Annotated in this window: 60 protein-coding genes (1 of these 60 cut by a window edge); 37 read left to right on the forward strand and 23 right to left on the reverse strand. The window is 63.6% G+C overall.

The features are described from left to right. Positions 1-350 precede the first annotated feature (350 nt). The 3 genes from AC0L3H_RS13465 to AC0L3H_RS13475 form a co-directional block, all read right to left on the reverse strand. Positions 351-854, reverse strand: coding sequence for an invasion associated locus B family protein (locus tag AC0L3H_RS13465; RefSeq protein WP_091592451.1), 504 nt, complete (start codon positions 852-854; stop codon positions 351-353). A gap of 233 nt (positions 855-1,087) precedes the next feature. Then, positions 1,088-1,450, reverse strand: coding sequence for a YkvA family protein (locus AC0L3H_RS13470; RefSeq protein ID WP_473495513.1), 363 nt, complete (start codon positions 1,448-1,450; stop codon positions 1,088-1,090). 115 nt (positions 1,451-1,565) lie between these two features. Next, positions 1,566-1,886, reverse strand: a complete 321-nt coding sequence (locus tag AC0L3H_RS13475) for a 4a-hydroxytetrahydrobiopterin dehydratase (RefSeq protein ID WP_473495512.1) — start codon at positions 1,884-1,886, stop codon at positions 1,566-1,568. 52 nt (positions 1,887-1,938) lie between these two features. Here AC0L3H_RS13475 and AC0L3H_RS13480 point away from each other — a divergent pair, with 52 nt between their 5' ends. Next, a complete protein-coding gene (locus AC0L3H_RS13480; RefSeq protein ID WP_473495511.1) occupies positions 1,939-2,457 on the forward strand; it encodes a low molecular weight protein-tyrosine-phosphatase in 519 nt (172 codons plus the stop codon). On the opposite strand, the gene thpR is transcribed toward AC0L3H_RS13480, so the two are convergent. Both thpR and AC0L3H_RS13490 read right to left on the reverse strand, forming a co-directional pair. Continuing rightward, positions 2,361-2,957, reverse strand: coding sequence for an RNA 2',3'-cyclic phosphodiesterase (thpR, locus tag AC0L3H_RS13485; RefSeq protein ID WP_027153691.1), 597 nt, complete (start codon positions 2,955-2,957; stop codon positions 2,361-2,363). The genes AC0L3H_RS13480 and thpR overlap by 97 nt on opposite strands. A gap of 139 nt (positions 2,958-3,096) precedes the next feature. Then, positions 3,097-3,741, reverse strand: coding sequence for an arylesterase (locus tag AC0L3H_RS13490; protein WP_473585780.1), 645 nt, complete (start codon positions 3,739-3,741; stop codon positions 3,097-3,099). An 84-nt stretch (positions 3,742-3,825) separates the two neighbouring features. Here AC0L3H_RS13490 and AC0L3H_RS13495 point away from each other — a divergent pair, with 84 nt between their 5' ends. The 4 genes from AC0L3H_RS13495 (at position 3,826) to AC0L3H_RS13510 (ending at position 8,918) form a co-directional block, all read left to right on the forward strand. Beyond that, entirely contained in the window at positions 3,826-4,521 is a 696-nt protein-coding gene (locus AC0L3H_RS13495; protein WP_473585781.1) for an ABC transporter ATP-binding protein, read from the forward strand. 187 nt (positions 4,522-4,708) lie between these two features. After that, positions 4,709-7,207 (forward strand): ABC transporter permease, encoded by a 2,499-nt coding sequence (locus AC0L3H_RS13500; protein ID WP_473585881.1) that lies wholly within the window; start codon positions 4,709-4,711, stop codon positions 7,205-7,207. A 241-nt stretch (positions 7,208-7,448) separates the two neighbouring features. After that, positions 7,449-8,228, forward strand: a complete 780-nt coding sequence (locus AC0L3H_RS13505) for a Bax inhibitor-1/YccA family protein (RefSeq protein ID WP_091592171.1) — start codon at positions 7,449-7,451, stop codon at positions 8,226-8,228. Between the two features lie 117 nt (positions 8,229-8,345). Then, positions 8,346-8,918, forward strand: a complete 573-nt coding sequence (locus tag AC0L3H_RS13510; protein ID WP_473585782.1) for a GNAT family N-acetyltransferase — start codon at positions 8,346-8,348, stop codon at positions 8,916-8,918. Here the strand turns inward: AC0L3H_RS13510 and AC0L3H_RS13515 are convergent, their stop codons facing one another. The 3 genes from AC0L3H_RS13515 to AC0L3H_RS13525 form a co-directional block, all read right to left on the reverse strand. Then, a complete protein-coding gene (locus tag AC0L3H_RS13515; protein WP_023803338.1) occupies positions 8,919-9,305 on the reverse strand; it encodes a DUF2794 domain-containing protein in 387 nt (128 codons plus the stop codon). Between the two features lie 28 nt (positions 9,306-9,333). Next, positions 9,334-9,798: a hypothetical protein gene (locus tag AC0L3H_RS13520; protein WP_473585783.1), complete on the reverse strand. Its 465-nt coding sequence runs from the start codon at positions 9,796-9,798 to the stop codon at positions 9,334-9,336. A 66-nt stretch (positions 9,799-9,864) separates the two neighbouring features. Further along, positions 9,865-10,659, reverse strand: a complete 795-nt coding sequence (locus AC0L3H_RS13525; RefSeq protein ID WP_473585784.1) for a DUF1223 domain-containing protein — start codon at positions 10,657-10,659, stop codon at positions 9,865-9,867. A 176-nt stretch (positions 10,660-10,835) separates the two neighbouring features. Between AC0L3H_RS13525 and AC0L3H_RS13530 the strand changes: the two genes are divergently transcribed. Further along, positions 10,836-11,504, forward strand: coding sequence for a ceramidase domain-containing protein (locus tag AC0L3H_RS13530; protein ID WP_473585785.1), 669 nt, complete (start codon positions 10,836-10,838; stop codon positions 11,502-11,504). A gap of 114 nt (positions 11,505-11,618) precedes the next feature. Here AC0L3H_RS13530 and acnA read toward each other — a convergent pair whose 3' ends face one another. Next, positions 11,619-14,309, reverse strand: coding sequence for an aconitate hydratase AcnA (gene acnA / locus AC0L3H_RS13535; RefSeq protein ID WP_473585786.1), 2,691 nt, complete (start codon positions 14,307-14,309; stop codon positions 11,619-11,621). A 285-nt stretch (positions 14,310-14,594) separates the two neighbouring features. Between acnA and ccmA the strand changes: the two genes are divergently transcribed. The 4 genes from ccmA to AC0L3H_RS13555 all read left to right on the forward strand — a co-directional run bounded on the left by ccmA (position 14,595) and on the right by AC0L3H_RS13555 (position 16,778). Continuing rightward, positions 14,595-15,197, forward strand: coding sequence for a heme ABC exporter ATP-binding protein CcmA (gene ccmA / locus AC0L3H_RS13540; protein WP_473585787.1), 603 nt, complete (start codon positions 14,595-14,597; stop codon positions 15,195-15,197). Between the two features lie 37 nt (positions 15,198-15,234). Further along, positions 15,235-15,900, forward strand: a complete 666-nt coding sequence (ccmB, locus tag AC0L3H_RS13545) for a heme exporter protein CcmB (protein WP_473585788.1) — start codon at positions 15,235-15,237, stop codon at positions 15,898-15,900. 135 nt (positions 15,901-16,035) lie between these two features. Then, entirely contained in the window at positions 16,036-16,203 is a 168-nt protein-coding gene (gene ccmD / locus AC0L3H_RS13550; protein ID WP_023803344.1) for a heme exporter protein CcmD, read from the forward strand. Beyond that, positions 16,200-16,778: a DsbE family thiol:disulfide interchange protein gene (locus AC0L3H_RS13555; RefSeq protein ID WP_023803345.1), complete on the forward strand. Its 579-nt coding sequence runs from the start codon at positions 16,200-16,202 to the stop codon at positions 16,776-16,778. Before ccmD ends, AC0L3H_RS13555 begins: the two co-directional genes overlap by 4 nt. An 89-nt stretch (positions 16,779-16,867) precedes the next feature. Here AC0L3H_RS13555 and AC0L3H_RS13560 read toward each other — a convergent pair whose 3' ends face one another. Beyond that, a complete protein-coding gene (locus AC0L3H_RS13560; RefSeq protein ID WP_023803346.1) occupies positions 16,868-17,035 on the reverse strand; it encodes a hypothetical protein in 168 nt (55 codons plus the stop codon). Between the two features lie 273 nt (positions 17,036-17,308). Here AC0L3H_RS13560 and AC0L3H_RS13565 point away from each other — a divergent pair, with 273 nt between their 5' ends. Continuing rightward, positions 17,309-18,223 carry an SMP-30/gluconolactonase/LRE family protein gene (locus tag AC0L3H_RS13565; RefSeq protein ID WP_473585789.1) on the forward strand — a complete coding sequence of 305 codons (915 nt, stop codon included), beginning with the start codon at positions 17,309-17,311 and terminating at the stop codon, positions 18,221-18,223. Between the two features lie 204 nt (positions 18,224-18,427). Here AC0L3H_RS13565 and AC0L3H_RS13570 read toward each other — a convergent pair whose 3' ends face one another. From AC0L3H_RS13570 to AC0L3H_RS13605, 8 genes are all read right to left on the reverse strand, one after another. Next, positions 18,428-18,961, reverse strand: a complete 534-nt coding sequence (locus tag AC0L3H_RS13570; protein ID WP_473585882.1) for an NADPH-dependent FMN reductase — start codon at positions 18,959-18,961, stop codon at positions 18,428-18,430. A 40-nt stretch (positions 18,962-19,001) separates the two neighbouring features. Further along, on the reverse strand, positions 19,002-19,622 hold the full coding sequence (locus AC0L3H_RS13575; RefSeq protein ID WP_027153702.1) for a pyridoxamine 5'-phosphate oxidase family protein: 621 nt from the start codon (positions 19,620-19,622) through the stop codon (positions 19,002-19,004). A 16-nt stretch (positions 19,623-19,638) separates the two neighbouring features. Continuing rightward, complete coding sequence (locus AC0L3H_RS13580) at positions 19,639-20,313, reverse strand: septation protein A (protein ID WP_023803351.1); 675 nt, start codon at positions 20,311-20,313, stop codon at positions 19,639-19,641. A gap of 62 nt (positions 20,314-20,375) precedes the next feature. Then, positions 20,376-22,112 (reverse strand): signal recognition particle-docking protein FtsY, encoded by a 1,737-nt coding sequence (ftsY, locus tag AC0L3H_RS13585; RefSeq protein WP_473585790.1) that lies wholly within the window; start codon positions 22,110-22,112, stop codon positions 20,376-20,378. Positions 22,113-22,123: 11 nt separating this feature from the next. Next, the gene (gene mtaB / locus AC0L3H_RS13590) at positions 22,124-23,443 is read right to left on the reverse strand and encodes a tRNA (N(6)-L-threonylcarbamoyladenosine(37)-C(2))-methylthiotransferase MtaB (RefSeq protein WP_473585791.1); all 1,320 of its coding nucleotides are present in this window, start codon (positions 23,441-23,443) and stop codon (positions 22,124-22,126) included. Further along, complete coding sequence (gene dapF / locus AC0L3H_RS13595) at positions 23,443-24,327, reverse strand: diaminopimelate epimerase (RefSeq protein WP_473585792.1); 885 nt, start codon at positions 24,325-24,327, stop codon at positions 23,443-23,445. The genes mtaB and dapF overlap by 1 nt, the downstream gene beginning before the upstream one ends. A 274-nt stretch (positions 24,328-24,601) precedes the next feature. Then, a complete protein-coding gene (locus AC0L3H_RS13600) occupies positions 24,602-24,763 on the reverse strand; it encodes a DUF1328 family protein (protein WP_023803355.1) in 162 nt (53 codons plus the stop codon). 90 nt (positions 24,764-24,853) lie between these two features. Further along, the gene (locus tag AC0L3H_RS13605; protein WP_473585793.1) at positions 24,854-25,864 is read right to left on the reverse strand and encodes an MBL fold metallo-hydrolase; all 1,011 of its coding nucleotides are present in this window, start codon (positions 25,862-25,864) and stop codon (positions 24,854-24,856) included. Between the two features lie 292 nt (positions 25,865-26,156). Here AC0L3H_RS13605 and AC0L3H_RS13610 point away from each other — a divergent pair, with 292 nt between their 5' ends. The 13 genes from AC0L3H_RS13610 to lpdA all read left to right on the forward strand — a co-directional run bounded on the left by AC0L3H_RS13610 (position 26,157) and on the right by lpdA (position 39,631). Next, positions 26,157-26,699: a protease inhibitor Inh/omp19 family protein gene (locus AC0L3H_RS13610; protein WP_473585794.1), complete on the forward strand. Its 543-nt coding sequence runs from the start codon at positions 26,157-26,159 to the stop codon at positions 26,697-26,699. A 146-nt stretch (positions 26,700-26,845) separates the two neighbouring features. Then, positions 26,846-28,042 (forward strand): cell division protein ZapE, encoded by a 1,197-nt coding sequence (gene zapE / locus AC0L3H_RS13615; protein WP_473585795.1) that lies wholly within the window; start codon positions 26,846-26,848, stop codon positions 28,040-28,042. A gap of 403 nt (positions 28,043-28,445) precedes the next feature. Then, a complete protein-coding gene (gene mdh / locus AC0L3H_RS13620) occupies positions 28,446-29,414 on the forward strand; it encodes a malate dehydrogenase (RefSeq protein WP_473585796.1) in 969 nt (322 codons plus the stop codon). A gap of 47 nt (positions 29,415-29,461) precedes the next feature. Continuing rightward, positions 29,462-30,655: an ADP-forming succinate--CoA ligase subunit beta gene (gene sucC, locus AC0L3H_RS13625; protein ID WP_473585797.1), complete on the forward strand. Its 1,194-nt coding sequence runs from the start codon at positions 29,462-29,464 to the stop codon at positions 30,653-30,655. A gap of 4 nt (positions 30,656-30,659) precedes the next feature. Beyond that, entirely contained in the window at positions 30,660-31,031 is a 372-nt protein-coding gene (locus tag AC0L3H_RS13630) for a cupin domain-containing protein (RefSeq protein ID WP_091592200.1), read from the forward strand. A gap of 22 nt (positions 31,032-31,053) precedes the next feature. Beyond that, complete coding sequence (locus AC0L3H_RS13635; RefSeq protein ID WP_023803364.1) at positions 31,054-31,284, forward strand: hypothetical protein; 231 nt, start codon at positions 31,054-31,056, stop codon at positions 31,282-31,284. Further along, positions 31,274-31,468 (forward strand): hypothetical protein, encoded by a 195-nt coding sequence (locus AC0L3H_RS13640; RefSeq protein WP_473585798.1) that lies wholly within the window; start codon positions 31,274-31,276, stop codon positions 31,466-31,468. The genes AC0L3H_RS13635 and AC0L3H_RS13640 overlap by 11 nt, the downstream gene beginning before the upstream one ends. A 15-nt stretch (positions 31,469-31,483) precedes the next feature. After that, positions 31,484-32,386, forward strand: coding sequence for a succinate--CoA ligase subunit alpha (sucD, locus tag AC0L3H_RS13645; protein ID WP_023803366.1), 903 nt, complete (start codon positions 31,484-31,486; stop codon positions 32,384-32,386). Between the two features lie 148 nt (positions 32,387-32,534). Continuing rightward, positions 32,535-35,519: a 2-oxoglutarate dehydrogenase E1 component gene (locus AC0L3H_RS13650; RefSeq protein WP_473585799.1), complete on the forward strand. Its 2,985-nt coding sequence runs from the start codon at positions 32,535-32,537 to the stop codon at positions 35,517-35,519. Between the two features lie 50 nt (positions 35,520-35,569). Further along, positions 35,570-36,877, forward strand: coding sequence for a 2-oxoglutarate dehydrogenase complex dihydrolipoyllysine-residue succinyltransferase (gene odhB / locus AC0L3H_RS13655; RefSeq protein WP_473585800.1), 1,308 nt, complete (start codon positions 35,570-35,572; stop codon positions 36,875-36,877). Between the two features lie 68 nt (positions 36,878-36,945). Further along, positions 36,946-37,434 (forward strand): hypothetical protein, encoded by a 489-nt coding sequence (locus tag AC0L3H_RS13660; RefSeq protein WP_473585801.1) that lies wholly within the window; start codon positions 36,946-36,948, stop codon positions 37,432-37,434. Beyond that, a complete protein-coding gene (locus AC0L3H_RS13665) occupies positions 37,431-38,186 on the forward strand; it encodes an SDR family oxidoreductase (protein ID WP_473585802.1) in 756 nt (251 codons plus the stop codon). Before AC0L3H_RS13660 ends, AC0L3H_RS13665 begins: the two co-directional genes overlap by 4 nt. Before the next feature lie 38 nt (positions 38,187-38,224). Continuing rightward, on the forward strand, positions 38,225-39,631 hold the full coding sequence (gene lpdA, locus AC0L3H_RS13670) for a dihydrolipoyl dehydrogenase (protein WP_473585803.1): 1,407 nt from the start codon (positions 38,225-38,227) through the stop codon (positions 39,629-39,631). A gap of 709 nt (positions 39,632-40,340) precedes the next feature. On the opposite strand, the gene AC0L3H_RS13675 is transcribed toward lpdA, so the two are convergent. Further along, complete coding sequence (locus tag AC0L3H_RS13675) at positions 40,341-41,423, reverse strand: TraB/GumN family protein (RefSeq protein ID WP_473585804.1); 1,083 nt, start codon at positions 41,421-41,423, stop codon at positions 40,341-40,343. A 113-nt stretch (positions 41,424-41,536) separates the two neighbouring features. Further along, on the reverse strand, positions 41,537-42,475 hold the full coding sequence (locus AC0L3H_RS13680; RefSeq protein WP_128187221.1) for a tyrosine recombinase XerC: 939 nt from the start codon (positions 42,473-42,475) through the stop codon (positions 41,537-41,539). 132 nt (positions 42,476-42,607) lie between these two features. On the opposite strand from AC0L3H_RS13680, the gene rimM reads away from it, so the two are divergent. Both rimM and trmD read left to right on the forward strand, forming a co-directional pair. Further along, a complete protein-coding gene (rimM, locus tag AC0L3H_RS13685) occupies positions 42,608-43,207 on the forward strand; it encodes a ribosome maturation factor RimM (RefSeq protein ID WP_023800594.1) in 600 nt (199 codons plus the stop codon). Next, positions 43,204-43,902, forward strand: a complete 699-nt coding sequence (gene trmD / locus AC0L3H_RS13690; protein WP_473585805.1) for a tRNA (guanosine(37)-N1)-methyltransferase TrmD — start codon at positions 43,204-43,206, stop codon at positions 43,900-43,902. The genes rimM and trmD overlap by 4 nt, the downstream gene beginning before the upstream one ends. Here trmD and AC0L3H_RS13695 read toward each other — a convergent pair. Further along, on the reverse strand, positions 43,884-44,636 hold the full coding sequence (locus tag AC0L3H_RS13695) for a sulfite exporter TauE/SafE family protein (RefSeq protein WP_091592219.1): 753 nt from the start codon (positions 44,634-44,636) through the stop codon (positions 43,884-43,886). The genes trmD and AC0L3H_RS13695 overlap by 19 nt on opposite strands. A 333-nt stretch (positions 44,637-44,969) precedes the next feature. Between AC0L3H_RS13695 and rplS the strand changes: the two genes are divergently transcribed. The 5 genes from rplS (at position 44,970) to leuC (ending at position 49,883) form a co-directional block, all read left to right on the forward strand. Beyond that, positions 44,970-45,509 (forward strand): 50S ribosomal protein L19, encoded by a 540-nt coding sequence (gene rplS, locus AC0L3H_RS13700; RefSeq protein WP_023800592.1) that lies wholly within the window; start codon positions 44,970-44,972, stop codon positions 45,507-45,509. A 260-nt stretch (positions 45,510-45,769) separates the two neighbouring features. Then, positions 45,770-46,567, forward strand: a complete 798-nt coding sequence (locus AC0L3H_RS13705) for a transporter substrate-binding domain-containing protein (RefSeq protein WP_473585806.1) — start codon at positions 45,770-45,772, stop codon at positions 46,565-46,567. A gap of 126 nt (positions 46,568-46,693) precedes the next feature. Continuing rightward, entirely contained in the window at positions 46,694-47,509 is an 816-nt protein-coding gene (locus tag AC0L3H_RS13710) for an amino acid ABC transporter permease (RefSeq protein ID WP_473585807.1), read from the forward strand. 56 nt (positions 47,510-47,565) lie between these two features. After that, entirely contained in the window at positions 47,566-48,201 is a 636-nt protein-coding gene (locus AC0L3H_RS13715) for a class I SAM-dependent DNA methyltransferase (RefSeq protein ID WP_473585808.1), read from the forward strand. Between the two features lie 272 nt (positions 48,202-48,473). After that, positions 48,474-49,883, forward strand: a complete 1,410-nt coding sequence (gene leuC / locus AC0L3H_RS13720; RefSeq protein ID WP_473585809.1) for a 3-isopropylmalate dehydratase large subunit — start codon at positions 48,474-48,476, stop codon at positions 49,881-49,883. Between the two features lie 50 nt (positions 49,884-49,933). Here the strand turns inward: leuC and AC0L3H_RS13725 are convergent, their stop codons facing one another. Continuing rightward, positions 49,934-50,245 (reverse strand): hypothetical protein, encoded by a 312-nt coding sequence (locus tag AC0L3H_RS13725; RefSeq protein ID WP_023800585.1) that lies wholly within the window; start codon positions 50,243-50,245, stop codon positions 49,934-49,936. Between the two features lie 161 nt (positions 50,246-50,406). On the opposite strand from AC0L3H_RS13725, the gene AC0L3H_RS13730 reads away from it, so the two are divergent. Together AC0L3H_RS13730 and AC0L3H_RS13735 are read left to right on the forward strand one after the other, a co-directional pair. Then, positions 50,407-51,618, forward strand: a complete 1,212-nt coding sequence (locus AC0L3H_RS13730) for a GGDEF domain-containing protein (RefSeq protein WP_473585810.1) — start codon at positions 50,407-50,409, stop codon at positions 51,616-51,618. A 177-nt stretch (positions 51,619-51,795) separates the two neighbouring features. After that, positions 51,796-53,019: a GGDEF domain-containing protein gene (locus AC0L3H_RS13735; RefSeq protein WP_473585883.1), complete on the forward strand. Its 1,224-nt coding sequence runs from the start codon at positions 51,796-51,798 to the stop codon at positions 53,017-53,019. Here the strand turns inward: AC0L3H_RS13735 and AC0L3H_RS13740 are convergent. Continuing rightward, positions 53,003-53,371, reverse strand: coding sequence for a hypothetical protein (locus AC0L3H_RS13740; RefSeq protein ID WP_473585811.1), 369 nt, complete (start codon positions 53,369-53,371; stop codon positions 53,003-53,005). The genes AC0L3H_RS13735 and AC0L3H_RS13740 overlap by 17 nt on opposite strands. A gap of 230 nt (positions 53,372-53,601) precedes the next feature. Between AC0L3H_RS13740 and AC0L3H_RS13745 the strand changes: the two genes are divergently transcribed. From AC0L3H_RS13745 to sdhA, 4 genes are all read left to right on the forward strand, one after another. Continuing rightward, on the forward strand, positions 53,602-53,946 hold the full coding sequence (locus AC0L3H_RS13745; RefSeq protein WP_473585812.1) for a hypothetical protein: 345 nt from the start codon (positions 53,602-53,604) through the stop codon (positions 53,944-53,946). Positions 53,947-54,258: 312 nt separating this feature from the next. Then, complete coding sequence (sdhC, locus tag AC0L3H_RS13750; RefSeq protein WP_077380892.1) at positions 54,259-54,678, forward strand: succinate dehydrogenase, cytochrome b556 subunit; 420 nt, start codon at positions 54,259-54,261, stop codon at positions 54,676-54,678. Between the two features lie 23 nt (positions 54,679-54,701). Beyond that, positions 54,702-55,076 (forward strand): succinate dehydrogenase, hydrophobic membrane anchor protein, encoded by a 375-nt coding sequence (sdhD, locus tag AC0L3H_RS13755; RefSeq protein ID WP_268929907.1) that lies wholly within the window; start codon positions 54,702-54,704, stop codon positions 55,074-55,076. 4 nt (positions 55,077-55,080) lie between these two features. Continuing rightward, positions 55,081-55,198: the beginning of a succinate dehydrogenase flavoprotein subunit gene (gene sdhA / locus AC0L3H_RS13760; protein WP_473585813.1), read on the forward strand. Its footprint extends 1,721 nt past the window's final position; the window shows 118 of its 1,839 coding nt (coding positions 1-118); it begins with the start codon at positions 55,081-55,083; its stop codon lies off the right edge, out of view.

Here is a 55,198-nt window from a genome sequence, read left to right on the forward strand (position 1 = left end):
CGGGCGGCCGCCGTCCTCTTCCCGGTGAGGAAGCCGGCATGAGGGGGCGGAGTCTGCCCAAAATCCGCCGAGGGGGGCCAATTGGGCCCCCGAGGCGGGCAAAAATGCCCTGCAACCGGGCCAATGTCGCCTGATTGCGTTTCAAAAAACGCCCCATGCGCCATCTGCGCCAAACTTCGGCCCCCGTGCAAAGCCCTCCTTGTGGGAGAAGGTGGATCGGCAGCGCCGAGCCGGATGAGGGGTGCTGGAAGGAATGAGACGTTGGTGTTCCCTGGAACACCCCTCATCCGTCGCCTTCGGCGACACCTTCTCCCACAAGGGGAGAAGGGAAGACCGCACCTAATTATTGGCTATTTGCACCTGGCGATGGACGACAGCGCCGCCGAAATGCCTTTCAGCGAAAAGACATAGGTGGTGGTGTTGCCGCGGCCGGACTTCGCCTGCACCTTCATGTCGCTGCCGGTTTTCATCGCGGCGATCAGCACCGGCTCCTCGGCCGCATTTTCGACCCAGGCCGACTTGCCGCGGGTGAACATCGAAAAGCTCTTGCCGTCGATGGTGACGGTGGCCTTGGAGTTTTCCTGGAAATTGTAGCCGGCGATGAATTGCGGCTCGTAAGACACTTGCTGTCCCGGCCGCTGGCTGACGAAGAAGAACATGTCGCCATGGTCGAGCGTCGGCGGCTGCTTGTCGGTCGGCACGGTCAACACATAGCAAACCTTGCCGCCCGACGCCTGGTAGCTGTAGGTGCCCCAGGCATTGTGCTGGCCGATCTTGGTTGCCGACTGCGCCAGAGCCGGCGCTGTCATGGCCACCAGTGCCAGGCTCGAAATTGTAGCAATCAATCCGCGCATCGCTTTTCCCATATATGGTGCGGAGGCAGGCCGGCTCGGCGTCCTGCCCGTCGCTTCATTTTGATTTAATCTGGGTTACCAAACGGTGAAGTTCCCTCAGGAAAAGGACATCCACCCCAGGAAACCGCCGCCATCCTTGCGCCCGTCGCTCGAAAGCGGCAGTTGCAACGTCCCTTTCGCGACTGGATGCCACGAAAGCGGCAAGAGTTTGACTTTTCTGCCTTATCGCCGGCTCAGCCGTTGTCGGCAATCGCCTGTTTGGCGGCGAGCCGATGCGCTGATGTAATGTGGGCTTTGACGGTGGTGATCGCGGCGGTCAGCACGGCGATGTCGTCGGTAAAGCCCAGTCCGAGGACGAAGTCGGGGATGACGTCAGCCGGCAGCACGAAATAGCCGAGCGCCGCCACCAGGATGCCCTTGGCGCGCAGCGGCGTGTTCTTGTCCATGGCGCAGTAGTAGGCGGCGACCAGTTCCTCCATGAACGGGATCTGCCGGGCAGCCCGCCTGGCCGTGCGCCAGAATTTCTCGCGCACTTCGCTCTCGTCGCCCGGCTTGCCGCCAAAGCCGAAGAAATCAAAACCTGATTTTTGCGCCATCAGTCTCTCCTAACGAGGCTGCGCATGGCGTTCCACGCGCGCCTGCCAGCGGAAAATGTGGTGAAAGCGCCAGTCCACTACAAGAGCTCGGCCGTTCCGCGGCCTGAAAATCAGGCTACGGCGTCGACAGATCTCCAACGACCTGACCGAAATAGCGGTCCATCGTCCTGGCCAGTTCGAAGTCGAGCGCGGTCAGGCCGCCGGCATCATGGGTGTTCAGCGTCACGCTCACGGTGTTGTAGACGTTCGACCAGTCGGGGTGATGGTCGATCGTCTCCGCCGCCAAGGCGACGCGGGTCATGAAGGCGAAGGCTTCGGAAAAATCGCTGAAGGTGAAGCTGCGCGTGATCGAGCCGCCATCCTCGGCCAGCGACCAGCCGTCGAGCCCGGCCAGCGCCTCGGCGACCGCCTCACTGCTCAGTTTCTCTCTCGCCATGGTCGTTTCCCGTGCTATCTGGATTTGCAGTCTTCAGCACAATGCCGGATCGATGAGCGCAAAGCCGATAAAATCCATTCTCTTCGTCTGTCTCGGCAATATCTGCCGCTCGCCACTGGCGGAAGGCGTGTTGCGCGCCGTCCTGGCAGAGCGCGGCCTCGATCGGGATATCCTGCTCGATTCGGCCGGGACCAGCGACTGGGAAGCCGGTTCGGCACCCGACCCGCGCTCGATCTCGATCGCCAAGCGGCACGGCGTCGATATTTCCGGACAGACGGCGCGCAAGCTGGCGCCGGACGATTTTTCGCGTTTCGACCTCATTCTCGCCATGGACCGATCGAATCTCCGGGATCTTAAAGCGCTGGTGCCTGCCGCCATGCGCGACCGTGTCCATCTGTTCCTCGAGTTCGCCGGGGGAAAGGTGGGCGACGTGCCGGACCCCTATCATCAGGGGCCGGAGGCGTTTGCCTCGGTCTACCGCATGATCCGCGAAGCGTCGGAGGCGCTGGCGACGCGGCTCGAGGCACGGCTGTCGGCGCCCGACAGCGGCCAGGCCTCCTCGACGATGTAGGGTCCGCCGCCGACCGAATCGCGCGACGACATCAGGACGAAGCGGCCGACACGGAAGGGCAGCGTCGAAAAATTGCCGCGCGCCGAAAGATACTGGGCGACGTCGAGCGGGCTCGAATTGCGCAACCTGGCCAGCGTCACATGCGGCATGAATTTGCGCGGGTCGGCGGGGATGCCGAGGCGCTGGCAGATGCGCTCGATCTCGGCTTGCAGCGCTGCAAGATCGGGCGAGAAGGAGACGCCGGCCCACACCGCGTGCGGTTTTTTCTGGCCGAAGGCACCGACGCCGGACAGTGTCAGCGCGAAGGACGGGCGGTGGACACGGTCGAGCGCGTTGGCGATCTCGTCGGCGACATGGCCCTCGACATCGCCAATGAAGCGCAGCGTCATATGGTAGTTCTCGACGTCGATCCAACGGGCCCCGGGCAGGCCGCCCCGGAGCAGGGACAGCGAAAGGGCGGCATCACGCGGTATTTCGAGGGCGGTGAAAAGACGCGGCATGGCAAGCCTCCTGTCCTCGAATCGAACTCTGCCCCTAGCGAATCATCGAAAATCGAGCGGGGCAAGCGGTTTGTTGGTTGCACCTGGCCTAAAATCAAATCGTGCGGGGAATGCGTGGCATCATCGAAATCCGATCCCTTCAAGAGTTGCCCTTAACCACGGCAATGGCTTTCTCGACATCCGGCAGTATGCGCTCGACCATGCGGTCGACGCCCTTGGCATTCGGGTGCAGGCCGTCTTCAAGTTGCATAGCTGGTTCGCCGGCGACGCCGTCGAGAAAGAATGGATAGAGCGGGACGCCGTGTTTTTCCGCCAGTTTCGGGAAGATAGCGTCAAAGCCGTTCTGGTAGTCGGCGCCGAAATTGGGGGCGGCGCGCATGCCGGCCAGCAGCACGGCGATGTTGCGCTGCTTCAGCTTCGCCAGCATGGCGTCGAGATTTTTTTGCGTGATATCGGGAGAAACGCCGCGCAGCATGTCGTTGGCACCGAGTTCGAGAATGACAAGCTGCGTGCCGTCCGGCACCGACCAGTCGAGCCGCGACAGGCCGCCACTCGACGTATCGCCGGATACGCCGGCATTGGCGACGGTCACATCGTGGCCCTTGGCGCGGAGTGCTGCCTCAAGTTTTCGGGTGAAGCCTTCGTCCGGTCCGAGGCCAACGCCTGCCATCAGGCTGTCGCCGAAACCGACGATCGTGAACGGCTCGGCGCGCGCCGAAGAAATGGCGCCGCAAATTCCGAGGAAAAGGACGAAGGCTGCGGCAAGTCGGTGTTTGAAAGCCATGCGGCAGGCCCCATATGACCGAGAACATTATACTGGCGGTAGGCGGAATTCTGCCCTCCCTTTCCCATATAGGACGATTTTATTTTGACAGAAGCCGTCATCGCGCTGAAAAACGTATCGCTGACGCTCGGCGAAGGAGCGTCTTCCGTCCATGTGCTGAAAGGCGTCAGCCTCGACGTGGCAAGTGGCGAGGCGACCGGCATCGTCGGTCCGTCGGGCTCGGGAAAGTCGACGCTGCTGATGGTTTTGGCCGGTTTGGAAAGGGTCGATTCGGGTACGGTACGAATCGCCGGCGAATTGCTGAACGGCAAGAGCGAAGATCAGATCGCATCGTTTCGTGGACGAAACATTGGCATCGTCTTCCAGTCCTTCCACCTCATTCCCAACATGACGGCGCTCGAAAATGTCGCAGTGCCGCTGGAACTAGCCGGCCATGCCGATCCGTTCGGGGTGGCGGCGCGGGAGCTCGAGTCGGTGGGCTTGAGCGATCGCGTCACTCACTATCCCGGCGAATTGTCCGGCGGCGAACAGCAGCGTGTGGCGATCGCCCGGGCACTGGCGCCTTCGCCGCGCATCCTGATCGCCGACGAGCCGACCGGTAATCTGGACCAGGCGACGGGACGGCAGGTCGCCGATCTTTTGTTCGCCAAAGCGGCCGAGCGCGGCATGACGCTGGTGCTGGTCACCCACGATCCGGCGCTCGCCGCACGCTGCTCCCGGCAGGTGTCGATGCGGTCGGGCCGGATCGAGGATGCGCCATTGCTTAAAGTGACGGCGTAGCGCAATGGCTGATAAGACCCCCTCATCCGGCCCTTCGGGCCACCTTCTCCCCGGCGGGGAGAAGAGGCCGGCGCCGGCGTTGGCGACCTCTTCTCCCCTCGGGGAGAAGGTGGCCGCGAAGCGGCCGGATGAGGGGGTCCCTTGGGCGCGCACCTTTTCACTCGCCTTCCGCTTCTCGCTGCGCGAGATGCGCGGCGGGCTGTCCGGCTTCCTGATCTTCCTTGCCTGCATTGCGCTTGGCGTCGCGGCGATCGGCGGTGTCAATTCGGTGGCCCGGGCGATTACCGCCGGCGTCGCCAACGAAGGCCAGTCGCTACTCGGCGGCGATCTTCGTTTCCAGCTCAATCAGCGCGCCGCGACGCAAGCCGAGCACGTCTTTCTTGACGGGCTGGGCACGGTCTCGCACAGCGCCAACATGCGCTCGATGGCGCGGCTCGAGGACGGCTCCGACCAGGCGCTGGTCGAAGCCAAGGCGGTCGACGGCGCTTATCCGCTCTATGGTGCGCTGCAGACCGAGCCGGTGCTGTCGAAGCAGGAATTGTTCGGCGAACAATCCGGTGTTTTCGGCGCCGTCGCACCCGACCTTTTGTTCGAGCGGCTGAACCTTCGGATCGGCGACCGGCTGAAGCTGGGCAGCGCCACCTTCGAACTGCGCGCCCGGCTCGTCAATGAGCCGGACGCGGTATCCGACGGCTTCGGCTTTGCGCCGCGGCTGATGATCTCGACCGACGGGCTTGCCGCTTCCGGTTTGATCCAGCCCGGCAGCCTGGTCGAGAACGCCTACAAGGTCCGCCTGCCCGGCGGCACCGGCGAGACGCGCATAAAAGCCATTCAGGATCAGGCGGCGGAGGAGTTTCCCGAGTCCGGCTGGTCGATCCGCACGCGCAGCAATGCAGCACCGGCGTTGTCCGCCAATATCGAACGGTTTTCGCAGTTCCTGACGCTGGTCGGGCTGACGGCGCTGGTGGTCGGCGGCGTCGGTGTGGCCAACGCGGTGCGCGCCTATCTCGACGGCAAGCGCGGCGTCATCGCCACCTTCAAGAGCCTGGGAGCTTCGGGCGGTTTCGTCTTTGCCGTCTACCTGGTGCAGATCCTGATGATCGCCGTGCTTGGCATCACGCTCGGCGTCGTGCTTGGCGCGCTGATGCCGATCGCGGCGAGCGCGGCGCTGCAGTCGATCATTCCGGTGCCGGCGGAAGGCGGATTCTATCCCGGCGCGCTCGGCATGGCGGCGTTGTTCGGGCTGCTGGTGACGCTGGCTTTCGCCTTGCTGCCGCTCGGCCGGGCGCGCGACGTGCCGGCGACGGCGCTGTTTCGTGAAATGGGTTTTGAGGGCCGCGGTTTTCCGCGCCCGCTCTACACGGCGGCGGCGCTCGGCATCGCGCTGCTGCTGGCGGCGCTGGCCATTCTGTTTTCCGGCGACCGCTACATCGCCTCGATCTTCGTCGGCGCCACCATTTTTGCTTTTTTGGTGCTGCGCCTTGTCGGCGCGCTGGTGCAGTGGGCCGCCAAAAGGAGCCCGCGCGTTGGCTCGACGGTGCTCAGGCTCGCCATCGGCAACATCCATCGGCCGGGCGCCTTGACGCCGTCGGTGGTGCTGTCGCTGGGACTGGGGCTGACGCTTCTGGTGACGCTGGCGCTGATCGACGGCAATCTCAGGCGGCAGATTTCCGGCAGCCTGCCGGAGCGGGCGCCGAACTTCTTCTTCGTCGATATCCAGAGCAGCGATGTCGATGCGTTCTCGGAGCTGGTCGGCAGGGAGGCGCCGCAAGGCACGCTGGTCAAGGTGCCGATGCTGCGCGGCCGGGTGATGGCGCTGAACGGCGTCGACGTCGACAAGGTCAAGGTCCCGGCGGAAGGGGCCTGGGTGCTGCGCGGCGATCGCGGGCTGACCTACGAGGCCAGAATTCCTGCGAATGCGACGCTGACCGAAGGGACATGGTGGCCGGACAATTATGCCGGCGAGCCGCTGGTGTCGTTTTCGGCCGAGGAAGGCAAAGAGATCGGGCTGAAACTCGGCGATACCGTCACCGTCAACGTGCTCGGCCGCAACGTGACGGCGAAGATCGCCAATTTCCGCCAGGTCGAGTGGGAGACGATGGGCATCAATTTCGTCATGGTGTTCTCGCCCAGCACATTTGCCGGCGCGCCGCACAGCTGGCTGGCGACGCTGACCGAAAAGGGCGCGTCGCCGGCCGACGATGCCCGTCTTCTCAACGCCGTCACGCGTGCCTTTCCGGCGGTGACGACAGTCAGGGTCAAGGACGCGCTCGACATCGTCAACCGGCTGGTGGCGCAACTCGGCACCGCGATCAGGGCCGCGGCCGGCGTGGCGCTGATCGCCTCGGTGCTGGTGCTGGCCGGCGCGTTGGCGGCCGGCAACCGCGCCCGCATCCACGATGCGGTGGTGCTGAAAACGCTGGGCGCGACCAGGAAGACGCTGATCGCGGCCTTTTCGCTGGAATACATGCTGATCGGCCTCGCCACCGCGATCTTCGCGCTGGCCGCAGGCGGAATTGCGGCGTGGTTCGTTGTCGCGCGCGTCATGACGCTGCCGTCGCATTTCATGCCCGATGTGGCGGTGGCCACAATAGTCTTTGCCTTGCTGGTCACGGTCGGCATCGGCCTCGCCGGCACCTGGCGGGTGCTGGGCCACAAGGCGGCGCCGGTGCTGCGCAATCTCTGATCTGGAAGGGTCGGCAAGCTCAACGCGACCGGGATTTGGTTAAATCTTGTTAATGTTGGGCTTCGGACGGCCGATAAATCCGGATTTTTGCTACTTCACGAAGCATTACGCCCGGTTACGGTCTTGTTCTTGACGCCAATAACCATCATATTTCGCGGCAGGCATGCTGGAGCCCCGCCAGCGGCGCCTCGGTCCAAATCGACCGGACACCGGACGGGGCAGAAGCAATATGAGGATTTCCATGGCTGAACCCGTTCGCAATTATCAGACGCGTGCCGTGCCCGGCGTCGGCGTCGATGCTGCTATCGACCAGGGCCTGCGCGCTTATATGATCAAGGTCTACAATCTGATGGGGCTTGGCCTCCTCATCACCGGCCTCGCCGCGGTCGGAACGATCATGCTGGCCACCACCACCGATCCGGCTTCGGCGGTCGCTACGCTGCCGAACGGCGATATGCTGACATCCTTCGGCTACGCGATCTTCGGCTCGCCGCTGAAATGGCTGGTGATCTTTGCCCCCCTGGCAGCGGTGCTGTTCCTGTCGTTTCGCGTCCAGTCGATGAGCGTTTCGGCCGCGCAGACGACGTTCTGGGTCTATGCCGGCCTCGTCGGCCTGTCACTGTCGTCGATCTTCCTGGTCTACACCACCGCCAGCATCTCGCAGACCTTCTTCGCCACCGCCGCCGCCTTTGGCGGACTGTCGCTCTACGGCTACACGACCAAGCGCGATCTTTCCGCGCTCGGTTCGTTCCTGATCATGGGCCTGGTCGGTCTGATCATCGCAAGTGTGATCAACATCTTCCTGCAGTCGTCGGCGCTTTCCTTCGCCGTTTCGGCGATCGGCGTGCTGATCTTCGCAGGGCTGACCGCCTACGACACGCAGAACATCAAGGAGATGTATTTCGAGGGCGACGAGACTGATGTCGCCGGCCGCAAGGCTATCATGGGCGCTCTGAGGCTCTATCTCGACTTCATCAACCTGTTCATGTTCCTGCTGCAGTTCATGGGCGATCGCCGTTAACAACGGCCCCTTGAGTCTGTGGACCAGCGAATTTGGAAAGGGCGGCCCAACGGCCGCCCTTTCCTTCTGTGCCGGCCTTTGCTGTTATAGAAGGCAGATGAACGGCTTGCATAAATTATGAGCAGCATCACGATACGCGGCGCGACAGCGGCCGATCTCGACCGGATCACCGCCATCTATGCCGATGCGGTGATCCACGGCACGGCGAGCTACGAACTGGAGCCGCCTGATCGTGCCGAGATGGGCGAGCGCTTCGACAGTTTGATAGCGAGCGGCTTTCCCTATCTGGTGGCGGAAAAAGCCGGCATCGTGCTCGGTTATGCCTATGCTGGCGCCTTCCGGGCGCGGCCTGCGTACCGGTTCATCGTCGAAGATTCTGTCTATGTCGCGCCCGAGGCCAAGGGCCATGGCATCGGGCTGAAGCTGATGAAAGGGCTGATCGCGGCGGCCGAGGCGGCGGGCTTCCGCCAGATCATCGCGGTGATCGGCGACGGTCGGCCGGACAGTGCCTCCGTCCGGCTGCATGAAAAGCTCGGCTTTCGCCATTCGGGCCGTCTGGAAGCCTCCGGCTACAAGCTCGGACGCTGGCTCGACACGGTGTTCATGCAACTGCCAATCAATGGCGGGTCTCAGGTTCCGCCCGATCCCAACTCACTGCCGGAACGGAGATTCCGGAAGCACAACAAGTAGTCAGGCCTCGACAAGTTTCAGCGTGCGGTCGAACACGCCAAGCACGCGGCCAAGCTCCTGGCCGCGCTTAAGGATGCGGCCGCCGGCGGCGATGACGGCGAAAGCCCCTTGCCGGCGCGCCAGCTTCGGATCCTTGACGATCTGGAACAGCGGCACCTCGCTGGTGCGACGGAAGACGGAAAAGACGGCGCGGTCGGCAAGATGGTCGATGGCGTAGTCGCGCCATTCATTGGCGGCGACCATGCGCCCGTAAAGCCTCAGGATCTGGTCCAATTCACGCCGGTCGAACCGCACCGGCTGGTCGAGGCGTTCACGTCTTGCCTCATGCAGCGGGATCAGTATTGCGGATGCGTCCCCATCCTCCGTCCCACTGCCGTGATCAGTCATGCCTCGATCCCTTCGAATGAATCTTACATTAATCAAAGTTGGCGCTTTCGCCATGGAATTGCAAGCCCGGCTGGGGAAAGGCTGGCGGCGCAACGTTTCCGCGGTGTCCAGTCACGTTTATAAAAACGCCCGTTGAAATTGGTGATGCTTTGCCACAATCCTGCCTTCTTTTAACCGCGCTAAAGCCCCAATCTCCGACGAATTTACGGGTGTTGCCTGAGACGGTTCGGTCCGGCACTGGCTCGTAAACCCCAAGCCCCCCGCCCACGGGTCTGCGTCGGATCGAACCAACCTCGGTTTCTCCCTTGGAGAAATCGAGCGCGACGATCCCAAAACCTAAATGACCGGCGTCAGAAGCAAGCTGACGTCGGTTTTTTATTTTATTGGCCGAGTGAATGCGCGCGGCTTCTTCGGCGCGCAGCGCCGAGACGGATGAGGGGTGCTGGAAGGAATGAGGCGGCGGCGATTTCAAGCAATTGCCAAGCTGGAACACCCCTCATCCGTCGCCTTCGGCGACACCTTCTCCCACAAGGCCCACAAGGGGAGAAGGAGAGGGCGTTCAAGGCTTGTGGATCAAGGCGGCGCCCAGGATGGGACCCGGCATGCCGTCCTTGCCCACCGATTGTAGCAGCACGGCGCAGCCGCCTTTCTTGGCAATCACGCTCATCGGCAATTCGTAGCGCTGCGCCTTGCCGTGCCACATGCCGGCGGTCTGGATGCCGGAGACGGCGTTCCAATAGGTCATGCTGCGGCCGGTGTTCTCGCCCTTGCCGATCTTGATCGTCTGCGGCGGGTCGAAATAGACGATGACGACATGGGCATCGCTGGGGCCGCTCCCGGCATCTCCGGCGTCGATGATGACGCGGTCGCTGGTCCGGCTGACCTTGATGCCGACCTGCATGCCTTCGCCGGACGTTTCCATGCGGGCGAGAGCGCCGTCGACTTCCTCGCGGCGGGCGCCGTTGACATGGCTGCGGCCATTGATGACGGCCTGCGGCGTGTAGACCGAGCGGCTGCCGAAGGCACGCATATATTCATACTGCCGCTCGGTGTTCTCCTTGCGGCTCAGCGTGTCCTTCCAACCGAGATAATCCCAGTAGTCGACGTGATAGGCGAGCGCGACGATGTTCTCCTTGGCGGCAAGCTCGGCGAAAAATGCATCGGCCGGCAGGCAGGAGCTGCAGCCCTGGCTGGTGAAGAGCTCGACCACGCCCAAGGGCTGGCCGACCAGGGATTTATCTGTCTGGGAGCGGTCGGCCTCGCCGGCAAGCGCATTGGCGGCAAGTCCAGCTCCGGCAAGCACCGAGAGGGCCAGCGCAAACGCCGCAAGCCGCAATGGTCTTCGAGGTGTCATGGCCGTTTCGACTCCCGCCGGTGATGGCCGGCTTTGTTCTGGTTGGCGAAATATGTGGCAGAAGCGGCAGTCAACGGGAAGTCACGTTGCGGTGAAACTTTTACCGCTGCAGCCAACTGCAAGGGCGCTCCTGGACGGGCTACACTTCAGGGATACCGATTCGGGCGATAATCAGCATGTGGCAAACTCTCCTGACGCCGGTCGACCTGTACTGCGAGCGGGTCGGGCCACAGTTCTGGGCCGAGCCGGTCAACGCACTGACCAATCTGGCTTTTCTTGTCGCCGGGCTGTGGGGTGTCCGGGAGGTGCGCCGGCGCGGCACAGGCATCTTCGCCGAAATGCTGGCCTGGTGGGTGGTGGCGATCGGCATCGGCTCGGCGCTGTTCCACACCTTTGCCAACCATGCCACGGTCTGGGCCGACGTGCTGCCGATCGCCGGGTTCACGCTGGCCTACACGCTGTTCAACCTGCGCCGTTTCCTCGGTATGAAATGGGGCAAGGCGATCGCCATCTTCCTTGCCTTCTATGCCGTCACCGGGTTGTTGACCTCGGCCCTGCCGGACTGGCTGCGCCAGGCATCGAACGGCACGACCGGCTACCTGCCGCCCTTCCTGGCGCTCGCCTTCTTCGGCGCCTGGGTGGCGGCGAGCGGCAACCGCGCCGGCTGGTACAATCTGGCGGGCTCGGCGATCTTCGTCGTGTCGGTCATCTTCAGGACGATCGATCCGCTGGTCTGCGGCAGCTTCCCGCTCGGCACGCATTTCCTGTGGCACATCCTCAACGGGCTGATGCTCGGCGTGCTGCTGGCGGCGGCGGCGCGGTTTGGGAAGGCAGTAGGGCAGTAGGGCAGTAGGGCAGTAGGGCAGTAGGGCAGTAGGGCAGTAGGGCAGTAGGGCAGTAGGGCAGTAGGTATTGTCTTCCCTACTCCCTTACTGCCCTATTCCCCTATTCCCTTCAAATTATGCTGCCAGATCGCGCAGCACATATTGCAGGATGCCGCCGTTCTTGAAGTAGTCGAGCTCGTCCAGCGTATCGATGCGGCAGATGATCGGAATGTTCTTCACCGTGCCGTCGCCATAAGTGATCTTCGCGATCATCTTCTGACGCGGTTTGATGGCGCTCAGTCCGTCGATTTCGACCAGTTCGTCGCCCTTGAGGTTGAGCGAGGCCCATGAGGTGCCCTCCTCGAAGACGAAGGGGATGACCCCCATGCCGACCAGGTTCGAGCGGTGGATGCGCTCGAACGACTGAGCGATGACGGCGCGAACACCCAACAGGTTGGTGCCCTTGGCCGCCCAGTCGCGCGACGAGCCGTTGCCGTATTCGACACCGGCGAAGATGACCAGCGGCACGCCTTCCTTCTTGTACTCCATGGCGGCGTCGTAGATCGATCTCTCTTCCTTCGACGGATAGTGGATCGTGTAGCCGCCTTCGCGGCCGTTCTCGCCCAGCATGTGGTTGCGGATGCGGATATTGGCGAAAGTGCCGCGCATCATCACCTCGTGATTGCCGCGCCGCGTGCCGTACTGGTTGAAGTCGGCGACGCCGACGCCATGGTCGGTAAGATACTTGCCGGCCGGAGAGGCCGCCTTGATCGAGCCGGCCGGAGAGATGTGGTCGGTGGTGATCTTGTCGCCGAACAGCCCGAGCACGCGGGCGCCCTTGATGTCGCCGATCGTGCCGAAGCCCGATGTCATGCCAGCGAAGTAGGGCGGGTTCTGCACATAGGTCGAATTGTTGTCCCAGGCATAGGTCTGGCCTTCCGGCGCCTTGACGTTCTGCCAGTATTCGTCGCCCTTGAAGACGTCGGCATATTTGCGGGCGAACAGTTCGCGCGTCACGTTCTTCTCGATGAACTCCTGGATCTCGACCGAACTCGGCCAGATGTCCCTGAGGTAGACCGGGTTGCCGTCGCGGTCCTCGCCGAGCGGTTCGGTGGTCAGATCCTTGGTCACGGTCCCGGCCAGTGCGTGGGCGACGACCAGCGGCGGCGAAGCGAGGTAGTTCGCCTGCACGTCGGGCGAGACGCGGCCTTCGAAATTGCGGTTGCCGGAAAGCACCGCGGCAGCAATCAAGCCCTTGTCGTTGATGGTTCTGGAGATCGGCGCCGGCAACGGGCCGGAATTGCCGATGCAGGTGGTGCAGCCGAAGCCGACCAGATTGAAGCCGATCTGGTCCAGTTCCTTCTGTAGGCCGGATTTTTCCAGATATTCGGCGACGACCTGGCTGCCCGGCGCCAGCGATGTCTTGACCCACGGCTTCTGCTTGAGCCCGAGCCGGTTGGCGTTGCGTGCCAGCAACCCGGCGCCGATCAGCACGCTCGGGTTCGACGTGTTGGTGCAGGAGGTGATGGCGGCAATGACGACGTCGCCATGGCCAAGGTCGTAGTCGGTGCCCTCGACGGCATAGCGCTTGTCGATTTCGACCGCCTTCTTGTATTCGGTTTCCATCGCCTTGACAAAGCCGGCCGGAATGCCTTCAAGCGCGACCCGGCCCTCTGGACGCTTGGGGCCGGCCATCGACGGCACGACACTGCCGAGATCGAGCTCGAGCAGGTCGGTGAAGACCGGATCGGCCGACCCGGTATCGCGCCACATGCCTTGCGCCTTGGCGTATGCCTCGACCAGCGCGATGCGGTTTTCCTCGCGGCCGGACATGGTGAGGTAACGGATGGTTTCGCCATCGACCGGAAAGAAGCCGCAGGTCGCGCCATATTCGGGCGCCATGTTGCCGATGGTGGCGCGGTCGGCCAGCGTCATGTTGGACAGACCCGGACCGAAGAATTCGACGAACTTGCCGACGACGCCCTTCTTGCGGAGCATCTGGGTGACGGTGAGCACGAGATCGGTGGCGGTGACGCCTTCCCTGAGCCTGCCGGTGAGCCGGAAGCCGATGACTTCGGGCAACAGCATGGAGACGGGCTGGCCAAGCATCGCGGCCTCGGCCTCGATGCCGCCGACGCCCCAGCCGAGCACGCCAAGGCCGTTGATCATGGTGGTGTGCGAATCGGTGCCGACGCAGGTGTCGGGATAGGCGGTGGTTTCGCCGCCTTCAGTGTTGGTCCACACGACCTGGCCGAGATATTCGAGATTGACTTGGTGGCAGATGCCGGTGCCGGGCGGCACGACGCGGAAGTTGCGGAAGGCCTGCTGGCCCCATTTCAGGAATTTGTAGCGTTCCTCATTGCGCTCGTATTCAAGCTCGACATTTCTGGCGAAAGCCAGCGGCGTGCCGAACTCATCGACGATGACCGAGTGGTCGATGACCAGGTCGACCGGCACCAGCGGATTGATCTTTTGCGGGTCGCCGCCGAGCGAGGCCATGGCATCGCGCATGGCGGCCAGGTCGACCACGGCCGGAACGCCGGTGAAATCCTGCATCAGCACGCGGGCCGGGCGATAGGCGATCTCGACCCCGGCGGTGCCCCTGTCGGTCAGCCAGCCGGCAACCGCCTGGATGCTCTCCTTGGTGACGGAACGGCCGTCCTCGTTGCGCAGCAGGTTCTCCAGCAGCACCTTCATCGAATAGGGCAACTGGGCGATGCCGGTGAGGCCGTTCTTCTCGGCCTCGACGAGGTCGTAATAAACATAGTCGGAGCCGCCCGCGGTCAGCGTGCGGCGGCAATTGAAACTATCGAAGGATTTTGACACGTGCGATCCGTCCTTGTCTGTTCAGCCTGAAAGGGAACGGACGCCGATGGCATGCAATCACGCGCAAAGGTGCGGGTACGGCCATTTCCGCTGTCCGTTCCCAGCCAACCCGAGCCGTTCAAGGCGGCGCGTGCGCTGGTTCGGCGCTAATTCGCTTCCCGTGCCGACCGCTGGCACGGATGCCCCGCATATAGAGAATTTCCTGGAATAGTTCTAGACAGTCGAACGGCTATTTTGTGCGATGCGGCAGCTGCCGTGGCGCGATGTTTTCGGGACGGGCATGGAATGCGGCTGATCGCCGAAAATCTGGGCGGCGAACGCGGCGGCGAGGCGGTTTTTTCCGGCCTCGACTTTGCCCTTGGCAAAGGCCAGGCGCTGATCGTCACCGGGCCGAACGGCGCGGGAAAATCGACGCTGCTCAGGGTCGTTGCCGGGCTGCTGCCGGTGGCGACAGGCCGTTTGCTTGTCGAAGGTGGCGGTGAGGATTTTCCGTCGGTCGCCTCGGCCTGCCACTATCTCGGCCACCAGAACGCGATGAAGACGGCGCTGAGCGTGGCGGAAAATCTGCGCTTCTGGCGCGATTTTTCGGGCGCGGATTTCTTGAGCGCCGAAGAGGCGCTGGCAATGGTCGGGCTTGACGGTATCGGCCATCTGCCGTTCGGCTATCTCTCCACCGGGCAACGCCGCCGCGCGGCGATCGCAAAACTGCTGGTCAGCCGGCGGCCGCTGTGGCTGCTCGACGAGCCGACGGCCGGGCTGGACAAGGCTTCGGAAGAGCGATTCGGCCGGCTGATGCGGGAGCATCTGGACGAGGGCGGAATCATTATTGCGGCGACGCATCTGCCGCTGGGGTTGGAGGGGGCACAAGAATTGAGGATGACCGGTTGATGTCGGCGTTCCCGCCTGGGCAAGGGCGTCTCACACCATGCTAGCCCTCTTCCTGCGCGATATTCGCCTGAGTATCCGGGCCGGCGGCGGGGCGCTGACCGGCGTGATCTTCTTTCTCGCGGTGATCGCCACGATCCCGTTCGGCGTCGGGCCGGACCTCAATCTGCTTGCCCGCATCGGCCCGGCGATCCTGTGGATCGGCGCCTTGCTGGCTTGCCTGCTCGGTCTCGACCGATTGTTCCAGGCCGACCGGGAAGACGGCTCGCTCGATCTGCTGGTGCTCGGCGACGACCGGCAGATGCTGGCGCTGACCGTGCTGACAAAATGCCTGGCGCATTGGGCAGGAAGCGTGCTGCCGCTGGTCATCGCGGCACCCCTGCTCGGCCTGTTCCTGAACATGGAGCCGATCGGCATCGGCGCCACGGCGCTGACCCTTCTGGTCGGCACGCCGGCGATCACCTTCATCGGCGCGGCCGGTGCGGCGGTGGCGGTGGCACTGCCGCGCGGCGGGCTGCTGATCTCGGTGCTGGTGCTGCCGCTGACCATCCCGGTGCTGATCTTCGGCGTCTCGGCAAGCTATGGCGCGGTGGCGAACCCTGATCCGTTTCTGCAGCCTTTCCTCATTCTTGCCGCGCTGACCTTGTTTCTTGCCGTGCTGGGGCCGGTTGCGGCAGCATTGGCGCTGCGCCATGGAACCGACTGATGTGGCCGGCCAGGGCGTCAAAGGCTGCGGCGCTGCTGTCGATTGCGAAGCCGATGGCGCAGGGTTAAAGGAAGGCATGTTGGAACGAAGCGAAATGGTCCGGCTGAAAGGTTTTGCACCGGAGGAGCGACCCCTATGAGCGCGCATGCGCTCTATGTGACCGCTGCCTATGCTATCACGGCCGTGGTGCTGGCCGGGCTGATCGGCTGGATCCTGCTCGACCAGCGTGCACGCAGACGAGACCTCGCCGAGCTGGAAGCGTCCGGCGTGCGGCGGCGCTCCGACAAGGCGGGGAAATCATGAGCATGGAGACGGAAACGCCGGCGCGCTCACGCCGTCTGATCGTGCTGTTGCCGCTGCTGATTTTCCTCGGGCTGGCGGGGCTGTTCCTGACGCAGCTGCTGTCCGGCCGCGACACTTCGGAAGTGCCATCGGCGCTGATCGGCCTGCCGGCGCCGCAGACCAATCTGCCGGCGCTGGAGGGCATGAATTTGCCGGGGCTCGATTCCAGGCAGTTCGCCGGCAAGGTCACGCTCGTCAACGTCTTCGCGTCGTGGTGCGGGCCGTGCCGCGACGAACATCCGCTGCTGCTGGCGCTGTCGCAGGACAAGCGCTTCGTCATCGCCGCCCTCAACTACAAGGACCAGCCGGAAAACGCTCGCCGGTTCCTCGGCGATCTCGGCAACCCGTTCCAGGCGATCGGCGTCGACACGGCAGGGCGCGCGGCGATCGACTGGGGGGTCTACGGCGTGCCGGAAACCTTCGTCGTCGGCAAGGACGGCAAGATCGCCTACAAGCACGTCGGCCCGCTGACGCCGGGCTCAGCACAAGCGCTGCTGCTGCCGGAGATCGAGAAGGCGCTGGCAGCACCCGGCTGATGGCCCTGCCGTTTCGTCATCCTTGGGTCTTCACTCCGCTTTGCGTCGTTACGCCCAAGGATTACGAACGTGATAGCTCGACCGAAGATTCAGCCGTAGACCTGCTTGTGGACCTGATAGAGCATTTCGCTGCGGTCGGCGCGCATGTCGGCCAGATCGCGGCTGGAAAACGAATCGATTTCGGCGATGAGGCGGTTGTATTGCCGGCGCTTGGCGATGCTGGTGCGAGCGCGGCTCATGAGGCTGTCGAGAATCATAGCGAGGTTCCTTCTGTGCCGCTTTGTTGCGGCAGGTTGTTCCTCCCTGATCGATACGCAGCATGACATAGTTATGGTGCATCGCAAAAAGAAGATGTTGCAATGCACCATTGCGCTGGGCGCATAGCCGGTTAACGGCGCATGGGCCCGTCCTTCCATCCGTCAGTCGAGCAAGGGCCGCATTGCCTGTCCCGATACACGATCTTGCCATATCGATCGCCGGCTGGCTTGATCGCGCCGGCACCAACGATTTGCATGACCCGGGAGAAAACCATGGCCGAAGACTACGAAATTCTCGATCCACGCTTTGCGCGGCTGTTCAACGACAACGCACAGGTGGACAAGCTGTTCACCGGATGCCGGTGGGCCGAAGGACCGGCCTGGTTTGCGGCCGGCCGTTATGTGGTCTGGTCCGACATCCCCAACAATCGCATGCTGCGCTACGACGAGACCGACGGCAGCGTCAGCGTGTTCCGGCAGCCGTCGGGCAATTCCAATGGCAACACCGTCGACCGGCAGGGCCGGCTGGTCACTTGCGAGCATTCGGGCCGCCGCGTCAGCCGCACCGAGCATGACGGCTCGATCACCACCATCGCCGACAAGTGGCGCGGCAAGCGGCTGAACTCGCCCAACGATGCGGTGGTCAAGTCCGACGGTTCGATCTGGTTCACCGACCCGACCTACGGCATCGATACGGATTATGAGGGCGACAAGGCCGAGAGCGAGATCGGCGCCTGCCATGTCTACCGGGCCGACCCCGGCACCGGCGAGATCGAAGCGGTGATCACCGACATGGTCAGGCCCAACGGGCTTGCCTTCTCGCTCGACGAGAGCAAGCTCTACGTCGTCGATACCGGCCGCACGCATGGCGCGCAGAATCCGGCGCATATGCGGGTGTTCGATGTCGACGGGGCCGGCAAGAAGGTCTCAGGCGGAAAGGTCTTCGCCGATTGCACGGCCGGCCTGTTCGATGGTTTCAGGCTCGATGACCAGGGTCGGATCTGGACCAGTGCCGCCGACGGCATCCATTGCTACGATCCGGACGGGACGCTGATCGGCAAGATCAAGGTGCCGGAAGTCGTCGCCAATTGCGTGTTCGGCGGCAACAAGCTGAACTGCCTCTACATCGCCGGCACGACCTCCCTCTACATGGTCCGGCTGATGGTCAACGGCGCAAAGACATTTTGAGCGGCCCTGGGGTCTTCGAAGAGGTCGCTGCGCGTGACTGGTTCGTCGGCGAGACCAATGTCGCGGCGTTGAGACCGAAGGGAAATTTGCGAGAGGCTGCGGGACAGCGCCCCGCTCTGCCCTGCCGGGCCCACTTGGGGGCTTCGTCGCCGACGCGCTTAGCGTTCGCTCCGCCCGGGATAACGAAAGCACGGTGGCCGCCGCTTAACGCGACCGGATGAAATCGGCGAATTCCGAAATGGCGTTGTGCATTGCCAGTTGGCTTGCCGGCTCCGACAGGATTTTGTCCACCTCCGGTGGCCTCTTGCCGAGCAGGGCGATTTCGAGCGCGGTGTCTTCAAAAAGCGCGAAAGACATGGTGCGCATGATCTCGGCCAGTGCCGCGCGGGCAAACAGCGAGCGCGGCGAGGCGTGCACCAGCATGGCCGGCTTGCCGACAGCGGCGTCGCGCGACACCAGCCAGTCGAGCGCGTTCTTCAGCCCGCCCGGTACGCCATGGGCATACTCAGGGCAGGAGACGATCACGCCGTCAGCGGCGGTGACCGCGTCGATCAGCGCGGATGCTTGCGGTGGCGTCCGCTCGCCTTCGTCATCCGGATTGAAAATCGGCAGCCGGCCAAGCCCGTCATAGACGGATACGCGACAGTCCGGCGGCGCGTTTTGCGCGAGCGCCGCGACCAGGGCCGAATTGGTCGAGGCGGCGCGCAGGCTGCCGGAAATGGCGAGGATGTTCAGCAAAGGCTTAGAGGCGGGCTCGGGCGATTCGTGGTCGGGCACACTACCACATGGTGTGTTTGTATTCTTCGTCCAGCCAGCGGTCGGTCGCCTCGGCCGAATCGGCGAGCGCCAGCTGGTCGCGCAGGATCTGGCCGAGCGTCGGCAGCGTCGCGCGGTCGTACCAGGTTTCCGGCTTCCACAGATCGGAGCGCATAAAAGCCTTGGCGCAATGCATGTAGGCGGCCTTGACCGTCACCAGGACGACGCTTTGCGGTTCCTTGCCGTCGACGGCGAGCCGCTCGCGCAGGCCCGCATCGACGGTGATGCGGGCGTCGCCATTGACGCGCAGCGTCTCGTTCATGCCCGGGATGAGGAAGAGCAGCCCGACCGAAGGGTTGAGAAGAATGTTCTCCAGCGTGTCGAGCCGGTTGTTGCCGGGCCGGTCGGGGATGGCGATGGTCTTCTCGTCGAGCACGGCGGCAAAGCCCGGCCTGTCGCCCTTCGGCGTCACATCGGCATTGCCGGCGCCGTCGGAGGAGCCGATCAGCACGAAGGGGCTTTTGCCGATGAAGGAACGGCTGTGGCCATCCAGCGCCTTCAGTTCCTTGCGGATCGAGCCGTCGGTCGGCCGAGGCGTCTTGTAGATCGTTCTCAGCTCTTCGCGCGTGGTGACGAATTCCATGCCGTCTCCTTGATCGTTACTTGCCGGGCTTCCCTTCTGTTCCGGTCTTGCCTTCAAGCGAATGGCGCATGATCAGCGGCATCTGGCTGAAGGTGAAGAGAAGGGTGATGGGCATGATGCCCCAGACCTTGAAGGTAACCCAGGCGTCGGTGGAAAAATTCCGCCAGACGACTTCGTTGACAAGGGCCAGGAACAGGAAAAACAGGCCCCAGCGGAAAGTGAGTTTCTTCCAGCCCTCGGCATCGAGGCTGAAGGCCGAATCGAAGACGTAGCCGAGCAGCGACTTGCCGAAGAACAGGCCGCCGAGCAGCACGCCGCCGAACAGCATGTTGACGATTGTCGGCTTCATCTTGATGAAGATGTCGTCCTGCAGGTAGAGCGTCAGCGCGCCGAAGACGAAGACGACGACGCCCGACACCATCGGCATGATCGGCAAGGTGCGGGTGAGCAGCCAGGACGCGGCCAGCGCGATCGCGGTCGCGGCCATGAACAGGCCCGTGGCGACGAAGATCGGTCCGCCGAATTCGGCCAGCACCGGAAATTTCTGCGACAGCCATGCGCCACGGGCGTTGGCGAAGAAGAACACCATCAACGGGCCGAGCTCCAGCACCAGCTTGAGCAGCGGATTGACGCCTTCCTTCTTCTGTTTCTGCGGGTCGGAGGGATCGCGTTCGAGGATGCGCGGGTTCATAGGCTTTCCTTCTTGCGCATGATCCTGTCCAAAAAGTCTGCAACTTTTTGGGATCAAGCTTGTTATGCCACTCCAGCGATCGCCCTGGCGAACTCGCTTGCGGAGAATGGTTCGAGGTCGTCGACCTGTTCGCCGACGCCGATGAAATAAACCGGCAATTTGTGCTTTGCCGCAATCGCCACCAGAATACCGCCGCGTGCCGTGCCGTCCAGCTTGGTCATCACCAGGCCGTTGACGCCGGCGACATTGCGGAAGATCTCGACCTGGTTGAGCGCGTTCTGGCCGGTGGTGGCGTCGACCGTTTGCAGCACGGTGTGCGGCGCCTCCGGATCGAGCTTGCCCAGCACCCGGACGATCTTTTCGAGTTCCGCCATCAGCTCGGTCTTGTTCTGCAGCCGCCCGGCGGTGTCGATGATCAGCACGTCGGAGCCGGCTTGCCTGGCCTGTTCGAAGGCATCGTAGGCGAGGCCGGCGGCGTCGGCGCCAAGCTTCGAGGCGATGACTGGCGACCTGGTGCGCTCGCCCCAGATCTTCAATTGCTCGATCGCGGCGGCACGGAACGTGTCGCCGGCGGCGAGCATCACCGACAGGCCGCCGTCGGTCAGCTTTGCCGCCAGCTTGCCGATGGTCGTGGTCTTGCCGGTGCCGTTGACGCCGACGACAAGGATGACATGCGGCTTGTGGCTGAGGTCGAGCTCCAGTGGCAAGGCGACATGGGTCAGCACCTTCTCCACCTCGGTCGCCATGATGGCGCGCACTTCCGTCTCGGAGACGTCCTTGCCGTAGCGGCTGGCAGCCAGCGAATCGGTGATGCGCAAAGCCGTCTCCATGCCGAGATCGGCGCGGATCAGCACGTCCTCCAGATCCTGCAGCGTGTCCTCGTCGAGCTTGCGCTTGGTGAAGACGCCGGCGATGTTGCCCGACAGTTCCCGGGAAGAGCGGGCGAGTCCCTCCTTCATCCGCTGGAACCACGAGCGTTTCGGCGCCGGTTCCGGCGCCTTCTGCGGCTCGGCGCTCTGCTCGACCTTCTTGGTGACGGTGACCTTGCCGGGAGCCGGCTTTGGCTCCGGTGGCGGTTGCGGAACGGGCTCGCGCTTTACCTCCCCATCGAGGGGAGGGTGGGGCGCTGGAATGGCTTCAGGTTCGGGCGCAATCTCAGCAAGGACCGGCTTTGCCTCGACTGGCGCCGGCTGGCGAATGGGGGGCGGGATTTCGGCCGCCGGCGCCTCAGGCTCGGGCGCAGTTAAGGGGGCCCCGGCTGGCGGTGCAGCATCTTGCGCAGGTCCGCGCTGCCCCTCACCATTACCCTCTCCCCGTAAGGGACGGGGAGAGGGGGACGTCAGCGCAGGCGCTTCTTCTTTGCCGCTTTCAAAAGGAGGTTCGGCGGGACGATCAGCACGCTTCTCCCCGTCACCATACGGGGAGAAAGTGCCGGCAGGCGGATGAGGGGCAGCGTCACGTTCGGATGACGGACCCTCAGTCTGGACGATCTCAGGCTGCGTCGGTACTGGCTCAGGAATTTCCTCCGGCTCTGGCTCCGGAGGAGACTCGACGGGAGCCGCCGGTATCTCCTCTGGCTCCTCGGCAGGCGGCTGCAACTCCTCGACCGAAGCAGGTTCCGGCTGGATTTCAGGCTCGGGTGGAATCCTCGGAGCGGGCTCGGCCTCTTCAACAGCCGCCGGTTTCAGCGCCTCGAGCGCATCCCATTTGATCGGCGGCAGCGGTGCGGTCTCGTCGATCCGCTCCTCGACCACTTCCTTCTTGCCGAACGAAAATATCTTCTTGAGAAAACCAGCCATGTTCTTGCGTCTCAGGCGGCGCGGGCGGCAAGCGGCGCCGCGATCAGCCGCGCGCCGTCATCGCCGGCGATATCAGCCTCGACGATTTCGCCCGGCGCACCCTCGGAGATCGCGGCGAGCGTAAACCCTTCGGTGCGGCCGAGCCCGTCGCGCTCGACCAGGATCGACTGGCGTGTTCCGGCGAGCGAGGAAAGGTGGCTGCGATAGGCGGCGTCACCGGCGGCGCGCAGCCGTGCCGCACGCTGCTTGACCAGTTCGCGGCGAAGCTGCGGCATGCGCGCGGCGGGGGTGCCTTCGCGCGGCGAAAACGGAAAGACGTGGAGATGCGTCAGGCCGCATTCCTCGACGATCTCCAGCGATTTTTCGAACATGGCGTCCGTCTCGGTCGGGAAGCCGGCGATGATGTCGGCGCCGAAGACGATGCCGGGACGCAATTTGCGCAAATCCTGGCAAAAACGGATCGACTGATCCCGGTCGTGCCGGCGCTTCATCCGTTTCAGGATCATGTCGTCACCGGACTGCAGCGACAGATGCAGATGCGGCATCAGCCGGGGCTCGGTGGCGATGGCGTCGAGCAGATCGTCGTCAGCCTCGATCGAATCGATCGAGGAAAGGCGCAGGCGTTTCACGTCAGGCACCTGCTTCAGGATTGTCTTGACCAATTTGCCGAGTTTCGGGCTGCCCGGCAGGTCGGCGCCGAAACTGGTCATGTCGACGCCGGTCAGCACGATCTCGGCATAGCCATTGCCGCTCAGCCGCTTGACCTGCTCGACCACGGCGCCCATCGGCACCGAGCGCGAATTGCCGCGGCCATAGGGGATGATGCAGAAGGTGCAGCGGTGGTCGCAGCCGTTCTGAACCTGGACGAACGCCCGCGCCCGGCCTTCGATGGCGTCGACCATGTGGCCGGCCGTCTCGCGCACCGAAAAGATATCGTTGACGCGAGCCTTCTCGGTGTCGTTGACGCCGAAATCCGGCAGCGCGCGATAGGACTGCGCTTTCAGCTTTTCCTCATTGCCAAGGACGAGATCAACCTCGTCCATGGCGACGAAATTCTGCGGCTCGGTCTGCGCGGCGCAGCCGGTGACGATGATGCGGGCCTGCGGGTTCTCGCGGCGGGCCTTGCGGATCGACTGTTTTGCCTGGCGCACCGCCTCGCCGGTGACGGCGCAGGTGTTGAAGATGATGGCGCCGCCTTCCAGCGCGCCAAGGCCGGCGCTTTCCGCCTCTCGCCGCATCACCTCGGATTCGTAGGTGTTCAGCCGGCAGCCGAAGGTGACGACGTCAACACTTTTGGGAAGAGCGGGACCCTTCTTGGCAAGAGGAGCCATCAGGCGGCGCTTTCGGTGTCGCGGGCCCACACGCCGGTCGCCGGGTCGAAGCTGCCGGAAAATTCCCATTCGGCGGCGCCGGTGAGGATGACGTGATCGTCGCCGCGCCACTCGACATGCAAGGAGCCACCTCCGGGCGTCACCAGGGAGACGCTGCGTCCGGTCCGCCTGGTGCGCGCGGCAGCGACGGCGGCGGCACAGGCCGCTGTGCCGCAGGCCTTGGTCAGGCCGGCGCCGCGCTCCCAGGTGCGGATGACCATCATCTCGGTCGAGGTCACCCGCGCGATGGTGATGTTGGCGCGTTCGGGGAAGATCGGGTGGTTTTCGAGCAGCGGACCGAAGCGGTCGAGCTCATAGGACCAGACGTCGCGATCGACCCAGAAGATGGCGTGCGGATTGCCCATCGACACGACCGAGGGCGAGTGCAGCACCGGCGCGTCGATCGGGCCGACCTGCAGCTCGATCATGCGGGTATCGCGGAATTCCTCGGCGAGCGGAATATCCTGCCAGCCGAAATGCGGCTCGCCCATGTCGACCGAGATCAGCCCGTCGGCATGTTCTTCAGCGTTGAGGATGCCGGCGACGGTCTCGAAGGCGAATGTCTTCTGGCCGGTCTCGGCGGCAAGCGCCTGCACCACGCAGCGCATGCCGTTGCCGCAGGCCTGCGCGCCGGTTCCGTCGGAATTCAGGATGTCGATGAAAAAGGCAGTGCCCGGCGTTCTGGCGTCGTGGATCGCCATGATCTGATCGAACTTCGTCGCGGCATCGGCATTGAGCGCAAGGGCGGCAGCCGGCGCCACCCGGTCGGCGCGACCACGCATGTCGGCAACGATGATTTCGTTGCCGATGCCGTTCATCTTGGCGAAGGGGGCAGTGCTTGCCATGGATCGAAAGGTCTCATGCCGGTTTGGCGCCTATATGGCGGATAGCGGCCGGAATTACCAGTGCGAGACGCCAGCGCGACGTGCGTCGCCTTGGACGCACAAAGTACGCTCTGACATTAACCTGCGCATCGTGCTCCCTGAAAATCGATTCCGATTTTCGGGCGGATGCGGCTAAAGCGCGTCGCGTTTGAGCCGATTCATGCAACGCGCTTTAGGTTCTTGTTTTATCCATGTCGTTATCGCAATACCGCTACGCACTTTTGCGCGACATGCATTACGCCACCGCCAAGACGCCAAGCATGACCAGCAGGAAGATGATCAGCACGATGCCGATGAGAATGCGGGCGCCGGTGGCGGCGGCTCCGGCCAATGCCGGCATGCCGAGCAGGCTGGCCGCGGCCGCGATTATCAGAAGAATGACAATCCATTTGATCATGGGAAATCCCTCGCAGCCGACGGTTGTGGACCACCACCAACGCGTTTACGACGTCGCCGGGTTCCCCCGGGGGCCTCTGGGGTCGCCAGCCTAGAGCGCCGGCACGTCCCAGACTTCGCCGGGACGCAGGGCGCGAAAGCGTTCTTGCGGGACACCTTGATCGTCGAGGGCCTCGCCAAGCTTTCTTGCCGGCTCGTCGATCGGCTCGTTGGTGAGCCGGAACGTGCCCCAATGGCAGCCGGCGGCATAGGCGGCGTCGCACAACAGCATGCCTCGCACCGCCTCCTCCGGGTTCTGGTGGTGTGGCGCCATGAACCAGCGCGGCTCGTAGGCGCCGATCGGCAGGATGGCGAGGCGGAAGCCGCCGTGCCTTGCGGCCATCAGCCGGTAGTTGATGCCATCGTGGAAACCGGTGTCGCCGGCGAAATAGACTTTTCCGCCCGGCGTCTCGACCACAAAGCCCGCCCACAGCGCCATGCGCCGGTCGCGGGTGCCGCGTGCCGACCAATGGTGCACCGGCTCGACATGGACAGCGACGTCGTTGCCGATCTCGACCCGCTCGCCCCAGTCATGCACGGAAAGCCGCATCCCGGGAACGCCGGGGTCGATGATGGCGTCGTTGCCGAGCGGCGTCAGCACCAGCGGGTCGTGCTTTGTCTTCAGCCGCTTCAGCGTGGCGAGGTCGAGATGATCGTAGTGGTTGTGGCTGACCAGCACGAGGTCGATCGGCGGCAGGTTGGAGAAGGCGATGCCCGGCGGATTGACCCGTTTCGGCCCGGCAAAAGGGAGCGGCGAGGCGCGCCGCGACCAGACCGGGTCGGTGAGGATGTTCAGGCCGGCTGTCTGGATGAGCAGCGTCGAATGGCCGACCATGGTCAGCCTCAGTTCGGAGCCGTCGATCCGTTTGGCCGGTGTCGCCTGATGAAACGGACTTGGATTCGCCGACGGCCATTTCGAGCGTTCGCCGCCCAGCTGCCACTTCAAAAGATCGGAAAAGCGGGCAGGCAACTTGCCGTTGGGATTGAAGAACAAGGTGCCGTCGAAATGATCGCTGGGCGGCCCGCTATAGTAGCGGTTGGCCGCCCTTTTCCTCGCAGCCAAGATTTCGCCTCCGGCAAGGTTCGGTTTCATCAGAGATAGGACCGAAGCGGGCTGGCGCAAGCATTTGGCGGCCGGACGCCAAGGGCAGGCCTGTCCTGGCAAAGCGCTGCGCAGTCTCGCGTCAGACCCCAGGGCAGGTTTTCGGGCGGCACGCATTTGTGGCAAAGTTGCAACAGGTGCCGCCGCAAATGCTATTTTAACCATACAGGGTTGAAATTTTGCCACCTTCTCCGTCTTGGTAAAGGAGATATTGTGCGGACGGCAGCCCGGCCGGATCCGACGGAGGTTTGAAATGAATTTTTCGAAAACCGGTCTGCTGGCCGTATCGCTGGCCGCGCTCTTTGCGAGCGGCTGTTCAACGTCACGGTTCTCGCCGATGGACCAGCAGCCGGCGCCGCTGGAAGCCGCGCCCTCCGGCAAGGTGACCGCAAACCAGCTGCCGCCGCCGGCGTCGCCTGGCACCGCCGACCCGTCGAAATTTCCGACGGCGCCGCAAGGCACGCCCCAGGTCGCCTCGCTTCCGCCGGACGGAACGGCTCCGGCGGGAGCCCCGGATCTTACCGCAAGCAGTGTCGCCGGCGTGTGGAAGGCCAGCGTGTCCGGCCAGAGCTGCCAGGTGGCGACGCCGCAAACCAAATTCGGCTCCGGCTATCGGGCTGGACCGCTGCATTGCCCGGCACCGATCGACGGCATCAAATCCTGGAACGTCGCCGGCAAGCAGTTGACGCTGTACGACGCGAATGGCGGCACGCTGGCACGGCTCTATTCCTCGGGCGGAGAGAAATTCGACGGCCAGACTTCCAACGGCCTGCCGATCTCGCTTACAAGAGGCTGACCCGCCCGCCCCTATTGTTCTTACGCGATTCCGGGCCGAAAACCGCGACACGCTTTTCCCGGAATTGCTCTCTTTTGTTTTTACGCAATTTCGGACAGAAAACCGCTACACATTTTTCTTGGAATTGCTCCGGAACGACGTGATCGATGCATCTGCGCGACGGCCTTCAGACCCATGCGACCGTCCGGCAGCGCTACGACCATCTGGTTGTGTCAGGCCTGATCGACCGCGATCGGGCGCAGGAGCGGGTCGTTGCGGCACTCGACCGGCTGATCGACGAGATTTCGGCAAAACGGCTGGCGCACAAATCGAGCGCGCTGGGCTGGCTGTTCGCTCGCAAGCGCGAGACGCGCGAGGCCGTCAAGGGCCTCTATATCCACGGCGGCGTCGGCCGCGGCAAGACCATGCTGATGGACATGTTCTTCGAGCTGATGCCGGTCCGGCGCAAGCGGCGTGTGCATTTCAACGATTTTATGGCCGATGTGCAGGACCGCATCCAGAAGCACCGGCAGGCGCGTAAAGAGGGCACCGTCAGGGAAGACGACCCGATCGCGCCGGTGGCCCGCGCGTTGGCCGAGGAAGCCTGGGTGCTGTGCTTCGACGAGTTTTCCGTCACCGACATCGCCGACGCGATGATCCTGTCGCGGCTGTTCTCGGCGCTGTTTGCCAACGGCGTCGTGCTGGTCGCCACGTCCAATGTCGCGCCGCAGGATCTCTACGGCGACGGCTTGAACCGCAAGCTTTTCCTGCCCTTCATCGGCATCCTGGAGCGGCATGCGCAGGTGATTGCCCTCGATGCCGACAAGGACTATCGGCTGGACAAGCTCAGCCGCCTGCCGGTCTATGTCACCCCTGCCGATGCCGCCGCCGATGCCGTCCTCGACGAGGCCTGGAACGTGATGACGCATGGCAGGCCGACGCAGGCAGCGGCCCTGACGGTAAAGGGCCGGCAGGTCGTCGTGCCGCGCGCCGCCGGCGACGCGGCGCGGTTTTCCTTTGCCGATCTCTGCGAAAACCCGCTCGGCGCCCGCGATTTCCTGGCGATTGCTGGCCGCTTCTCGACCGTCTTCATCGATCATGTGCCGGTGCTTGGCGAAGGCATGCGCAACGAGGCGAAGCGCTTCATCCTGCTGATAGACACACTCTACGACCATCATGTGCGGCTGGTGGTGAGCGCCGCCGCGCCGCCAGCGAAGCTTTATACGGCCAAGCGCGGCAACGAGGTCTTCGAGTTCGAGCGCACCGCGTCGCGGCTGATCGAGATGCAGAGCCACAAATGGCTGGAAGACTGGATGGAGAGGCAGAAGGCGACGCTGACCGAAGCGCAGCAGGCTCGAGCCTGAAGATAGTCTCCGGAAGGTCGCGATCCTTCGCGCCCCCTCTGTCCCGCCGGCAATGGCCATGAGGCGAAATAATCCAGCCTGACCGGTTCATCGAACACATCTTCGGCGACCCGCTTCACAAGGGCGTCATCGCCGGGAAACAGCCTTCTTATTTCCATCTTCATTGCGTAACTTTCCCAAGTCGGCTTACGAACTTTGACGTTTACGTAAATCCCAACCCATCTAACCGATTGAAAAATCTCACTCCAAAATAATCGTTTGAATATCCTATGCGCCGGGGCTATTGGGTGCGGCGAAATCTTCGCGGCTTCCCCGCCGCATTCCGGCCTCCTTCCTCGACGCCGTCATCCAATTCGTTAAGGGATTTGGGCGCCGTCACAGTCTAAAGGGAAAACATCCTGACATGGCACGCAACAAGATAGCGCTCATCGGCTCGGGCATGATCGGCGGCACGCTCGCCCACATGATCGGCCTCAAGGATCTCGGCGATGTTGTGCTGTTCGATATCGCCGACGGCATCCCGCAAGGCAAAGGGCTGGATATCGCGCAGTCGTCGCCGGTCGATGGGTTCGATTCGAGGCTGACCGGCGTCAACGACTATGCCGGCATCGAGGGTGCCGACGTCTGCATCGTCACCGCCGGTGTGCCGCGCAAGCCCGGCATGAGCCGCGACGACCTTCTCGGCATCAATCTGAAGGTCATGGAGCAGGTTGGCGCGGGTCTCAAGAAATACGCGCCGAAAGCCTTCGTCATCTGCATCACCAACCCGCTCGACGCCATGGTCTGGGCGCTGCAGAAGTTTTCCGGCCTGCCGAAGAGCCATGTCGTGGGCATGGCCGGCGTGCTCGACAGTTCGCGCTTTCGCTATTTCCTGGCCGAAGAATTCAAGGTGTCGGTCGAGGATGTCACCGCCTTCGTGCTCGGCGGCCATGGCGATTCCATGGTGCCGATGATCCGCTATTCGACGGTCGCCGGCATCCCGCTGCCCGACCTCATCAAGATGGGCTGGACCTCGAAGGAAAAGCTCGACCAGATCGTGCAGCGCACCCGCGACGGCGGCGCCGAGATCGTCGGCCTGCTCAAGACCGGCTCGGCCTTCTACGCACCGGCCGCCTCGGCGATCGCCATGGCCGAAGCCTATCTCAAGGACAAGAAGCGCGTGCTGCCCTGTGCTGCGCATCTCTCCGGCCAGTATGGTGTCAAGAACACCTATGTCGGCGTGCCGGTGGTGATCGGCGCCGGCGGTGTCGAGCGCGTCATCGAGATCGAGCTCGGCAAGGCCGAGCAGAAGATGTTCGACAATTCGGTGGCGGCGGTGCAGGGCCTGTGCGAGGCTTGCGTCAAGATCGCTCCGCAACTCGCCGCCAAATGATCCGCCGCCAAGTGACCCGCCAGTAAAGTGATCTGGAGACAACGCGCATGAACATCCATGAATATCAGGGCAAGGCGCTGCTGAAGGGCTTTGGCGCACCGGTGGCCGAAGGCGTGCCGGTGTTTAGGGCAAGCGAGGCGGAAGCCGCCGCCAAGGCACTGCCCGGCCCGCTCTATGTGGTGAAAAGCCAGATCCATGCCGGCGGCCGCGGCAAGGGCAAGTTCAGGGAGCTCGGCCCCCACGCCAAGGGCGGCGTCAGGCTGGCGAAATCGGTGGCCGAAGTGGTCGCCAACGCCAAGGAAATGCTTGGCCACACGCTGGTCACCAAGCAGACCGGCCCGGCGGGCAAGCAGGTCAACCGCCTCTACATCGAGGACGGCGCCGACATCGAGCGCGAGCTCTATCTGTCGCTGCTGGTCGATCGCACCGTCGGCCGCATCGCTTTCGTCGTTTCGACCGAGGGCGGCATGGATATCGAGGCGGTCGCCCACGACACGCCGGAAAAGATCATCACCGTCGCCATCGACCCGGAAAAAGGCATAACGGCGGATGATTTGAAAGAACTCAACGGCGCGCTGAAGCTCGACGGCGACTCCGCCAGGGACGGCGAGACGTTGTTCCCGATCCTCTACAAAGCCTTCGTCGAGAAGGACATGAGCCTGCTCGAGGTCAACCCGCTGATCGTCATGAAGAACGGCCGGCTGCGCGTGCTCGACGCAAAAGTGTCGTTCGACAACAACGCGCTGTTCCGCCATCCCGACGTGATGGAACTGCGCGACATTACCGAAGAGGACGAGAAGGAGATCGAGGCGTCGAAATACGACCTCGCCTATGTCGCGCTCGACGGCAATATCGGCTGCATGGTCAACGGCGCCGGCCTTGCCATGGCGACGATGGATATCATCAAGCTCTATGGCGCCGAGCCCGCCAACTTCCTCGATGTCGGCGGCGGTGCGTCGAAGGAGAAGGTGACGGCGGCGTTCAAGATCATCACCAAGGATCCGGCGGTCAAAGGCATCCTGATCAACATCTTTGGCGGCATCATGAAGTGCGACATCATTGCCGAGGGCGTTATCGCAGCGGTCAAGGAAGTCGGCCTGCAAGTGCCGCTGGTGGTGCGGCTGGAAGGCACCAATGCCGAGCTCGGCAAGAAGATCATCAACGACAGCGGGCTCAACGTCGTCTCGGCCGATGACCTCGACGACGCGGCCAAGAAAATCGTGGCGGCGGTGAAGGGCTGACCTGGTGCCTCCGCACAAGATAAACCTGGTCGAGGCGGCGGATCAGAAGATCAAAAAGGTCTTCGATCCGCATATCGCCGGCGACGTCAACGACGCCCAGGTCAAGATCGCCAAGTTCGGCGATATCTTCGATTGGCACGCGCATGACAACGAGGACGAAGCCTTCCTGGTGCTGCGCGGCCGCATCGCCATCGATTTCCGCGACGGCACGGTGGAGCTTGGCAGCGGCGAGTTCATCGTCGTGCCGCGCGCCATTGAGCACCGGCCGCGCTCGCTGAGCGAACAGCCGGTGGTGCTGATGTTCGAGCCGGCGACGACGCTCAACACTGGCAACGCCAAGAGCGACCTCACAGTCGCCGATCTCAAGCGGCTTTAGGGAGCTTGTGCGGGGAAGAGAAATGAAGAACATCACTCTGGCGGTCGAAGACGAGGTTCTGGAGCAGGTCAAGCTGACGGCCGCTGAACAGGGCACGACCGTCGACGCCTTGGTGCGGGAGTTTTTCGCGACAGTGGCCGCGAAGCGCCATGCCAACGACGGGGCTCGGCAAGCCCTGCTTAGGCTTGCCTACGAGGCGTCAGGCGACATGGGCAGCAAGACTTGGAACCGGGCAGCTCTCCATGACCGCTGACTGCCGCCTCGACACGAACATTCTCGTCTGTGCCGCCATCGGACACGATTCCAAGCGCGCGGAGTATGGCGCAATCATCGCCGCCGCCGAGCGCCTTGGCGTCAAGACACTTTACACCGAAGACCTCAACCACGGGCAGGCCTACGGATCCGTGGTCGCCGTCAACCCCTTCCGCACTCACTGATCAGGTCTTTAAAAAATGTCCATTCTCGTCGACAAGAACACCAAGGTGCTCGTGCAGGGCCTGACCGGCAAGACCGGCACGTTCCATACCGAACAGGCGCTGGCCTATCACGGGACAAAAATGGTCGGCGGCATCCACCCCAAGAAGGGTGGCGAGACGTGGACCGGCGCCGCGGGCGAGAGCTTGCCGATCTTTTCCACAGTCGCTGAAGGCAAGGCGAAGACCGGCGCCAATGCATCTGTCGTCTATGTGCCGCCGGCAGGCGCCGCCGAGGCGATCCTGGAAGCGATCGAAGCCGAAATCCCGCTGATCATCTGCATCACCGAGGGCATCCCGGTGATCGACATGATCAAGGTCAAGGCGCGGCTCGACCGCTCGACATCGCGGCTGATCGGTCCCAACTGCCCCGGCGTCCTGACCCCCAACGAATGCAAGATCGGCATCATGCCCGGCAACATCTTCCGCAAGGGCTCGGTCGGCGTTGTTTCCCGCTCGGGAACGCTTACCTATGAGGCAGTGTTCCAGACCACCAATGTCGGTCTCGGCCAGACCACCGCCGTCGGCATCGGTGGCGACCCCGTCAAAGGCACTGAGTTCATCGACGTGCTGGAGATGTTCCTCGCCGACGACGAGACACAGTCGATCATCATGATCGGCGAGATCGGCGGCTCGGCCGAGGAAGACGCCGCGCAGTTCCTCAAGGACGAAGCCAAGCGTGGCCGCAAGAAGCCGATGGCCGGTTTCATCGCCGGGCGCACGGCCCCGGCCGGCCGCACCATGGGTCACGCAGGCGCAGTGATTTCCGGCGGCAAGGGCGGCGCCGAGGACAAGATCGCGGCGATGGAATCGGCCGGAATAAAGGTTTCGCCGTCGCCGGCTCGGCTCGGCACGACGCTGGTCGAAGCGATAAAAGGTTAAGGCAGTAAGGGAGTAGGGCAGTATGGGAGTAGGGGAATAGGAAGAACGGGACGAACGATGGCTAGTGCCTGGTTTTCCCTACTGCCCTACTCCCTTACTGCCCTACTCCCCTCCAAAACAGGAGACGGAGCCAGGCTCCGCGGAAAAAATGGCGAGACAAGATCAGGCCAACGACCAATTTTCGCTTACCTCTTTCCTCTATGGCGGCAATGCCGACTACATCGACGCGCTCTACGCCGCCTATGAGGACGATCCCGCTTCGGTCGACCCCGAATGGCAGGATTTCTTCGCGGCGCTGAAGGACGACGCCGGCGATGTCCGCAAGAATGCCAAGGGCGCCTCATGGGCCAAGCCCTCGTGGCCGCTGCAGGCCAATGGCGAACTGGTCTCGGCGCTCGACGGCGATTGGGGCATCGTCGAGAAGCACATCGAGAAGAAGGTCCAGAACAAGGCGGTGCTGAACGGCGTCGCCCTGTCCGACGCCGACGTCCATCAGGCGACGCGCGATTCCGTGCGCGCCATCATGATGATCCGCGCCTATCGCATGCGTGGCCATTTGCACGCCAATCTCGACCCGCTCGGCATCGCCAAGCTCGAGGATTACAACGAGCTGTCGCCGGAAAATTACGGCTTCACATCAGCCGACTACGACCGCCCGATCTTCCTCGACAATGTGCTCGGGCTCGAATTCGGCACCATCCGGCAGATGCTCGACATCCTGACCCGCACCTATTGCTCGACGCTCGGCGTCGAGTTCATGCATATTTCCGATCCCGAGGAGAAGGCCTGGATCCAGGCGCGCATCGAGGGCACCGACAAGGAGATCTCCTTCACCGCCGCCGGCAAGAAGGCGATCCTGCAGAAGCTGGTCGAGGCCGAAGGCTTCGAGCAGTTCATCGACGTCAAGTACAAGGGCACCAAGCGCTTCGGCCTCGACGGCGCCGAGGCGCTGATCCCGGCGCTGGAGCAGATCGTCAAGCGCGGCGGGCAGCTCGGCATGAAGGAGATCGTGCTCGGCATGGCGCATCGCGGCCGGCTGAACGTGCTCTCCCAAGTGATGGCCAAGCCGCACCGCGCCATCTTCCACGAGTTCAAGGGCGGCTCGGCTGCTCCCGACGAGGTCGAGGGCTCGGGCGACGTGAAGTACCATCTCGGTGCTTCGTCGGACCGCGAGTTCGACGGCAACAAGGTGCACCTGTCGCTGACCGCCAATCCCTCGCATCTGGAAATCGTCGATCCGGTGGTGATGGGCAAGGCGCGGGCCAAGCAGGACTCTCTGTTCGGCCGCAGCCGCGAGGAGATCGTGCCGCTGGAAGAGCGCGCCAAGGTGCTGCCGTTGCTCCTGCACGGCGACGCGGCCTTTGCCGGCCAGGGCGTGATTGCCGAAATCCTCGGCTTGTCCGGCTTGCGCGGCCACCGCGTCGCCGGCACGCTGCACTTCATCATCAACAACCAGATCGGCTTCACCACCAACCCGCGCTTCTCGCGCTCGTCGCCCTATCCGTCGGATGTCGCCAAGATGATCGAGGCGCCGATCTTCCACGTCAATGGCGACGATCCGGAAGCCGTGGTCCATGCCACCAAGGTGGCGATCGAATTCCGCATGAGGTTCCACAAGCCCGTCGTGGTCGACATGTTCTGCTACCGCCGCTTCGGCCACAATGAGGGCGACGAACCGGCCTTCACCCAGCCGATCATGTATCGCAACATTCGCAACCATAAGACGACGGTGCAGATCTATGCCGATCGGCTGATCGCCGAGGGTCACCTCAGCCAGGCCGAATTCGACAAGATGAAGGCCGAATGGCGGACACATCTCGAGCAGGAATTCGAGGTCGGCCAGCATTACAAGCCCAACAAGGCCGACTGGCTGGATGGCGCCTGGTCGGGCCTGCGCACAGCCGACAACCAGGACGAACAGCGGCGCGGCAAGACCGCCGTGCCGGTCAAGACGCTGAAGGAAATAGGCAAGAAGCTGACCGAGGTGCCGAAGGATTTCGGGGCGCACAAGACGATCCTGCGCTTTCTCGAGAATCGCCGCCAGGCGATCGAGTCGGGCGAAGGCATCGACTGGTCGACGGCCGAGGCGCTGGCTTTCGGCGCCATCCTGCTCGACGGCAATCCGGTCCGGCTGTCCGGACAGGATTCGGAGCGCGGCACATTCTCGCAACGCCACTCCGTGCTCTACGACCAGCGCGACGAGACACGCTACATCCCGCTCAACAATCTGTCGGCGGCGCAGGCCGGCTTCGAGGTCATCAACTCGATGCTGTCGGAAGAGGCCGTGCTCGGCTTCGAATACGGCTACAGCCTGGCCGAGCCGAAGGCGCTGACGCTTTGGGAAGCGCAGTTCGGCGATTTCGCCAATGGCGCCCAGGTGGTGTTCGACCAGTTCATCTCGTCGGGCGAGCGCAAGTGGCTCAGAATGTCGGGCCTCGTCTGCCTGCTGCCGCATGGCTATGAGGGTCAGGGGCCGGAGCATTCGTCGGCCAGGCTCGAGCGCTTCCTGCAGCTTTGCGCCGAAGACAACATGCAAGTGGCCTATTGCACGACGCCGGCCAACTACTTCCACATCCTGCGCCGGCAGTTGAAGCGGGATTTCCGCAAGCCGCTGATCCTGATGACGCCGAAGTCGCTGCTGCGCCACAAGCGGGCGGTGTCGACGCTGCCGGAGATGTCGGGCGAAAGCGCATTCCACCGGCTGTTGTGGGACGATGCCCAGCAGCTCCCCGGCCAGGCGATAAAGCTCACCAAGGATTCGAAGATCCGCCGCGTCGTGCTCTGCTCGGGCAAGGTCTATTACGACCTCTACGAGGAGCGCGAGAAGCGCGGCATCAACGACATCTATCTGCTGCGCGTCGAACAGCTCTATCCGTTCCCGGCCAAGGCGCTGATCACCGAACTGTCACGCTTCCGCAACGCCGAGATGGTGTGGTGCCAGGAGGAGCCCAAGAACATGGGCGCCTGGTCGTTCATCGATCCCTATCTGGAATGGGTGCTGGCGCATATCGACGCCAAGCACCAGCGGGTGCGCTATACCGGCCGGCCGGCCGCGGCGTCGCCGGCGACCGGGTTGATGTCGAAGCATCTCGCCCAGCTTGCCGCCTTGCTCGAAGACGCGCTCGGTGAATAGAACAGAGCTCGGCGAATAGAACAGAACCGACAGAAAAACGGACAGGCACAATGGCTACCGAAATCCGCGTCCCCACTCTTGGCGAATCCGTCACCGAGGCGACCATCGGCAAATGGTTCAAGAAGGTGGGCGACGCGATCGCCACCGACGAGCCGCTGGTCGAGCTCGAAACCGACAAGGTAACGGTCGAAGTGCCGGCCGCGGCAGCAGGAACGCTCAGCGAGATCGCCGTCAAGGAAGGCGAGACGGTCGAAGTCGGCGCTTTGCTCGGCATGATTTCGGCGGGCAACGGGGCAAAGGCGGCAGCACCCGAACCCGCGAAGTCGTCAACATCCGAACCGAAGCAGGACGCGGTATCGCAGGCCTCGGCGCCGACCGCCGCAGCCACCGTCAAGCAAGCCGCGGCCGAGACCGCCAAGATCGCCGGCGATGCCGGGCCGATCGAGGCGCGCGCGATGCCGCCGGCGCCAGCGGCGGCGAAGCTGCTGGCCGAAAGCAATCTCGCGGTCGACCAGATCTCGGGTTCCGGCAAGCGCGGCCAGGTGCTTAAGGGCGACGTGCTCGACGCGATCGCCAGGGGCGCTCCGTCGCAGCCGGCCGAGACGTTGAAGGCCCCTGCGCCGGTCGCCGCCCGCGCGCCGTCCTCGGCCGACGACGCGTCGCGCGAAGAGCGGGTGCGCATGACCAAGCTGCGGCAGACCATCGCCCGCCGCCTCAAGGAAGCGCAGTCGACTGCCGCCATGCTGACCACCTTCAACGAGGTGGACATGAGCGCGGTAATGGCGCTCAGGAGCAAATACAAGGACGTGTTCGAGAAGAAGCACGGCGTGAAGCTGGGCTTCATGGGCTTCTTCACCAAGGCCGTCACCCATGCGCTGAAGGAAATCCCTTCCGTCAATGCCGAGATCGACGGCACCGACATCATCTTCAAGAACTACGCCCATATCGGCGTCGCCGTCGGCACCGAAAAAGGCCTCGTCGTGCCTGTCGTGCGCGATGCCGACCAGATGGGAATAGCCGAGATCGAGAAAGATATCGGCAGGCTGGGCATCGCCGCGCGTGATGGCAAGCTGTCGGTCGCCGACATGCAGGGCGGCACGTTTACGATTTCGAACGGCGGCGTTTACGGATCGCTGATGTCGACGCCGATCCTCAACGCGCCGCAGTCGGGCATTCTGGGCATGCACAAGATCCAGGAGCGGCCGGTGGTGGTCGGCGGCCAGATCGTGATCCGGCCGATGATGTATCTGGCGCTCTCCTACGATCACCGCATCGTCGACGGCAAGGAAGCGGTGACCTTCCTGGTGCGGGTCAAGGAAAGCCTGGAGGATCCGGAACGGCTGGTGCTCGATCTCTAGGCCCGGTCGAGGTGAGCCGGAGAATGGATCTGCGCCACCGAATGAGTTCCTCTCGTTTGCACTCCGGAATGTTTTTCGCAGCTGTGCTCGCGGCCGGCATTGCGCAGACGGGATCGGCAGCCTTTGCCGCCTGCCCGCTCGAACTCGCCGTCTATGGCGATGCCGAAAGTGCGGCCGAGATCGATTTCAAGCCGACCGGGGGATCGGCTGTCGTCACCAACACCTTCAAGATGGTGCTCGATAACGATGTCGTTCTCGACGGGATCGTCATGTGGACGCAAGGCGTGGCGCGGCCGCATGGTTCGCTGATGTACAAATGCCCGACAGGCGACGTCACCGGCGACGAGCTCGCCGCCTGCACGCTGTGGGAGGGGGTCGTCTACAGTGCGGATGACAAGGGCAACATCGCTCTGTTGCCGGCGGAAGGGGTAGATGCTCCGAAGACCCTGATCTTTCCCGACCTCGGACCGTCGCTGCAGAGGTCGACCGCCTATGGCGCCAACGGGTTTTCAAAGGTGCCGTGGGATGTTTTTTCGTTGAAGGGCTGTCAGGAATGAGCGCGGCCAAAAAAGTGCTGCTGGTGACCGGCGGCGGCCGCGGCATCGGCGCTGCCACATCCAGGCTTGCCGTCACGGCTGGATACCGTGTTGCGATCAACTACGCATCGAATGAGGCTGCTGCCACGGCGCTTGTCGAGGCAATCGAACAGGCCGGCGGCGAAGCGCTGGCCATCAAGGGCGACGTTGGCAGCGAGGCCGATATCCAGGCGATGTTCGAGAGGATCGATCATGTCTTCGGGCCGCTCGATGCGCTCGTCAACAACGCTGGCGTGGTCGACCAGAGGGCGCGTGTCGACGAAATGAGCGGAGCACGGCTGGAGCGCATGATGCGCATCAACGTCATTGGCCCCATGCTCTGTGCCCGCGAAGCGGTGAAGCGCATGTCGACCAGCCATGGCGGCAACGGCGGCGCCATCGTCAATGTCTCCTCGATTGCAGCGAAAATTGGCGGGCCGGGCGAATATGTCGACTACGCTGCCTCGAAGGGCGCGATCGATTCTTTCACGATCGGCCTGGCGCGCGAGGTAGCCGGCGAAGGCATTCGCGTCAACGCGGTCAGTCCAGGGATTGTCGATACCGAAATTCATGCCTCCGGCGGACAGCCGGATCGCGTCGAGAGGATGCGTCACGGCGTGCCGATGCAAAGGGCGGGGACCACCGAAGAGGTCGCCGCGGCAATTCTCTGGCTCCTGTCGGACGGGGCGTCCTATACGACAGGCGCGAATTTGGAAGTGGGCGGCGGCCGCTAATCCCAGCCAAGGCTGAGTGCAGACCAGAAGGACAAATCATGGCTTATGACGTCGTTATCATAGGATCGGGACCAGGCGGCTATGTCTGCGCCATCAAGGCGGCGCAGCTCGGCCTGAAAACGGCGGTGGTCGAGAAGAACCCGACCTTCGGCGGCACCTGCCTCAATATCGGCTGCATCCCGTCCAAGGCGCTGCTGCATGCCTCCGAGATTTTTTCTGAGGCCGGCCACTCCTTTGACACACTCGGCGTCGAAATCAGCAAGCCGAAGCTCAATCTGGAAAAGATGATGGCGCACAAGGACGCGACAGTGGCGTCCAACGTCAACGGCGTCGCCTTCCTGTTCAAGAAGAACAAGATCGACAGCTTTCGCGGCACCGGCAAGGTCCTGTCTGCCGAAAGAGTGTCGGTGACCGGCGAGGACGGCAAGGTCGAGGAGATCGAGACCAGGAACATCGTCATCGCCACCGGCTCCGACGTCGCCGGCATTCCGGGGGTCAAGGTCGACATCGACGAGAAGGTAATCATATCGTCGACCGGCGCGTTGTCGCTGGACAAGGTGCCGGGCCACCTGGTGGTGGTCGGTGGCGGCGTCATCGGGCTGGAGCTCGGCTCGGTATGGGCGCGGCTCGGCGCCAAGGTGAGCGTCGTCGAGTTCCTCGACACCATTCTCGGCGGCATGGACGGCGAGGTCGCCAAACAGTTCCAGCGCATGCTGTCCAAGCAAGGCATCGAATTCAGGCTCGGCGCCAAGGTGACCGGTGTCGCCAAGGCCAAGAAGGGCGCCACCGTCACCTTCGAGCCGGTCAAGGGCGGCGCGGCCGAGACGATCGAGGCGGACGCGGTGCTGATCGCGACCGGACGCCGGGCCTATTCGGACGGTCTCGGGCTGAAGGAGGCCGGGGTCGAGGTCGACGAGCGCGGCCGGGTCAAGACCGACGGACGTCTCACGACCAATGTCCCTGGCATCTACGCCATCGGCGACGTCATCGCCGGGCCGATGCTCGCCCACAAGGCCGAGGACGAGGGCGTGGCGGTGGCCGAGATCATTGCCGGCCAGGCCGGCCATGTGAATTACGGGGTGATCCCGAACGTCGTCTACACCAGTCCGGAAATTGCCTCGGTGGGCAAGACAGAGGAAGAGCTGAAGGCGGCCAGCATCGACTACAAGGCCGGCAAGTTTCCGTTCAGCGCCAATGGCCGGGCGCGCGCCATGCTGCACACCGACGGCTTCGTGAAGATCCTGGCTGACAAGCAGAGCGATCGCGTGCTCGGCGTCCACATCGTCGGCTTCGGCGCCGGCGAGATGATCCACGAGGCGGCGGTGCTGATGGAGTTCGGCGGCTCGTCGGAAGATCTTGCCCGCACCTGCCACGCCCATCCGACGATGTCGGAAGCGGTGAAGGAAGCGGCACTGGCGACCTTCTTCAAGCCGATCCACATGTAGGCCTTCCCAAGGAACTCCGGCAGCCATCTGACGGCTCAAAACAAAAACGGCCCGCTTTTCAGCGGGCCGTTCGTATTTGAAGTCAGCAGCCGATCACTGCGGGGCTGGTGCGGGGGCCGGAGCAGGTGCTGGCTCTGCAGGAGCCGGAGCTGGCGCTGGTTCTGCTGGCGCCGGAGCGGGCGCTGGTTCTGCCGGCGCCGGGGCAGGTGCAGGCTCTGCAGGGGCCGGGGCAGGCGTTGGTTCAGCGGGCGCTGGCGCCGGGGCCGGCATGGTTGCAGCCGGCGGTTCACCAGGCTCTGGCGCCTCACCGCTTGTTCCAAAAATATAATAAGCAACGATGGCCAGGATAACGACGACCAGGGCAATCAGCCAGCCGGTGCTGCCGCCACCCGACTTGGGAGGGGGGGTCGGAGTGGTGTACGGGTCGTTTGGATTCGCCATAAAAGTGTCCTCCGTGGATGAAAAGTATCAATCAACACACATCAACGCGCAATCGTTGAACAGGTTTCACGCTAGGAATCGAAAACGCCGAAAACAGGGCATTCTTCGCCGGGAATCGTTTGTCTGCAAGCACTTTACTCGCAAAACTCACCGTGATCGAGCCAAATTAGACCTTTCGACCGTCCTGTACTGAGACAAACCTCCGGCGACTCGGGCAAAGCGTCGCCCCGAATCACGCCTTGCCGGGTCTGCAACTCGACCGTGCAACTCAGTCGACGGCAGTGACGGTGTAGCCGGCCTTGCGGAAATCCTCGACCAGGCCCTCCGCGCCAGGGAGGTGCAGGGCGCCGACCGCCATGAACACGTTGCCCTTGGCGAGGATCGGCCTGGCATGGTCGATCATCACCTTGTTGCGGCTGGTGATCATGATTTCCTCGAAGGCGGCATAGCTTGCTGAATCGTCTTCGTCGCCGGGAAGGACGGCACGAAACAGCGGCCAGAGCATCCCGGTGTCGCCGCGCTGGTAAAGCACGATCATGGTTTCATTGACGTCGTTCACCCTGTCGCCGAGCTTCAGGGTGTCGACGAGGCCCTTCATGTGAAACGCAAGCGGCAGCGAGGCCATCGCGCGAAGCTGGTCGGCGACGGTCTCCAACCCATCGACGGCCTTGCCTGAGGCTTTGGCGTCCTCTGCAAGCTTGATGTCGAGCACCGGCGTGCCGTCGGCCTGGCGGGCCAGTTCACAGGCCGGGAGCGCGACCATGGTCGACAGCATCCACGGCTTCATCTTGGCAACGCTCGCCGGTGGAATGCCGCGCGCGTCGAGCGCCTTGTTCACCGCCGCCGCATCGTCCGGCGACAGCAGCGAAGACAGCGTGGTGCTGTCGGTGAACATCATCAGTTCCGGCTCTTTCAGGAACGCCGCCATCATCTTCTGCTTGTCGAGCACCTCCGTGGTCTCGATGACGACAGTGTCGGCGGCGTCAAAGGCCTTTTGCGCGGCGGGCGGCAGCGTGGTCACGCGCGGGTCGGTCATGTGCATGGTGCCGAACAGGAAGGACGGACTTTCGCCCGCCTTTTCCAGTTTCCACAACAGGCCCTTGCCGTTCGGTGTCGCGGCCGCTTCCGTCTCGATCTTGCGGTAGGCGGCCGGGTTATCCTTCTGCAGGGCCGACAGCATGTCGGCGCCGGCGCAGACCTGGGTTTCAGCCCCTGGGGTTTCAGCGCGCGCCCTGCCGGCGGCGAGCAGCGCGATGACGAGGAAAGAGAGGAAAAACAGGACGTTCAGCGCGACGAGCAGCTTCAGCGAAGCAAAGGCAGTGCGGTCGGCGATAGCAATGACGCGTTTCATGGCTCGCTTTTAGAGACAAAGAACGGCGAAACGGTTAACCGGCGCGGCAAAATTGTCTCGGACATCGTTCCACGGCGCATACCCTGGCTGCAACTTGCGAAATCATGCGTCGGCTACGCCCGCGGGTGGGCCGCTTCATAGATTTCGAGCAGCCTCGCGGTGTCGACGCCGGTATAGATCTGCGTCGTCGACAGGCTGGCGTGGCCCAAAAGTTCCTGGATGGTGCGCAGGTCGCCGCCGCGCCCAAGCAGATGTGTGGCGAAGGAATGGCGCAACGCATGCGGCGTGGCGGTGTCCGGCAGATTGAGCGCCGAGCGCAGCTTGGCCATGTCGCGCTGGACAATGGCCGGGTTGAGCGGGCCGCCGCGGGCGCCGCGAAACAGCAGACCCTTTGGATCGAGATGATAGGGGCAGAGCCGGCGGTATTGGGCGATCGCCCGCAGCGCGATCGGCAGCACCGGCACCAGCCGCGTCTTGCCGCCCTTGCCGGTGACGCGCAGCACCGTTTCATCAGGCGACGACAGGTCGCCGCCGGACAGGCCGAGCGCCTCGGAAATGCGCAGGCCCGAGCCGTAGAGCAGCGTCAGCACGGCGGCGTTGCGGGCGGCGATCCACGGTTGCTCCGCCAGCTGGCCTTCCACCGAAACGACGTGTTTCGCATCGCTTGCCGTCAGCGGCTTGGGCAGCGACTTCGGCTGCCGCGGCGCGCGCAGTGCCGCAGCACCCGCCGCATTGACGAGGCCGCGCCGCTCCAGAAAGCGCAGCAGCGAGCGGATGCCAGCGAGCCCCCGCCCGAGCGTGCGGGCGCCGGCGCCTCCGGCACGGCGGGCAGCCAGAAAGCCGCGCAGATCGGCCGGGCGCAGATCGGCTATATCCGAAATGCCGGGCGAGCCGCCGCAATGGCCGGTCAGGAAGTGCAGGAACTGGCGCGTGTCGCGCTCATAGGCTTCCACGGTTTCCGGCGACAGCCGGCGTTCGCGCGCCAGCATCTTGAGCCAGCTTTCACGGGCCGCCTGAAGGTCTGGCTTGGCCGGGATGAGGAATTCCTGCATTGCGCTCTTCCGATATGCCGTTCTTCCATTTCCGGGCGATCTTCCGGCAGCCGGGTTAGGAAGCGGTGAAGAGCCGCGTCATTGAAATGACAAGAGCGTGGAGCTAGAGCAAGGCAAAGGATTTTTCCACCGATGACCAAACCGCAAAACCCTGTCCAGATGGCCGTGATCGGCGCCGCCCATGGCATCAAGGGCGAATTGCGCGTGAAAACCTTCACCGGCGATCCGCTGGCGCTGGCCGACTACGGGCCGCTCTATGCCAGGGACGGCCGCGCCTTCCAGATCGTCGACATCAGGCCGGCCAATAACGTCGTGGTGGTGCGCTTCAAAGGTATCAGCGACCGAAACGCTGCCGAGGCGCTCGCCGGCACGGAATTGTTCGTCGACCGCTCGATGCTGCCGGACGACGGCGAAGAGGACGAGTTCTATCATGCCGATCTCGTCGGGCTGGCGGTCCGGGACGATACCGGTGCTGACATCGGCAAGGTCGTCGCTGTGCATAATTTCGGCGGTGGCGATATCCTCGACGTGATATTGGCGGGGCGCAAAGGCGTGCTGATCCCGTTCACGCAGGCTGCCGTTCCTGACGTGTCGATCAAGGACGGTTTCGTCCGCATCGATCCGGCGGCGGCGGGCTTGATCGATGACGAAGACAGCGATGCCCCTGGCAGCGATGGTTTCGACCCGAAGGGCAGGCCGCGCGGGCCGAAGGACGCCGGGGGCAATCGGTGAGTTTTTCCGCCTCGGTGCTGACGCTCTATCCCGAAATGTTTCCCGGTGCACTCGGCGTGTCGCTGGCCGGCCGGGCGCTGGAGGCCGGCACATGGTCGCTGGAAGCAATCCAGATCCGCGATTTCGCCACCGATCGCCATCGCACCGTCGACGACACGCCGGCCGGCGGCGGCGCCGGCATGGTGATGCGCGCCGACGTTCTGGCCAAGGCGATCGACCATAGCTCGCCACCGGGCGATTCACGGCCACGGCTGCTGATGAGCCCGCGTGGAAAACCGCTGACGCAGGTGCGTGTGCGCGAACTGGCCGCGGGGCCGGGCGCGGTGATCGTCTGCGGACGCTTCGAAGGCGTCGACCAGCGGGTGATTGACGCGCGGGGGCTGGAGGAGGTCTCGGTCGGCGACTTCATCCTCTCCGGCGGCGAGCCGGCAGCGCTGGTGCTGCTCGACGCCGTGGTGCGGCTGTTGCCCGGCGTGATGGGCAATACGGTGTCGGGCGATGAAGAGAGCTTTGAAAACGGCCTGCTCGAACATCCGCACTACACGCGTCCGCAGGAATTCGAGGGCCGGCAAATCCCCGAGGTTCTCACCTCGGGCAATCATCAGAAGATCGCCGCGTGGCGACGCGCCGAATCGGAAAGATTGACGAAAGAGCGGCGGCCGGACCTGTTAGCCGCTCAGCCCTTGGTGAAGTAATAGAAGGCAAGAAACACGCCGACCCCGACGACGAAGCCACGCACGGCAATTTGCGGCACGCGCTTGGCGATCCAGACGCCGGCATAGCCGCCCAGCGCGCCGCCCGGTATCATGACGATCGCCTGCCGCCAGGCGATGACGTCGCCGGAGACGAAGACCAGGATGGCTACTGCCGCGATGACCACGGCCAGCAGGTTCTTCAGCGCGTTGAGGCGGTGATAGTCGCCGGCCTGGGTGAGGCCGAGCGTCGCCAGCATCATGACGCCCATGCCGGCGCCGAAGAAGCCGCCATAGACGGCGGTGGCGAACTGCGCCAGGGAACCGACCAGCGAACCCACCGCGGCCTGACGGCCCGGCTTGGGCGCCGGCTTCAGCCACGGCCCGGCGGCGAACAGCGCGGTTGCCGCGAGCAGCAGCCAGGGCACCAGGACGCGAAACGACGGATTGTCGAGCGCCAGAAGGATGAGCGCACCGGCCAGCGCGCCAAAAGCCGAGATAAGGCCGAGCAGCAACGCGGTGCGCCAGAAATGCTTGATGTCGGACCAGTAGGCGAGCGTCGAGGTGATGTAGCCGGGAAATTGCGTCAGCGACGAGGTGGCGTTGGCGACGATCGGCGGCAAGCCGACCAGCGACATGGCGCCGAAGGTTATGAATGTCCCGCCGCCGGCTATGGCGTTGACGGCGCCTGACAGAAAGCCCGCGAAAAAGAGCAGGGCCGCATCGAGAACTGGCATGGAGGGTGTTGCCGCCGGAGGAAAGTCACGTTCTGCCCGGCTTAAAAAGTTTGGGCCTTCAACGCAACCCCTGTGCCGGAAGATTGCGACGTTGACCAACGACCAAAAAAGAACGCGGCAAAGGCGTGACAAAGCGTCGAAATAGCTGTATGTGCGCGCCGAACCGGGAGAAAATCTGCCGGACCCGTCAACAATGACGGTGTAGTCGCCCCTGCCCGATGTTCTCGAACCCAGATGTTCTCGAACAAAGGGCATAGCCGAGCGGTCAATGGAACTGCAAGGCGAGTGTCGGACGCTCTGACTGTCGGAAGAACAAGAAGTGGATTTGTAGAGATGGATATCCTCCGTCAGCTCGAGGCCGAACAGGCCGCCAAGATCGAAGCCAAGCGCAAGCTTCCCGAATTCCAGCCCGGCGACACCGTACGCGTCCAGGTCCGCGTGACCGAAGGCACCCGCACCCGCGTCCAGGCCTATGAGGGCGTCGTCATCGCCCGCGCCGGCGCCGGTTTCCAGGAGAATTTCACCGTTCGCAAGATTTCCTACGGCGAAGGCGTGGAGCGCGTGTTCCCGGTCTTTTCGCCGATGGTCGAGGGCGTCGAGATCGTGCGCCGCGGCAAGGTGCGCCGCGCCAAGCTCTATTACCTGCGCGATCGTCGCGGCAAGTCGGCCCGCATTTCGGAAAACACCGGCGTGCGCGCCCGCAAGCTGAACGATGAGGAGCGCGATGCGCTGAACGCCGAGAAGGCCCGCATCGAGGCCGAGAAGGTGGCAGCCGCCCAGGCGCTGGCCGCCGAGAAGGCAGCGCAGGAAGCCGCCGAGAAGAAGGCCGCCGACGAGGCCGCCAAGGCCGAGGAAGCCGCTGCCGCCGAATAAGGCGAATTCAAAAACCATGTTTCGGAAAGGCGGCTTCGGCCGCCTTTTTTTGCCTCGCGGAATGGGTTTCGATTTTGCCGGGCCGCGTTCGGTGCGCAATCGAAACGGACCGTTCCGTAACGTTCTGAATGCATCGAATCCATTTTCGCGCGAAGCCGCATCAAGCCGGCTTGCAAGGCGCCTGCGGAAAGCTAAAGTCGGCGCCGGATTTCCTGCAAGCCTCGACCATGTCGAGGCCGTTCAAATGCTCGGGGTGTACCATGATCAAATCGAAACTGCTGTTGGCCGGCCTGTTGGCTCTGGTACTTGCGCCCGCCGCCGCCTTGGCGCAGGCGCTGCCCGATCTCGGCGGCAAGAAGGTGGTGGTGGTGACGGAAAACGCCTATCCGCCGCTGCAGTTCATCGACGCCAAGACCGGCAAGCAGATCGGCTGGGAATATGACGCGATGAACGAGATCGCCAAGCGGCTGAATTTCCAGGTCGAATACCAGAACACCTCCTGGGACGCGATGATCCAGGCAGTTTCCGACAACCAGTACAACATCGGCATGACCGGCATCACCATCAAGGACGATCGCAAGCAGAAGGTGGATTTCTCCGACCCCTATATGCGCTCGGAACAGTTCATGCTGGTGCGCGGCGACGAGAAGCGCTTCACCGACGCCAAGACGCTCGGCGCTTTCAAGGACGGGTTGATCGGTGCGCAAGCCGGCACCACGCCGTTCTACACCGCTGTCTACAGCGTGCTCGACGGCAATGAGCAGAACCCGCGCATAAAACTGTTCGAGACGTTCGGCGCCACGGTGCAGGCGCTGAAGACCGGCGACGTCGATGTCGTGCTGACCGACGGCACTGCCGGCAAGGGCTATGTCGAGGCGTCCAATGGCGGGCTGAAGCTGATCGGCGGACCACTCGGCACCGAGGAGTTCGGCTTTATTTTTCCGAAAGGCTCGGATCTGGTGAAACCGGTCAACGCAGCCATCGCCGCGCTGAAGGCCGACGGCACACTCGACGCGCTCAACAAGAAATGGTTCCTTGATTACAAGATGGGGCAGTAGGACTTTTGTCGCGGACGTTGCGGGACGCGCAGGAACTCGCGCTGACTCTGCGCCCGTGCACCCCCCTCTGTCCGGCAGGCCAGAGGAGGGTGGCCTGGCGCGACATTGGTTCGTCGGCGCGCCCTGATGGCAACGCCCGCAGCTTCAACCGCCAAATCCGATTTCCCGTGGTGGCTTGCCGTGGCGGCGGCGCTCGCCCTGGCAGCCGCTATCTTCATCGCCGCGAGCGACCTCTATGCCCAGGTTTTCGCGACCGTCGCCAAGGGCATCGGCATCACCGTGTTCGTCACAATGGTCGCCTTCGCGCTGGCCTCGGCAATCGGGCTCGCCATTGCGCTGATGGGGCTGTCGGGGTCGCGCTGGCTGCGCCAGATCGCGCGCTTTTATGTCGAGATCATTCGCGGCGTGCCAATGCTGGTGCTGTTGTTCTGGATCGCCTTCGCCGGCGCGCCGGCCTTCGTCGCGGGATGGAACGCGCTGACGGCGCCGCTGCAGAGCGCCGGCCTGTTCGGCGAGCTAATGATACGCGACGTATCGTTGCTATGGCGCGCCATCATGGCGCTGACCATCGGCTACTCGGCCTTCATCTCGGAGGTCTTCCGCGCCGGCATCGAGGCGGTCGAGAAGGGCCAGATCGAGGCCGCGAAGGCGCTGGGGCTGACGCGCACCCAGCGTTTTCGGCTGATCGTCTTTCCGCAGGCGATCCGCACCATCCTGCCGCCGCTCGGCAATGATTTCGTCGCCATGGTCAAGGATTCCTCGCTGGTCTCGGTGCTCGGCGTCGCCGACATCACCCAGATGGGCAAGATCTATGCAGCCGGCTCGTTCCGCTTCTTCGAGACCTATTCGATCGTCGCCTATATCTATCTCATCCTGACGGTCGGCCTGTCGCTGGCCCTGCGGGCGGTGGAGAAGCGGCTGCGCCGCCAAGATGAGCGATAGGCGGCAGGCGAGGACGGCGCTACCATGCGGCATATGTCCTGTGTCCGGAGAAAGCAGTGATCGTCGACAAAGCCAATGCGGCGCTGGATGCGGTCTATACGGCCGACACGCCGGAAGCGCTTGCCAAGGCCTACGCCGCCTGGGCTGCGACCTATGACAGCGAAACCGCCTCGCTCGGCTACCTCCTGCCGTTCCTGATCGCCGCCTGGGTGGCGCGCCATGTGCCGTCAGGCGAAGGGCCGCTGCTCGACGCCGGCTGCGGCACCGGCCTGTCGGGACCGTCGCTCAAGGCGCTGGGCTATGAGGACATCGCCGGGCTCGACCTGTCGGCTGAAATGCTGAAAATCGCCGGCAGCCGGCAGGCTTACAGCGAGCTGAAACAGGCGATGCTCGGCGATCCTCTGCCTTGGCCGGATGGGCATTTCCGCGCCTTCTTCTCGACCGGTGTGTTCACCATCAGCCATGCACCGGCCTCCGGCCTGCATGAACTGGTGCGCATCACCAGGAAGGGCGGCCACGCCATCTTCACCGTTCGCGACCAGGTTTTTGCGAGCGGCGGGTTTCAGGCGACGTTCGACGAACTGGAGCAGGCGAAAAAATGGCGGCCGGTCGAAGAAAGCCCGTGGTTCCGCTGCTATGCGATCGCCGAACCTGAGGCGCTGGTGAAGACATTTGTGTTCGAGGTGGTTTGAATACCGGTTTGCAGAACCCAGGTTCTGCGAACCCCGCCGCGATTGCCGAAAAGCCAAAACATTGGTATGAGCCACGCCATGGAACAGCTTTTTGGCGATCCGGCTTACAAGGGGTTCGTGCTGCAGGACAGAAAACGCCTGCCGTCACGGTTCTCGGCGCGCGTTTCCGGCGCTCTGACCAGCCGACTTCGCTGAGATATCCGGGCTAGGCCGTGTTTGCCGGCTAGCCGGCGCTAGTCGCTTCCCATTTTCATATCGACGGATTTACGCACATGAGCGCACCGCGCACCCTCTACGACAAGATATTCGACGACCATGTCGTCGACCGCCAGGACGACGGCACCTGCCTGCTCTATATCGACCGTCACCTCGTCCATGAAGTGACCAGCCCGCAAGCTTTCGAAGGCCTGCGCATGACCGGCAGAAAGGTCCGCCATCCGGAAAAGACGCTGGCCGTGGTCGATCACAATGTATCGACCTCGCCCGAGCGCAAGTTCGGCATCAAGAACGAGGAAAGCCGCATCCAGGTCGAGGCGCTGGCCAGGAACGCCAAGGATTTTGGCGTCGAATACTATTCCGAGAAGGATATCCGCCAGGGCATCGTCCACATCATCGGTCCGGAGCAGGGTTTTACGCTGCCTGGCATGACCATCGTCTGCGGCGACAGCCACACCTCGACGCATGGTGCTTTCGGCGCATTGGCGCACGGCATAGGCACGTCGGAAGTCGAGCATGTGCTGGCCACGCAGACACTGATCCAGCGCAAGGCCAAGAACATGCTGGTGCGCGTGGACGGCGTGCTGCCGGAAGGCGTCACCGCCAAGGACATTATTTTGGCGATCATCGGCGAGATCGGCACTGCCGGCGGCACCGGCTACGTCATCGAATATGCCGGCGAAGCGATCCGCGCGCTGTCCATGGAAGGCCGCATGACCATCTGCAACATGTCGATCGAGGGCGGTGCCCGGGCCGGCTTGATCGCGCCTGACGAGACAACCTTCGCCTATGTCAAGGACAAGCCGCGCGCGCCGAAGGGCGAGGCATGGGACGCCGCGCTCGCCTACTGGAAGACGCTGCAGTCCGACGAGGGCGCGCATTTCGACAAGGTGGTCGTGCTCGACGCGGCGAAACTGCCGCCGATCGTCTCCTGGGGCTCCTCGCCCGAGGACGTCGTCTCGGTCCAGGGCATCGTGCCGAACCCAGACGATATCACCGATGAGAACAAGCGTACGTCCAAGCAGCGCGCGCTCGACTATATGGGCCTGACCCCAGGCACCAAGATCACCGATATCGCGCTCGACCGCGTCTTCATCGGCTCCTGCACCAACGGCCGCATCGAGGATCTCCGCGCTGTCGCCAAGGTGGTCGAGGGCAAGAAAGTCAGCCCTCACGTCGATGCGATGATCGTGCCGGGCTCCGGTCTGGTCAAGGAGCAGGCGGAGGCCGAAGGTCTCGACAAGATCTTTGTCGCCGCTGGCTTCGACTGGCGCGAGCCGGGCTGCTCGATGTGCCTTGCCATGAACGACGACCGGCTGAAGCCGCATGAGCGCTGCGCCTCGACCTCGAACCGCAATTTCGAGGGCCGCCAGGGTTTTAAGGGCCGCACCCATCTGGTGTCGCCGGCGATGGCGGCGGCGGCGGCGATCGCTGGCCATTTCGTCGACGTCCGCGAGTGGAAATAACCCGCTGACGAGTTGCCAGAACCCGAACCGCGATGCGGTTCGGGTTCTCTTCACGCCGGGCGCCTGACGAATTCGTGGAATTGCTCACGGCGGCCGGGTTCATCCTTTGCCACCACGAGCGCCAGCTGCCGTTCGTCGAACAGCTTGAACCATTCGTCCCATTCGACCAGTTCGTAGCCGCCGGCGTTGGCCGGGCGTTCGGCCTGGTCCTGGTCCTGATAGGCATGCTGGCCGAAAACCAGCCTCAGCATGGCTTGCGTGCCTGTTTCGGGCGATACATCGACGATTGCCGGAAATCCGGCACGTGACGCGGCCCAAGAGCGAATTGCCTCGTGGTCGGTCAGCATGATCGTATCGGCCATGAAAGCGTCTCCATCGATTGCTGCTGGAAAACGCCGGTCGCGGTTTCAAGTTCCGTGCAGCGGCTTCATGGCAGCCTCGCGCATATTCGACTTTGCTTAACCGCTTGTTGGGGCTTGCGCGCTAAGATCTCTCTCACGGAAGCGTGGGGGTTCACGGTCCTTTGGACAACGGTCTGCTGACAGGGTTGCTCAACCCGACCATCGCGCTTGCGCTCGGCGCGGTGTTTCTCGTGCTGTGGTTTTATCAGCGTCACTGCCCCTATCTGGCTGTGCTCGCCGCCAGTTACTGGCTTTCGGCGGCCGGCTTCCTGCTGCAGTACTTCACCCTGCCCATCGGCATGGCGCCGACCAAACTGCTCTCCGTCACCTGCTTCACGATTGCCGCCAGTGGTCTCGCCGGCGCGATTGTGACACGCTATGGACGGCGCGTGCCCTTTGTTGCGATCGGCTTTCTGGCGAGCAGCGGCCTGGTCGCTTTTTGCTGGTTCATGTTCATCCAGCCCGATCTCACCTGGCGAATCCTGGCGATGAATTTCGCTTTCGGCGGGCTCAGCCTGGTTGTCGCTGCCGAACTGCGCGTGGTGCGCGACAGGGGCCCGACGGAAATGATGCTGTTCGTGCTGTCGCTGCTTTCCGGGCTGAATTTCGTCGCGCGCACCCTCGTTATCGTCATCGCGCATGGGCCCTACCAAAGCTATGACGGGTTCTATGCCTCGTCCTACTGGACGACGGCGCTGCTGTCGCATGCGCTGCTGTCGCTGCTCATCGCGCTTAGCCTGTTCTGCGCGGCTGCGCTCGACGTGATGAAAACGCTGAAGGCCGAGGCGTACACCGACCCGCTGTCGGGCCTGCTCAACCGGCGCGGCTTCGAGGAACGCGCCACGCATCTCCTGCGGCACTGCGCCACGGCCAAACTTCCGGTCGCGCTGGTGCTCGCCGACCTCGATCACTTCAAGGCAGTCAACGATCTGCACGGGCATGCGGCGGGTGATCGCGTGATCGCCGATTTCGCCGCCAAGCTTCGATCGGCTGCCGGCACCAGCTGCGTCGCCGGCCGAATCGGTGGCGAGGAGTTCGCCGTGCTTTTGCCGCTGAGCGACCTTGGCGCGGCAAGGCTGTTTGCTGAAGCCATTCGCACGGTCTATTCGGCAGGCAGCGTCGACGGGCTTCCGCTCGGCACAAGAGTAACGGCGAGCTTCGGCGTGGCGGCCCGCACCGGCGAGGAGGAGCTGGAGCCGCTGATGCGCCGCGCCGACGAGGCACTTTACAAGGCCAAACGGAACGGCCGCGACAGCGTGCGGCTATCCTATGAACGGTCGCCCCATGGACGGTCGGAAACGGCGCTGGTCGTGGAGCCGCTCAAAGCCGGCTGATCGTCCACGTCTAGAGCATTTGCAGCCAAGGGAATCGCTTGGCGCCGCAGAAATCGCGCCAAACAAACAAACAGCGCGGGGTGCGCGGTTCAATTCGAGCGCATTCCGTCCTACGCCCACGTTAACGCCTTTTTCGCCCGTTCGTGATTTGCTGTCGCAGGGAGTGTGAAAGACCACATGGGCGGCGGCGCAGAGTTCATCCTTGCAATCAACCTGCTCGTCGCCGGCCTGCTGGCGGCCGCCTTCATGACCATATCGTTCAACGACGCGGCGCGCGCGCCGGCGCGCTGGCTGGTCTTCGGTTATCTGCTCGGGATGGCCTATTTCGCCATCGAGTTCAGCATTCCGCTCTTCGACAATGCACGACCCGCAGTCGTCGCGGGCTTCGCCGTTTTCCTGGGCGCCACCATCGCCTTCAATGGCGGGCTTGCCCATAAATACGGCGTGGCGCCGCCTTGGGTGCCGATGCTCGTCTTCCTGTTTGCGGCCACCGTGGCCGTGTATTTCGTGCAGGATCTGCCGCGCCAGTCGCTTGCCCGCATGATGGCCTACCAGCTTCCCTATGCCGCCATGCAGTTCGTCGGCGTCGGCATCGTCTGGTCGTCAAGGCAAAGACGCGACTGGCTCGATCATGCGCTGATGGCCGTCCTGGCGGCCAGCGCCCTGCAATTCGTGAGCAAGCCGTTCATCGCCCATGCCATGGGCGGCTGGGGAGCCAATCCGCAGGCCTATCTGCAGAGCAACTACGCTCTGGTGTCGCAATCGCTTGGCACGGTGTTTGCCATGACAATCGCGCTTCTCATCCTGATCATTCTGGTCCGCGACGTGCTCACCGAAGCGACGTCGAAGTCGGAGACGGACACGCTGTCGAGGCTGCTCAACCGTGGCGGCTTCGAGCGTCATGCCGAGCTTGCGATGCGTGACGCCGTGCGCAGGGGTATTCCGGTCGCGCTGGTCATCGCCGACCTCGACCATTTCAAGAGCATCAACGACAGTTTCGGCCATGCATCCGGCGACAGGGTCATCGAGGCCTTTGCCGGCTTCCTGCGTGATGCGGCCGCCCAGCATCACGTCGCCGGCCGCATCGGTGGTGAGGAATTCGCCATCATCCTGCCGGGAACCAACCTCGCCGCCGCGCGGCTCTTCGCCGAAGGCACGCGCAGCGCTTTCGGGGCGTTGCCGATCGACTGTCTGCCGGCGAACCATCGTTGCACCGCCAGCTTCGGCGTTGCCGAGCTCCACCCGACTGAGAATTTTTCCGACCTGCTGCGGCGCGCCGACGAAGCGCTCTATCAAGCGAAGGGCAGCGGACGCAATTGCGTGCGGATCTCAATAGGATCAATCGCCGCCCGGCAGCCGGCTGTCGCCAATGCCGGGCCGAAGATCAGCGGCAGGGGCTAAGCTCCGGCATCTCGCCGTCGGAAAGCCCGTACATATAGCTGCGGCCCTTGACGAAAACCGGCGGCCTGTAGCAGTCGCGGCTGCTGACATCGTCTGGTTCGTCTTGATAGACGATTTTGGGCCGGCCGGCGCCGACGTAATCCGACATTTCCTTGGCCAATTCGCCCTCGCCAACGAGGATGCGCTTGTAGCCGGCGGCGCCCTCGATGACAAGATTGCCGAACGAATCGGCATAGACGCGGTCGCGCGTCCCGGCGCGTGCCGGCGCTGCGAAGCCGATGGCCACCGCCACCAGGACGATGGCCATCGAGAGGGGCGCCCGAAGGCGCGATCTGGCTGAATTCGAACGCATGGCGTCCCCCCATTTGTCAGAGGCCGAGTCTTGCTCGAATCATAAATTAACCTTTTCTTAACCATTGTTAAGAGGCCAGCCCTGTTGGCCGCCAGGTCTCGGCAAACATGGTTAATATCCGCGGCCATCTTTCGGCCATGCTTGCCGCCACCATCGCAGCCGGCGCCGAGCGCGACATCGGTGATCTTGGCAAAGCATCGCGGCTGGATTGACGCGCAGGGAGGCAGCATATGGCGTTAGGCCGGACGTTTCGGGTGACGCTGGCCCTTTGTCCATTGCTGACCACAATTGCCTGCGTGTCTCAGACCAATGCGCCGAATGCCGGAAATCCGCTAGCCGATTCACCGCAGCCGCGCACCGCGACCTATACTTGCGCCGACGGCGCCAGGATCACCATCGAAAATCTCGGCACTTCGGTGCGGGTGTTTGGCCCGGACGGCGCCAGCGAGGACCTGCCGGCCTCGCCAGCCAATCAAAACAGCCGCTTTGGCGCGGCGCGTCACGCAATCGTGATCGACGGGCGCGACGCGCTGGTGATGAAGGGCGGGAGGACGCCGCTGACCTGCAAGCGCTGAAAGTACGCTACGTTCCGGTTCTCGGAACCACTGTTTCAGCCACGGCCTGACCTGAATCTCAACATGCCCCAAGCCGTCGGACCGAAACCACATACCGCACTGCAGCGAACATTGCGCCGGCTTTGGGTCGCGCCCTAATCGATTGAAGCGAAACCCGGCCTTTTGTCAGACTAAATTAGGTTTTCGAAACGATTTTCCGGCTTTGACGCGGTGCAAAAAGAGCATTAGAAACCGGGCTGTCCAAAGTCGCAACCGGAAGCGGTAATGCCGCATTTCCACCTGGGGCTCCAGAGACGCCGAACTGGGGGAGCCATGAGCAAATCACCAGCCACCCGCGAATTTGCCAGACGTGAACGGCCGCTTTCGCCGCATCTGACCGTCTATCGACCGCCGATCACGATGACGATGTCGATCATCCATCGCATCACCGGCGGGGCGCTCTATTTCGGCACGCTGCTGGTCGCGCTGTGGCTGATGGCGGCGGCGAGCTCGCAATCCACCTTCGATGCCGTCAACTGGGCCTTCGGCTCGTGGCTGGGGCGGCTGGTGCTGTTGTTCTATACCTGGGCGCTGATGCACCACATGCTGGGCGGCGTGCGCCATCTGATCTGGGACACCGGGGCCGGTCTTGAAAAGGACACCGCCTCCAGGGTCGCCTGGGCGACGCTGGCCGGCTCGATCGTACTGACGCTGCTGATCTGGATCGCCGGTTACATGGCGCGGGGAGCCTGATCGTGAGCCACCACAACACCGACATGCGCACGCCGCTGGCCAAGGTCCGCGGCCTCGGCTCCGCCCGCGAGGGCACGGAGCATTTCTGGCGCCAGCGCCTCACGGCGATCGCCAACATTCCGCTGATCCTGTTCTTCGTCGGCTTTCTGATCGCGCTGAACGGCGCCGGCTATGCGCAAGTGCGCGCCGCACTTGCCAACCCGTTCGTGGCGCTGGTCCTGGCCCTGGTGCTGTTGTCCGGGCTCTACCATATGCGGCTCGGCATGCAGGCGATCATCGAGGATTATGTGCATGGCGAGGGCATGAGGCTGGCGCTGCTCGCCCTCAACACATTCTTTCCCGTAGTGGTCGGCGTCGCCTCGATCTTCGCCCTGCTCAAACTGGCATTTGGAGGCTGATATTTTGGCCAAGGACGCGAACAACGCCAACACGGCGTCCGCCTACAGCTATGTCGACCACAAATTCGACGTGGTTGTGGTCGGCGCCGGCGGCGCCGGCCTGCGCGCCACGCTCGGCATGG

The organism is Mesorhizobium sp. WSM4816 (assembly GCF_055811535.1).

Bases quoted from the DNA above. Each gene is read 5' to 3' on its own strand.
- AC0L3H_RS13465 (WP_091592451.1), bottom strand. From the start codon at position 854: ATGCGCGGATTGATTGCTACAATTTCGAGCCTGGCACTGGTGGCCATG.
- AC0L3H_RS13470 (WP_473495513.1), bottom strand. From the start codon at position 1,450: ATGGCGCAAAAATCAGGTTTTGATTTCTTCGGCTTTGGCGGCAAGCCG.
- AC0L3H_RS13475 (WP_473495512.1), bottom strand. From the start codon at position 1,886: ATGGCGAGAGAGAAACTGAGCAGTGAGGCGGTCGCCGAGGCGCTGGCC.
- AC0L3H_RS13480 (WP_473495511.1), top strand. From the start codon at position 1,939: ATGAGCGCAAAGCCGATAAAATCCATTCTCTTCGTCTGTCTCGGCAAT.
- thpR (WP_027153691.1), bottom strand. From the start codon at position 2,957: ATGCCGCGTCTTTTCACCGCCCTCGAAATACCGCGTGATGCCGCCCTT.
- AC0L3H_RS13490 (WP_473585780.1), bottom strand. From the start codon at position 3,741: ATGGCTTTCAAACACCGACTTGCCGCAGCCTTCGTCCTTTTCCTCGGA.
- AC0L3H_RS13500 (WP_473585881.1), top strand. From the start codon at position 4,709: ATGCGCGGCGGGCTGTCCGGCTTCCTGATCTTCCTTGCCTGCATTGCG.
- AC0L3H_RS13505 (WP_091592171.1), top strand. From the start codon at position 7,449: ATGGCTGAACCCGTTCGCAATTATCAGACGCGTGCCGTGCCCGGCGTC.
- AC0L3H_RS13510 (WP_473585782.1), top strand. From the start codon at position 8,346: ATGAGCAGCATCACGATACGCGGCGCGACAGCGGCCGATCTCGACCGG.
- AC0L3H_RS13515 (WP_023803338.1), bottom strand. From the start codon at position 9,305: ATGACTGATCACGGCAGTGGGACGGAGGATGGGGACGCATCCGCAATA.
- AC0L3H_RS13525 (WP_473585784.1), bottom strand. From the start codon at position 10,659: ATGACACCTCGAAGACCATTGCGGCTTGCGGCGTTTGCGCTGGCCCTC.
- AC0L3H_RS13530 (WP_473585785.1), top strand. From the start codon at position 10,836: ATGTGGCAAACTCTCCTGACGCCGGTCGACCTGTACTGCGAGCGGGTC.
- ccmA (WP_473585787.1), top strand. From the start codon at position 14,595: ATGCGGCTGATCGCCGAAAATCTGGGCGGCGAACGCGGCGGCGAGGCG.
- ccmB (WP_473585788.1), top strand. From the start codon at position 15,235: ATGCTAGCCCTCTTCCTGCGCGATATTCGCCTGAGTATCCGGGCCGGC.
- ccmD (WP_023803344.1), top strand. From the start codon at position 16,036: ATGAGCGCGCATGCGCTCTATGTGACCGCTGCCTATGCTATCACGGCC.
- AC0L3H_RS13555 (WP_023803345.1), top strand. From the start codon at position 16,200: ATGAGCATGGAGACGGAAACGCCGGCGCGCTCACGCCGTCTGATCGTG.
- AC0L3H_RS13560 (WP_023803346.1), bottom strand. From the start codon at position 17,035: ATGATTCTCGACAGCCTCATGAGCCGCGCTCGCACCAGCATCGCCAAG.
- AC0L3H_RS13565 (WP_473585789.1), top strand. From the start codon at position 17,309: ATGGCCGAAGACTACGAAATTCTCGATCCACGCTTTGCGCGGCTGTTC.
- AC0L3H_RS13575 (WP_027153702.1), bottom strand. From the start codon at position 19,622: ATGGAATTCGTCACCACGCGCGAAGAGCTGAGAACGATCTACAAGACG.
- AC0L3H_RS13580 (WP_023803351.1), bottom strand. From the start codon at position 20,313: ATGAACCCGCGCATCCTCGAACGCGATCCCTCCGACCCGCAGAAACAG.
- ftsY (WP_473585790.1), bottom strand. From the start codon at position 22,112: ATGGCTGGTTTTCTCAAGAAGATATTTTCGTTCGGCAAGAAGGAAGTG.
- mtaB (WP_473585791.1), bottom strand. From the start codon at position 23,443: ATGGCTCCTCTTGCCAAGAAGGGTCCCGCTCTTCCCAAAAGTGTTGAC.
- dapF (WP_473585792.1), bottom strand. From the start codon at position 24,327: ATGGCAAGCACTGCCCCCTTCGCCAAGATGAACGGCATCGGCAACGAA.
- AC0L3H_RS13600 (WP_023803355.1), bottom strand. From the start codon at position 24,763: ATGATCAAATGGATTGTCATTCTTCTGATAATCGCGGCCGCGGCCAGC.
- AC0L3H_RS13610 (WP_473585794.1), top strand. From the start codon at position 26,157: ATGAATTTTTCGAAAACCGGTCTGCTGGCCGTATCGCTGGCCGCGCTC.
- zapE (WP_473585795.1), top strand. From the start codon at position 26,846: ATGCATCTGCGCGACGGCCTTCAGACCCATGCGACCGTCCGGCAGCGC.
- mdh (WP_473585796.1), top strand. From the start codon at position 28,446: ATGGCACGCAACAAGATAGCGCTCATCGGCTCGGGCATGATCGGCGGC.
- sucC (WP_473585797.1), top strand. From the start codon at position 29,462: ATGAACATCCATGAATATCAGGGCAAGGCGCTGCTGAAGGGCTTTGGC.
- AC0L3H_RS13635 (WP_023803364.1), top strand. From the start codon at position 31,054: ATGAAGAACATCACTCTGGCGGTCGAAGACGAGGTTCTGGAGCAGGTC.
- AC0L3H_RS13640 (WP_473585798.1), top strand. From the start codon at position 31,274: ATGACCGCTGACTGCCGCCTCGACACGAACATTCTCGTCTGTGCCGCC.
- sucD (WP_023803366.1), top strand. From the start codon at position 31,484: ATGTCCATTCTCGTCGACAAGAACACCAAGGTGCTCGTGCAGGGCCTG.
- AC0L3H_RS13650 (WP_473585799.1), top strand. From the start codon at position 32,535: ATGGCGAGACAAGATCAGGCCAACGACCAATTTTCGCTTACCTCTTTC.
- odhB (WP_473585800.1), top strand. From the start codon at position 35,570: ATGGCTACCGAAATCCGCGTCCCCACTCTTGGCGAATCCGTCACCGAG.
- AC0L3H_RS13660 (WP_473585801.1), top strand. From the start codon at position 36,946: ATGTTTTTCGCAGCTGTGCTCGCGGCCGGCATTGCGCAGACGGGATCG.
- AC0L3H_RS13665 (WP_473585802.1), top strand. From the start codon at position 37,431: ATGAGCGCGGCCAAAAAAGTGCTGCTGGTGACCGGCGGCGGCCGCGGC.
- lpdA (WP_473585803.1), top strand. From the start codon at position 38,225: ATGGCTTATGACGTCGTTATCATAGGATCGGGACCAGGCGGCTATGTC.
- AC0L3H_RS13675 (WP_473585804.1), bottom strand. From the start codon at position 41,423: ATGAAACGCGTCATTGCTATCGCCGACCGCACTGCCTTTGCTTCGCTG.
- AC0L3H_RS13680 (WP_128187221.1), bottom strand. From the start codon at position 42,475: ATGCAGGAATTCCTCATCCCGGCCAAGCCAGACCTTCAGGCGGCCCGT.
- rimM (WP_023800594.1), top strand. From the start codon at position 42,608: ATGACCAAACCGCAAAACCCTGTCCAGATGGCCGTGATCGGCGCCGCC.
- AC0L3H_RS13695 (WP_091592219.1), bottom strand. From the start codon at position 44,636: ATGCCAGTTCTCGATGCGGCCCTGCTCTTTTTCGCGGGCTTTCTGTCA.
- rplS (WP_023800592.1), top strand. From the start codon at position 44,970: ATGGATATCCTCCGTCAGCTCGAGGCCGAACAGGCCGCCAAGATCGAA.
- AC0L3H_RS13705 (WP_473585806.1), top strand. From the start codon at position 45,770: ATGATCAAATCGAAACTGCTGTTGGCCGGCCTGTTGGCTCTGGTACTT.
- AC0L3H_RS13710 (WP_473585807.1), top strand. From the start codon at position 46,694: ATGGCAACGCCCGCAGCTTCAACCGCCAAATCCGATTTCCCGTGGTGG.
- leuC (WP_473585809.1), top strand. From the start codon at position 48,474: ATGAGCGCACCGCGCACCCTCTACGACAAGATATTCGACGACCATGTC.
- AC0L3H_RS13725 (WP_023800585.1), bottom strand. From the start codon at position 50,245: ATGGCCGATACGATCATGCTGACCGACCACGAGGCAATTCGCTCTTGG.
- AC0L3H_RS13735 (WP_473585883.1), top strand. From the start codon at position 51,796: ATGGGCGGCGGCGCAGAGTTCATCCTTGCAATCAACCTGCTCGTCGCC.
- AC0L3H_RS13740 (WP_473585811.1), bottom strand. From the start codon at position 53,371: ATGCGTTCGAATTCAGCCAGATCGCGCCTTCGGGCGCCCCTCTCGATG.
- AC0L3H_RS13745 (WP_473585812.1), top strand. From the start codon at position 53,602: ATGGCGTTAGGCCGGACGTTTCGGGTGACGCTGGCCCTTTGTCCATTG.
- sdhC (WP_077380892.1), top strand. From the start codon at position 54,259: ATGAGCAAATCACCAGCCACCCGCGAATTTGCCAGACGTGAACGGCCG.
- sdhD (WP_268929907.1), top strand. From the start codon at position 54,702: ATGCGCACGCCGCTGGCCAAGGTCCGCGGCCTCGGCTCCGCCCGCGAG.